Genomic DNA, 57,671 nt, shown 5'->3' with positions numbered 1-57,671 from the left:
GTAGAAAAAAAAGAATTGAACTAAATTAAAAAGTGTTTATTGTGTACTTAAAAAGTAAAGCCATAAAAACAATCAATAAAAATAGAACATATTAATATTATTAATCTAAACCGCTGTTATGAGCTGGCTTAATCTAGTTCACTCTTAAAAATAACTTTGATTTTTTCGTTAGCAAAGTATTTGATAAAAGTTTCTATGTCTATTCCAATTCCTGTATATTCAACTAAAAATAAGACATTAGACTTTGACGCTTTCATTTGTCTTAATATTGTAGGATAATCATCACTGACAGTGGGTTTTATTTCTATGTTTAAAGGGAATGTTTCATAAGTATCTTTCCCTAAATACTTATATGTTCCGTCATTTAATAAGTCCATTGTTTCTTTGAAAGTGAACATAAAGCTTAAGGAAACATCAATGCCAGCATTTTCAAATTGTCTTCTTTCGATCTTTACATCAATTAAGTCCTTACCGAATGAAAAATTCCATCTTTCAGGTATTTTCACAATATTGGCATATAAATATGGAAATACAATTTTTGAAAGTTTTAAGCAATATTCCTTATCTAAAAATTGTGCTTGTAATTTATTATGTTCAGGAGTGTTTGTTGGTTCTTTGAAGTTATTTATGATAATTACTTTTAATTCAGGGAATTTTTGAATGAACCAACTTTGTGATAACAACCAATTTCTATATTCAGGATCATTAATTAAAATTTCAACTGGTTGATCTTTATATTTTCCGAAAGGGATGATTTTGTTTTGGGTCATAATTATCAATTTGTTTCGTTTTGCAAAGCTTGTTTATAACATCCTGCCAACTTTAAGAAGTTGGAGATTTTTTCCCGAACCTTTCCATTAGGACTGAAACCAAATATACGAAAAGACCGTTTCATTAAACCTTAAACCCCAATTTTCTTAATACTTCTTTTAGCTGCCGTAAAATTATAATTCAAAGGGAAACTGTCCATTGTCTCGAATGTTTATAGCGATGTTAAATAACGGTAAGTTTGTAGAAATGTAATATTCCTTTTCTACTTCTGATATTTGTTCACGAATTGCTAATAAAATTGGAATCATAACCTTCTTCAATTTATCGATAATCACATCGTTATGATACTCATATAGATAATAATCTTTTCCAAATATCTTCTGACTTTCTCTAAAATAATGACTTAATGGTTCGAGTTTCCATTTTATTTCATAATACTGGCAAAGAAACTCTAAATTATTATATATATGTTTTAAAAATAAAATTCGACTTATTTCGATTCCCATGAATTCATCGCGCCCATAATTTTCATCAAAAAAGCTATTGTATTCTCCATACATTGAAATGAATGTTGTTGTGTTGATTTCTGCAATCATTATATTTTTTTCTTGAAAATAAGCAGCTAAAAATGGATATAAGTTATCCAATTTCAATTCATTACTTTTTTGTATCTTATACGAAAATGTTTTCTGCTCGGCATATTTAATAAATGATTTTCTTATGGCACTCTTAACAGGTTCAAAATAAACCAACTCATTTGTCACGTCCACAATACAAAGCATTACTGGAGTTGGAAAATTCCTCCAATAATTTGTCGTTGAGATTTTAACATCTGAAAAATTGTAAGTTTCCTTTTTTGTCCATGTTAAATCATTGATTCCTTTGAGTTGAATTGAAATCAGTTCTCCAGTTACCTGATTTTTTTTATTTACAATTTCAATATAACAGTCAATTCCATAATCTCTTTCAGTAACATCTCTAATAATCCATGAGTTTGGAATATTTCTACTGAAAATTTTATAGGACGCAGTTTCAGTAACATGATTATCTATTCTTTGTGGTAATTCCATAGAATTTGTTATTTATTGTAGTTAACGTTTCAGGGTTTGGCATCAGTAGAGGAAATTGTAGCGAAAAATTTCAATTTAGCGACACGGAAAGCAAAAGCCAAAATTTTAAATTTTAGCTTAACCCGACATTTCGCCAAACCCATATTATATGCAGACCTGTTAGATTTTTTCAAAGTATTCTTCGTTAGTCTTAATTTTCATATGTTTTTCCAAATACTTCGCCTGATTATAAACATACCCCTCATATCCGATGCTTTTTAGAATTAGCTTGCTTATCAATGTAAAGAGTTTTGCTGAAACATAGGATAAATAGAGCTCTGTATTTTCTTCTTCTTTAATTTCTTCCGTGTCGAGCAGTATGTTTCCATGAAGCAAATCATTTCTATGCTTAATTATAGCAATGTCATGCAAGGTTAAGCATATACCAAGTTGTTCAAACGGACGAGTTAATTTTTCATTATTCGTTAAATGCTCTTTGTTAATAGGTTTATTAACTTCATTTAATCGTCTCTTTAATTTCAAGAGATTGGTCTCGCTCAACGTTTCAGCATTATCATCAATGACTTTATGTAATTCATTGACTATTTTGACGGTTAATGTTGCATCGTTAATTGGCTTTTCAAGTCCAGTTTCTTCAATGCTTAAATGTTTAGATAGCTGTTCAATAATAACGGCAAACGAACTTGGAATTATCAATAAAGATCTAATTGATGTTGCTTCTAATATGACTAAAATTGCGACTGAAAACTCTGGTTCAGTATGTATTTTGTAAACAAGGTTTGAAAAATTGGTTAATGTTATCCTTGTAAGTTTTTTTAAATAAAATTCAGCAATGTCATTTTCAATGTCTGGGTAAGAATAAGGATTTGTTATAATTGGACTATACATTCCTTTCAAAGTCGGTCTAATATAGTTTGAATAATAACAGTTTCCAACATCATCAAAAGTGAATTTTTCTCCACCTACCATTAATTTATTAATGAATCCTATTGCTTGTTGAATGGAAAAGCAAACGTCAGAAAATTCATCATAGTTCTGTTCTTGCAAACATTCAAAAACATAAAATCCTTTGTTGTTATATTTTAGTTGAGTTACATCATAGTCTTTTCCATTAAGATTTATGCGGATGCAATCATAAAAATACTCTCTGCCTTGTCTTTGATGCGTTACTGTTTCAAACTCTTTATGAAAGGTATTTATATTTTTTAATTCAATTTTAAAAAATGTTTTATATAATCCATATTGCTTAAAGCTTTCAGATTGAAATCTGTTTAATTCAATTGTAGTTTCAGAACTTACGGAATTGTCAATTTTTAAATCTGTTTGTTTGGAAGTACTTCCAAGCTTTTTTGTTTCGTATATAACATCATTATAAACAAATGATAGTTTAGTAGTGTCATCTTCATCCTCTAAAAATCTTGCATTGATTTTAAGTTGAAATTTTTCTTTTTCCTTTATTAAGAAGGCCTCAATTTCCTTATCTTCAATAAGTTCAACTTTAATTTTTTCTTTAGAGCTTATATTGTCAATAAACTTTAGTTCTATTTCAAAGTTTTTGTCGTTTTTTATTTGTTTTGTCGAGATACTCATTTTAGTGCAAAATATTGAGGAAGGGTAGTAGCTGTTGGGGGTATTATTTTTAATTAAATAAGTCGTTTATTTTATCTTCATCTGATAAGTTAGTTGAATCGTAATTTTCTTTCTTATAATTATTGTCTTCCCATTCATCATACTCACGCATGTTTTCTTTTATTTGATTCTCTTCTATAATATTTTCCCATTCGCTTTTATCGAGTTTAACTTCAAAAAATAAATTGTGATTTGAAGTTGGAAATAATTCTTTAATTAATTTTTCTTGCGTAGAAAAAATTTCTTCGTAAATTTCCTCAACCTTGCTAATTTCAGTAACTTCATCTTTAATTTGGTCGGTTAATTCATTTTCACTAGTTTGAATAATATTTATAATCATATTTTCAATTAATTCAACGCCTTCTTCTGTTTTTGAAAATTCATTATAATCCTGATTATATTTGTCAAATAAGTCTTTTATTTCATCTGCTTCAAATTCACTATCAGCTATAGCTATTATTTTTCTTATAATTTTTAAAAAATTTTTATTTACATATTCTTCAGTTTGTGGACAATCTTTAATTTTTAGTAATGAATTTAAGATTGTGGAAAAAATTGTATAATTCCATTCAATCTTAAAATCTATTTTCTTTAAATAATGTAAATAAATATTATCTATATTGACCTCTGAACAATAATCTGAAAGAATTGTTATTATTTTACAATTAAAAAAAATAATTTGATTTTTATCTTCGTATTCTTTTTTATCAATTAAAAAGTGATCATTCTTGATTAAATCACGAATGATTAGTTGAAGTTCTTGATCTAAATGAATAATTGAGGTTTTTGGATTGAATCTATCTAATTGTTCAAGGAAAATAGCATTATTAATGATTCCTTTTTTTTCTGAAAGAGATTCTGATGTTTGTCCAATTAAAAAATCAGCTAAAGAAGGATTTATGAAATTATATGAACGTTTATTTTTATCTATAGAATTATAAAGAGTTGAAGAGATAAAACCATTTAGTAATAATTTGATTGATTTATTGAATTGATTACCGTCAACAACCTGATTATGCTGTTTGATTTCGTATTGTAATCTTTTTTCAAATGCTCTTATTAATTTATTTTCTGACACAAAGTTTCCAAAAGAAAACAATGTCATCAATAAACATCTTTCAAGGTATGTTATTTGATTATTATAAGAAAATCGCCATATTTCTTTTGGATTGTTTAAGTTATTAATAATGAATTGTTTGTACTCACTATCTGAAAATAATTTAATTTTCGAATCATCAGTAATAAACTCAATTATACGTGGTGTATAATTATCGTGATTAATAATTTTTAAATAAAATTTTTCATCTATAATTACATTGTAAAATTTTTTAGTGACACTTTTATGAAAGAAATGATTATACAGAATTAATGCTTTTTCATATTTGTCATAATCAGAAAGCTTTAATTCAAATTTTCGGTCGTTTAAGCTTGATTGATTGATTTTTTCATATCTATCATTAGCCAAATTTAAAACTATTGTCCTTGTAGTTAAAAGTAAATATTTGTTAGGAGAATGTCTTATTCTATCTACAAAACTAGTTAATTGAGTTTCTGTTTTATGAGAGTTAATTATTTCAGCGTAATTAGCCCCTAAAAAATCATCGAAATAGAATATTTGTTTTATTTTATCTTCGTTTGAAATAACATCTTCTGCTTCTTTGATATTTTCAACTTTATGAATTTTAAAATTATTTTTGGCTCGCTCAAATAAAATCATTTCTGCTAATGAAGTTTTTCCAATTCCAGGTTGCCCAGTAATTAATAAAATTTTTTCTTCTTTTAAAATATTGTTGGCTAAATCTAATTTTTCAGTCACAACATAATATTTAATTTTATCAGTTAATCTATTTAGAAAATATTTTGTTCTGGATTCAACTGCATTATTTAATATTTCAGATATTATGTTTGTACTTGATAACCATAATTTATAATATTTTTTTTCTATGTGACTGAATTCAGATAAATATTCATTTAGTTCTTCTTGTCCAATTATATCATTTGAGGTTTTGATATAAGGATCTAATATTATTTTTAATTCGTCTTTTTGAATAGCTGAAAGATTTAATGAAGTAACTAATATGTATCTATCAGGATTAAGGTTTTTTACGTTATTTAATTCTTTATTTTTAATTATAGATTTTAAATCTGAATATTTAGATTTAGAATAATGCTTGGCTTGTACAACTATTGAATTGTTATTTTGCTTTGTTGAAAATCGTAAATCTACCCCTTTGTCTTTACCACTTTTAAAACTCTGAAGCTGTAAGTCAAATTTAGCATTCAATAAATCTTTTGAAATTTGTTCAAATTCTTTATCATTAAGAGTGGAAAAGTCGTAATTATTCATAGTAGTTTCTATCGTGTTTTGAGTATTACCGCCAACTTGTTATAAGTATGATAAAATAACACATATACATTTGTTTATACTTAGATATGTATAATTAGCATATTGTAACGTATTCAAATATATAACAATTGCCAAAAATAGAGCACATAAAAGAGTGTATTCTGTGCTTTACTTTCAATAGAAAAATCAAAATCAAGGAGGAGGAAAAGCTTTATTTTAAAGGGATTCTGTGAGGTATTGCAATACTATTGCAATGGTTTATGCAGATAATTGCAATGCCATTGCAATGATTTATAATTATAAATGCGAAAAAGACTAAATAATTTTTCTGAAAATATCTTCCAAATCATTATTGTAAACTCCTTCGAGTTTTAATTGTTCATCTGTTTTACCTTCGGTCATATCCCATATTTTGACATTGATTCCTAATGAAATAAGAAATGGCATTTTATTTAAAATTATACCGACTGCATTTTCACTCATATCGGGGATGATTAGCACATTATGACCAATTAAAGGGCTTACTTTATTTTCTGTCAATCCGTTAATTCCACCATAAGCCACCCAAACATATTGAGAAAATAAAATGTAGCCTACAATAGCCGTTTTTTCGCTTTCAGTTAATACAATTGTTTTCTTTGCCTTAATTTTATCATCAATCAAATGTTCGCCAAATAAACAATTGAAATAGCCATCTTCATTTTTATAAGGAATTTTAAATTTACTGGTTCGTTTGCCGTTTGCATCATAGTAGGCTATTTTGGCTTTTTGAACTTTCAAATCAGTATTTATACTCCAAAATATTATACCTCTATCTTTACTTGTTCCTAAAGCATAAGTTTCTTTCGCATCTTCGGTCTTTAAATCCCCATATTTTTTGCGTAAATATTGCAAAAGATTGTTTTCGGGAGTTACTCTGAAGTACTTCCATATTACTGATTCGTCAATGTATTTTTGAATAATTTGTTTACTTGTAGGTGTTACTTTCGGTTCTGTTTTGGGTTTGTTGATTGGAATTAAAGAAATGGCATCAAATCTATGTTCTAAATCATTCCAATAATATTCGTTTTCATTTTCATCAATGTATATTGACGGTGGCAATGTTGCTTTTCCGCAAGAATGGCAATAACCAAATTCTTCTCCGAGATTTTTATAATTCACAAACTTTCCATCGTTGTTGCTTTTATTGCAACAAGGGGTTATTATCTTGCGATTTCGCTTGACCTCAAAAACAAACTCAATTTCTCTTTTTTGTAGCATTTCTTAGATTTTGTTTTGCAACCTGCAACTTGAAACTTTTGAAAAAAGTCTTGTTAAGCATTGATTTTACTAATAGTTAAGCAATTTTTTGGCTTAGTTTCAAGTTGCAGGTTGCATCAGTTCATTATTCCATTTCCTTGATATGGTTGATTTGTTCATTCCAGTAATGGCTACGACATCTTTCTGGGTGGCATTATTTTTTATTGCCAATCTGATAATTTCTTCAGTAGTTGGTAGTTTCTCTTTTTGGGTAATATTTTCATCTAAAACGATTTTGAAGTTCATAAAGTAAAACTCAAGAATCAAGATTGCTATTTCAACGGTGTCAACACTCATTTTACTTTGATAGTCCTGCCTTTCAGAATTTAAAATCAGGTGTATCAACAGACTTAATTTGTGAATGTTAATCATCATTTTAGAGATATACTCCTTACTTAAATCGGTTGCTTTATTTTGACGGTTGATTAATTCCTGTGAATAATCAAAAAGGCGTTTATTGGCTTTCAAATCAAGTGAAATCTGTAAATCATCCATCTCGAAAGTATTTTCTATTTCGGTGCGGTAATATAGAAGATTGAGCAAGGATTTAGAATAGTTTTCATATACTTCAGTAGAAATATCATTTCTTGACAATTGGTGATTAACCGTGAGTTTATTGGTAAAAAGGATTCTGTCGATTAATCCGCTTTCTAAATTTCCGTCTGCAAATAATTTCGGTACAAATTGATGTTGGATTGAGCCTAATAAAGTAGGGTATGATTTTTCAATTCTAAAACTCTCCGTTGTTTTGCGTGATATATCAATATGTTTATTGGTATTTCCCTGTAAAAAGAAAGTCCTCCAAGCTGTACCCTCCGTACTGTTTTTATTTGCCATTTTTTCAATGATGAAATAGAGTTCATCTACAAAAATACCAACGGAATATTTGTTTTTAAAATGCGTGAAAATTGCGGATTCAATGGTTGCATCCTGAAGAAACAATTGTTTTCTGTCAATCTTTTCAAGTTCTTCTAAATCCGCATTGTTTCTTTTAAACTCCTTATATTTTTCATTATCATATTTTACGAGTGGAAAAGTAGCCAAATCCATAGCAGGGGATTTACTATCCCCACGGCTTCCGATTATTGCAAAATACAGATTGGCATAATTTACATATCCCATTGCTTTAATTGAAAAAGCAAGACCACCCGCATTGCTGAAAGCAAATAATATGGAGCTTAACAAATATTCTTTGGGTATTCTCTTTAAAGTAAATGCTTCATTAATTAGTGACCTAATTTCAACAGGCATCTTGGAAATTATTTCTTCCAACTGATTAATTGCAATTTCTTTGTTGGTTTTAAAAGCATTCCCAATTTTATTATCAATATCGTTCAAACTATTTATTTCCATAATCATAATTTAGATGGTGACTCCACCATTGCAATTGTGTGGTTGTTTCTATTGCAATTAGTTTTTCTTACTCTTTTTTTATTTACTTACTGAATTATTGCGTGTTACAGAACCATTGCAATGCTATTGCAATGGTTGTCAGTTATGGATTTTTGATAATTTCTATTTGGAAACAAATTTGTTCATTTGCTGTAAAGCAGTTAAAACTTCTGCTTTTTTGTAGCGTACTTTGTTGCCTATTCGGTAGGCTGGAATAATATCTTTTTTTGTCCAATCCCATAAGGTCACAAGTGAAACGGAAAGCATTTTAGCTGTTTCTTCCCTTGTCAATAATATTTCATTATCGGGATTTTGCAAAGTAGTAGCATATCCTTTTAGTGCTTGGGTAACGTCCTTTACGATTTCATTTTTAAAATCAGTAGCGTTAATGTTTTCGATTTGCAAGATTTCTTTAGCCATAACTTAATTGTTTATTTTGATTAATTATGGTACAAACTTAATCTTGTCGAACGGGGTTAAAACTATTAGGGTAACCCTGTGGGCTACCCTAATAGTTTTTTAATAATTTCATCAGCTTTTTTTCGGTCATTTAAAAGCTTATCTGAATTTTGAGAACTTTTTTTGTCAAGTTCAAGGTAAATCTTTTTAATGTTATCCTTATTTTTTCCAAGTAGGTGGCTAAGAATTTCACCTTTTTTGTTAGCACTGATACTGCTCCAGTCTTTTAAGTTTATTATTTCCTCCAGTAGAAAAACCTGTAATGAAGTATCAACAAAGTTCGATTTCTGCTTAGTATTTTTAAGTATATCAATTTGTTCTTTGCAAAAATCTATTTGGGTTTTAATGGTATAATATTTTGTCCACATATCCAAAATATCTTTGGGAATATCTGATATTTCAAAATCTGAAGTTAAATACTTTTGAATAAAAGTACTTTCTCCATGAAGATTATCAAAAATCAATTCCTGCCAATTTTCAAACCCGTTAAACTCTTTTATTTCAGCATAAACAAGATATTCTGATTCATTTTTAACCTCTGAATATAAATCTTTATGTTTTTTCTCTAAGTACTTTATTTTTTCAACGTTTTCAATTCGTCCTTCCAAATTGGTTAAAATCCTGTTTAAATCAAATTCTGTGTCAGTTACAACGACTTCTACAAAAAAGCGGATAGATGTATATATTTCTTTTAAAATAGCTTCATTTAGACTATATTCTTTTGATTCCAAAGTTATCATTGTATCAAACTCTATTGAATTTGTTTTTTCGATGTTAATTAAAAATTCAGGTTCATATCGAATGAAAACATTTTGCAGAACAAGGTTTTCAATATTTGAAAGCTCCAACTCTTGTGGTGTGAATTTCTTTACAAATTCTCTGTTTTCTATTTCCTGATAATCGAAATTCATTTTACGGGATTTTTTAGTTAATTAATTTTTCAAACTTCACATAATGGATGTTATAAAAAATGTATTCCTACAAGAGTTTATAAAGGGTTTTAATTATTTATTATATGAAGCATTTCAAATATTTGTATAATAGATTTAAGGAATCTTTTTACTTAACTTTACTAGTTTGCTCATTCCAATAATTACTTATTTTTTGTAAATGTTCTTCTTGCGTTGATTTTATGTATTTCAAAAATTGATTTTCAGATTTATGACCAGTAGCTTTCATAATTGTAGCATTGTCAAATCCACCTAGAAATAAGTTAGTTGCAAATGATCGTCTGCAAATGTGTGAGGTGACCAATTCATGTTTAGGAAATATCCCAAACTCTTTTCTGTTGGTTTCAGAATTAATTTTTGCACCACTGGTTTTTTCCTTAAATCCGACCACTTCACAAATTTCTTTTATATAAAGGTTAAACTTTTGATCTGATATTTCTCTTGGGAATTCACCGTCTCTCTTGTCTAAAATTTCCTGAAATTGTGGGTGAATTGGAATGAACAAGTTTTGATTTGTTTTTTGCGTAGTAATATTAATAATATTTCCTAAAATATTATCCTTGCCAATTCTTAAAAAATCTGAAACACGAAGTCCAGTTCTTAGTCCAATTACAAATAAATCTCTAGCATTATCTAATCTTTCTGAATCACTGAAATCGTGTTTCGCAATTGTGTTTATTTCTTTATCAGTTAAATAAATATCTCTTGTTTCATTTGTTGGACTGTTGAAATCACGATGTTTGTATTTAGGATTAATAGCATACCCATCAAGTTCAATATTTGTGCAAAAAGTTTTTATTCTATTAATCAATGTTCCTATGGAGTTATTATTTAATTTTTCTGTGTTTGAACAGTAGTAAATAAAATCTCGATGAAAATTCAAATCGATTTCTTCAAATCGATATCTGTGATTTTGTAACTTTTCAAATGCTTTTAATTTATTAAGTGTTGTACTATAATTTTTAATTGTTCTTTCAGTTATAGGCTTTCCTTTATAAATTCTTTTGTGAGCATCTTCTATAAATAAGGTTATCCAATCAACAAAATATATTTTGTAATTTTCATCAGCTGTAACTCTGCCAAAGAAAGAATTAACAGTTTCTTTTAACCATAAATTTGAAATATACTTTCTGTTATTATAATCAAAATTATAGTTGTCAAAAATATGTCTTTCTAATTGTTCTAACTGATGATTAAAAAAATCTCTTTTTTGGGAAGTAGCCTTTGGTTTTAATCGTTGTTTTACTTCAGACCAATCATCTATTAGGACGCTTAATCCTGTTTTTGTTTTTTGGTCAATTCTCTTGCTGTCCCAAAAGCGAACATATATACTACAATTTTTATTTTTACCTTTTATAATGAAATATTTTAAATTCATTGCTATATTTTTTGCCGAATATTTGCCGAAATATAGTTATTTTATTTGAATTTAACTTAATTCTATTTAATATTAATTTTATTTAAAAAAGCTAAAATCCTTTAAGTATAGTGGTTTTATATGATATTTTGTAATGTTTCAAGAAATGAAAATTTAAATATTGCGATTCCCACTCCGGGTACAAAACCTCTCAGAAATGAGAGGTTTTTTTATTTTTAGGCATTTCCAAATTTTTTGATTCCGATTAAACAGTTTTTATAACATATGTCACAATACCCCAAATACTGATCTGGTTTTCTTCGGTGATTTTTATGGGTTGATATTCTTTGTTTTCAGGAAGTAGATACAGGCAGTCTTTTTCTAATTTGATGCGTTTTACAGTAAATTCTCCGTCGACTAAACATACAGCAATTTTATTATCTCTAGGTTCTATACTTCGGTCTACGACTAAAATATCTTTGTCATTAATGCCAGCATCAATCATCGAATTTCCATTAACTTTTACATAAAAAGTGGCCAAAGGATTTTTAGCTAATTCTTTGTTTAGGTCAATATTGCTCTCTGTAAAATCTGCAGCTGGGGATGGAAACCCTGCTGAGACTCCGCCTGTAGCATAAGGGATTGATTGATTGCTTTCGAGATCAGGGGTGAAAAAAGTCAGTTTTTTTGAATCTTCTAGTGACATTTGATTTCAAGAATTTCGTTGAAATTAGTTGTGTAACGCGGTGATAAATGATTTTGATTCATATCCCAGGTTTTTTTTAAATTTTGATTTCCCAGTTTGATTTTTCGGCCTCCTATTTTTGCATTCAATGAATCGATAGTCTGCATTAATTGAAGGTGTTTTGGATTTTCGTCTTCAAACATATGGAATTGCTTGCTGTTTTCAGGTGTCAATCCGCTTACAATAACACCAGCTTTTTTAAATTTTAAGCCTTCGTGACCTTCGAGCAATTTTTTGAGAATGCTAACAGCTGTATTGCTAATGGTCAACATCGAATTTGTGGCAAAAGGCAAGCTGATTGCACTATTGAAATAATACTTATTTGATTCGTATTTGTGATTATCAATAACCAACATTACGATAACAGTATGGCAACAGGATTTTTGTTTGCGTAATTTTTCGGCACAGACAGAAGCAAAAGTAGATACCCTTTCTTTCAGTAAATCAAAATCGGAAATTTGTTTTGGAAAGCTTCGAGTAATGGCAATGCTTTTCTTTTGTTCCGAAATTGGTTCTAAGGTTAAAACTGATTTTCCTTCTAGTTCCTGTTTTAAACGCAAACCAGTAACGCCCATTTCTTTTCTAATCCAACTTTCATGTTCAGGTAAAGTAAAATCGTATGCAGTTTTTATGTTGCGTAATTTTGCTTTCTTGGTTAGTCGGAAACCAATACCCCAAACGTCTTCAATTTTTGTCCATTTTAGAGCTTTGATACGGCTTTTTTCGGTATTAATAATATATACTCCTTTTGTTCTTTCGGGGAATTTACGTGCGATTTTATTAGCTACTTTAGAAAGGGCTTTGGTGTCTGCAAAACCAATAGAAATAGGGATGCTCAACCACTGTAATATCTGTGATTTCATTTGAAGGCCGTACTCATTGAAGTCGGTAACAGAAATTCCGTCAAAATTCATGAAAGCTTCATCGATGCTATAGATTTCAATATTAGGAGAAAATTGCTCTAAAATTTGCATCACACGATTGCTTAAATCTCCATACAAAGGATAATTGGAAGAAAAGATAGTAACATTTTTTTCTTTTAACTGCTCACGAACTTTAAATTCGGGTGCTCCCATGGGGATTCCCGCTGTTTTGGCTTCGTCGCTTCTGGAAATAATGCAACCGTCATTATTGGATAAAACCACAATGGGTTTTCCAATTAATTTGGGCTGAAACGCACGTTCGCAAGATGCGTAAAAGTTATTACAATCGACTAAGGCATACATGTTGTAAAGGTACTTAATATGCTTTTTATGATTTGAGGAAGAAAGTTAATTTTTAATTGATGTTAATAAAAAATCCGACTTTAAGTCGGATTTGAATATCATAGATTGTTTGCTATTGCATTTGCTAATTCCTGAAATTCTTCGGGAGTTAGTTTTACTTTGTTGTGAAATCGTGCATCATCCATCATGTTTAGAGGGATTAGGTGTACGTGAGCGTGTGGTACTTCAAGTCCAATAACCGTCATGCCTATTCTTTTGCAAGGCACGGTTTTTTCTAAAGCAATGGCAATTTTTTTAGAAAAAGCCATTAATCCTAGATATAATTCATCTTCCATGTCGAAGATTTTATCAATTTCCTTTTTAGGAATACATAGAGCGTGTCCTTTAACATTTGGATTTACATCTAAAAATGCCAAAAAATCATCTGTCTCGGCAATTTTGTAACAAGGAATTTCTCCGTTAACGATTTTGGTGAAAATAGAAGCCATTGTGTTAAATTTTAGTTCTTAGTCTCTTGTGATTTCTAGGACTTCAAATTTAAGGATTCCGTTAGGAACTTGAATTTCAGCAATTTCTCCAACAGTTTTTCCAAGTAATCCTTTTCCGATAGGAGAAGTAACCGATATTTTTCCTGATTTTAGATCAGCTTCGCTTTCAGCAACCAATTGATATGACAATTCCATGCCATTAGTTTGGTTCTTGATTTTTACATGTGATAATACTAATGCCTTTGATGTGTCTAATTGAGACTCGTCAATTAAACGAGCATTAGCATAAAGCTCTTCCATTTTAGCAATTTTCATTTCTAAAAGTCCTTGAGCTTCTTTGGCAGCATCATATTCTGCATTTTCAGATAAGTCTCCTTTGTCTCTTGCTTCTGCGATTGCTTGTGATGCTTTTGGGCGTTCTATGCTTTTTAATTGCTCTAATTCGTCTTTTAATTTTTTTAATCCTGCGGCTGTATAATAAGATACTGTACTCATAACGTCATTTTTATAAAATAGAAAAAATCCCATCGGGACGGGATTTCTTCGTACAAAGATATAATTTTTATTTCAATTTATAATTTAATCCTAAATAGGTGCGTTTACAAAGTTAATTAAATTAAATTTGTTCAACAAAGTAATTAATTTTTTTAAGAATGAAACGAATTTTCGTCATAATTGTTGTTTTATTTTTTCTTTCTTGTGATAAAGATAAAGCTGTAAATAACAATCAGTATTTACAAAATATAAGTTTTTCCAAAGAGATTAATACAAATTTACCACAGTATAATTCGCTTAAGTTTCCTGGGAACTCTATGGTAATAACAGATGCTGGTGCAGGTATTCAGGGGATCATTGTGGTTGCAGCGGGTACAAATGACTATAGAGCGTGGGAAGCAAGTTGTCCTAACCAATATCCTACTGCGTGTTCACGACTCACTTTAGATGGTGGGTATGCTAAATGTTCTTGTGAAAATTCAAAGTATAGTATTTATATTGGGAATGGAGAAAATGGGGAGCAATATTCGTTAAAACAATATAGAACTGAAATATTAGGTGATGTTATAAGAGTATATAATTAAAAAGAGGAGCAACTGCTCCTCTTTTTTGTATTAAAACATAAGTGTTAGACCTGCTAAAATATTAGCCCCTGCTTGAGGATAATATCCAGCACCTTCTATAGTTGTTACAGTTGATGGATTTGACCAAGAGTCATCATAGGTGTAGAAATATCCGTTAGAAATATATTTTCTGTTAAAGATATTGTTTGCGATTGCTGAGATAATGATTGATTTAAATACTGCTTTCGGTTTGATTTCATAGCTAGCACTGAAATCATTTACGAAGTAATCATTTAAAATAGATGATTTTGCATCAATGTTACCCATATATTGTTTCCCAACAAATTTGGAAAGTAACGAAATCTGTACTTGTTTTAAAGGACTAAAAGTTAAAATGTTTCCTGCAACAATTTCTGGGGAGTATGAAATATTTGTTTCTCCTAGATTTTGTAAAACACCATCTCTCTGAAAATAGAAATCAATATTTTTGTTTCTACTCAAAGTAATGTTTGGCTGTATTGACCATTTTTGTGATAAGGCAACTTTTGCATCTATTTCTATACCTAAACGATGGCTCTTACCTACATTTTTACGGATAGGTGATCCAACATCATCTAAACCACCAGTCAGGATTAATTGATTTTGATAGAGCATATAATATGCGTTGATGTTTAATTTAACTTTATCAGAATTAAATCGCCATCCCCATTCAAAATCGTCTAGTTTTTCAGGACGTGGACTTCCGTTTTCATAATCAGTTCTGTTAGGTTCACGATTTGCTCTGGCATATGAATAATAAATAGTATGTTTTTTATTTGGAGAAAAACTAACTCCCGCTTTTGGATTGAAGAAATTAAAATTGTCATGAACAATATCGGTTTGAACTCCATCGGCTTTATAGTTTACATTTCTTCCTTGTAAATCAATATAAAGATTTAATTTTTCGAAGAATGTGTAAGTAGCTTTTACAAAAACATTTGCATCAGTTTTAATACCAAAATTGTCATAATAATGATCACCCAATTCGCTGGTAGAGGCATATCTAGCCCAAATCACTTTTCCAAAATGAGATCCTTCATATTTGTTTGCACCTCCACCAAGAATTAGAGACAGTTTGTTGTTTGTATAGTTTAGTGAAAAAGTTGTTCCGTAAAAGTCATTATCTAGCCATTTTTGACGAACCAAATCTGTTGTGGTTTGTCCGGCTATTGGTGTCATTCCATAGTCTTCAAAAGTTTGATCTTCTTTGTAGTTTTCATAAAACCCTTTTCCTTTAGTATAATGAAATGCTAAGTTTGTGCTAAATGAATCCGAAAAAGTTTCGTTCCAATGTAATTGTGCATGATTTTGCTTGTAGTTGTCTACTTCGTTGTCATAGTAACGTGTATTCCCAAACTCATCTGTATAAATACCAGCCGAATTAAATGTTCTTTCATTTTCTAATTGAGTTGCGTCAATTCCGTTCCATGATTGATAAGTGATTTCGTGACCTCCAAAAAGTAAAGCTTTTATTTTGGTTGATTTTGAGAAATAGTTTCCTTGTAAGAAATAAGACTTTAAGTTTGATGAAGCTCTGTCAACATACCCATCAGAATTTATTTTAGAAAGTCTTCCTAAAACTTCAAAATGATCATTTAATAATCCAGTATTAAACTTGATTGTGTGTTTGTGTGTGTTGAAACTTCCATATGAATTAGAAATTTCTCCACCTGCCTTGCCGCTTGTGTTTTCTGTTAAAACGTTTAAGCTTGCACCAAAAGCTCCAGATCCATTTGTTGATGTTCCAACGCCTCTTTGTAACTGAATGCTTTCTGCTGATGAAGCAAAATCAGGCATATTTACCCAGTAAGTTCCGTGGCTTTCAGAATCATTGTAAGGAATTCCGTTTATGGTTACGTTCACACGAGTTGCATCACTACCACGAACTCTAATTCCTGTATAACCAACTCCATTTCCAGCATCTGTAGTTGTGACAACTGAAGGAAGATAATTCATTAGAACAGGAATGTCTTGACCTAAATTGCGTTTTGCTATTTCTTTTTTAGAAAAATTACTAAAAGAAATTGGCGTTTTGTCATTGGCACGAATGGCTTGTACCATGACCTCTTCTAATGAGTTTACTTTTGCAGAATCTTTTACGGTTTCTTGTGCAAAAGCACTTGTGAAATTTAGCAGTAAAAGAACTGCAAGCATTGTTTTGAATAAAGTTTTCATTCGTAAATGTTTACGAATAAAAGGGGTAATTATTCTTTGTTTTTAAAAATATTAATGAATTTCTCGCTGAAAATTAATCAAAAGGCCATACATCAGCTGGCTCTTTCGCTAAAAATGTCCAGTGGACATTTTCTTAACACTCAGCCCTCCCTAAACAGCATTACCTGTTCCAGGTTCATTGGGTATAATCTCAGCTCGTCATTTAGAGCACCCCTTTGAGACGGCGCAAATTTAATTAAAAGAAAACAGAAAATACAAAATATAATTTGCTAAATGTAATTAAGAAAGAAACTTCTTACGATTTAGTATTTCTTTAATTCAAAAGTAGATCCGTCAAAAACACCATAAGTGAAATAACCAATCCAATCGCCTAAATTGATGTATTTTGAGGATTCATTCAGTTTTATTTCCATAGGTAAATGACGATGTCCAAAAACAAAATAATCGTAATGCTTAGACTGCAATTTTAATTTAGCATATTGCACTAACCACTCGTTTTCTTCACCAAGAAATTTCACATCTTCATCACCCGAAATCAATTTGTTTTTTACTGAAAGATACTGCGCTAATTTTACACCAATATCTGGATGTAACCATCTGAATAACCATTTTGAAAAAGGATTTGTGAATACCTTCTTCATTCGTTTGTATCCTTTGTCACCTGGGCCTAAACCATCACCATGGCCAATTAAGAATGTTTTGTTGTTAAAAGTGAATTCTTTTGTGGTATGACATACAGGAATGCTTAATTCCATTTGGAAATAATCATCCATCCATAAATCGTGATTTCCAACAAAAAAATAAATTGGAATACCACTGTCGCGAATCTCAGCCAATTTACCTAAAACACGTACAAATCCTTTTGGTACTACTGTTTTGTATTCGAACCAAAAATCAAATAAATCACCTAACAAAAAAATTGCTTCTGCATCTTGCTTTACTTCATCAAGCCAAGCCACAAACTTTTGTTCACGAGGAAAACTTGCTTCGGGTGTAGGTGCTCCTAAGTGTTGATCACTGGCAAAGTAAATTTTTGTATTAGATGATAAAGTCATTATTAAATGTTTCGGCAAAGATACTACTAATTAAAAAATTAAGCATGATGCTTTTTTAATGATGCATAAGCAATAATGGTGCTCATTAACATTCCAACTCCACCTAGAATAAATGGTGCGCCTGCAAATTTAAATGGAGCTTCATTATGAGTAAAATAATAAAAAACAGTAGACATTAAAGGAGGGCCAATAATTGCAGCTGCACTCACTAAACTAGTCAGTGTACCCTGAATTTCTCCCTGTTCATTAGCAGGAACTTGTCCAGCAATAACCGCTTGTAAGGCAGGACCTGCAATTCCTCCCAAGCAATATGGAATCAAAAAAGCAAACATCATCCAGCTTTGTGTAGCAAAACCAAATAAGAACATTCCTAAAGTATATAATGCCATCCCAACATAAATGCTTTTTACATCACCTAATTTAGGGTTAATCCAACGAATTAGACCACCTTGAACCAAAGCAACCAATATTCCAACTACTCCCAAGGAGATGCCAACCATTGTTTCGTCCCATTTGAATTGATACATGGTAAAGTAACTCCAATTGCTCTGAACTGCATGTGAAGCAGTATGAAGTAAGAAAACTGCTGTAACTAAACCTATAAGGCTTGGATATTTTTTTAAATGTATAAATGAACCAATAGGATTAGCGCGCTTAATATCAAATTCTCTACGATGTTTTTTAGATAATGATTCCGGAAGTATAAAATATCCATATAAAAAATTGAGTAGGCACAATATTGCTGCTGCATAAAAAGGAACTCTTGCACCATATTGTCCAAGTAATCCACCAAGTACAGGGCCTATAATAAAGCCAAGTCCAAAAGCTGCGCCAATCATCCCAAAATTTTTCGCTCTATTTTCATTATTGCTAATATCACCTATATAGGCTGCTGCTGTCGTAATGCTTGCGCCTGTAATACCGGCAACGATTCGACCTATGAAAAGCCAAGTTATGGAACTGGCAAAAGCAAGTAATAAATAATCTAGGCTAAATCCAAATAAGGAAAGTAATAATACTGGTCTTCTTCCATATTTATCACTTAGGTTTCCAACTAATGGTGAGAAAAGAAATTGAGTAATTGCATAAGCAAAGGTCAGCCAACCTCCATATTTTGCAGCTTCACTTACATCACCATGAATAAGTTCTTGAATTAATTTAGGGACTACGGGAATGATAATTCCTAATCCAATAACGTCAATTAATAACGTGATAAATATAAAACCGATAGCAGCTTGTTTTTGTTCTTTTTTCATGAATACAAATAAACAAAAAATCTCTTCCTGTTTTAAGGTAGGGAGAGATTTTGCAATCTTTTTATATTATTCTAAACCTGTCTCTTTTGGCCATCAAGCATATAAATCCAGATCATTCTTGATAACCTGAAATTGAAGGTGCTCCACAACACAGCCATAGCTGCAATCAATCCTACAATAGTTAAGAAGCTATCTATGAATTGATAGGCAATTAAAAACAAAAATATCATTTCTGCAACTAAAAGCGCATAACTCACAAACATGGATCCAAAAAAATAGCCTGGTTCTTTTTCGAATTTATGGTTGCAATGTGAACAATTTGAATACATCTTGGGTAATTGAAAAAGAAAGATGTTTCCTTTTTTTGAGAATACCTGTCCTTGATTACATTTTGGACATTTTTCGGTTATAATATTGATTAAAGTTGACATGATTTATTTTTTATGTAAAATTAAGCGGTTAATGAAGTTTGGCTATTGCTAAATCACGCTAGTATTTGTACTTTTAGGACATAATACTAATTGAATTACATGAAAAATTTTGCTGTACTGAATATAGAACAATTTGGAAACCAAAATAAAATTGAAGGATTTTATGTAAATACAATTGAAAATCATCTTATTTCAGCACATCATAATATTCATAAACCACACAAGCATAATTTTTACCTGACTGTACTTTTTACTCATGGAAGTGGAATGCACGAAATTGATTTTGTGAAATATGAGGTGAAACCAGGTAGTCTTTTCTTTTTGAATCCAGGACAAATGCACCATTGGGAGCTTTCAAATGATACACGTGGATTTATTTTTTTCCATTCCCAGTCTTTTTATGATTTGCATTTTGTTACGGAAAAAATTAATAATTATCCTTTTTTTCATAGTATCCAAAATTTACCTGTGTTGTACTTGGAGAAAGAAAATGTTGGGTATTTTAATGGGTTGTTTCAAGAAATTTTAAACGAAAGTACTTCTATTCTGATGTTCAAAGCTCCAAAAATTATTGCGCTAACGGAATTGATTTATATTGAAAGTACTCGTTTGTATATGGGAGATGAGGTGCTTGAGCCAGTAAAACTGAATGCATATTCGGATAAATTTCAACAGTTTGAAAGTTTAGTGGAAATGAATTATAAAACCGAAAAAGCTGCGTCAAAGTATGCTGATTGGCTGCATATTTCACCAAAGCATCTCAATCGTATCACACAAAACATGGTCAATAAAACCACAACAGATATTATTCTGGAAAGAGTTTTTCTAGAAGCAAAAAGAGAATTGATTAGTCAGAAATTTAACTTCAGTGAAATTGCTTCTGATTTAGGCTATGTAGATTATGCTTATTTTTCCAGATTATTTAAAAAGAAATGTGGTGAAACGCCATCAGAGTTTCTACAACACTATCGATAAGAAATGAAAATCCCAAACCTCACTTCGAGAGCCTCAGTGATCGGTTTGGGATTTATGATCTTATTTTTATGTCAGGCTAAACCATTTTGAAATGGTAGCTGAGCCTGTCGAAGCTATAATTCCAATGCTTTTTTAGGATTACCACCCATTAAAAGTTCTACTGGATTTTCCAAAGCTTCTTTTACAGCTACTAAGAATCCAACTGACTCGCGTCCGTCAATGATCCTGTGGTCGTAAGATAATGCTACAAACATTACTGGAGCAATAACAATTTGTCCGTTTTTAACGATAGCTCTGTCCACTACATTGTGCATTCCTAAAATACCTGATTGAGGAGGGTTGATGATAGGAGTAGATAACATTGATCCAAATACACCACCGTTAGAGATAGTAAATGTTCCGCCTGTCATTTCATCAACAGTGATTTGTCCATCACGTGCACGTAAAGCCAAACGTTTAATTTCAGCTTCTACACCACGGAATGATAATAATTCAGCGTTACGCATAACCGGAACCATTAATCCTTTTGGTCCAGAAACTGCTACAGAGATATCACAGAAATCATATGAAATTTTCTCTTGACCATCGATCATTGAGTTTACATCTGGGTATAATTGTAAAGCGCGTGTAACTGCTTTTGTGAAGAATGACATAAAGCCTAATCCCATTTGGTGTTTTGCTTTGAATTCTTCTTTATATTGATCACGCAATGCATAGATAGCACTCATGTCTACTTCGTTGAAAGTAGTCAACATTGCAGTTTCGTTTTTAGCAGCTACTAAACGCTCTGCTACTTTACGACGCAACATTGATAATTTTGTTCTTTCAGAACCTCTTGAACCACCAGTTGGAGTTCCCATAGAAGGTACTGCATTTGCAGCATCTTCAGTAGTGATTCTTCCTGCTTTTCCTGTACCTGATACAGTTGCAGGATCTATATTTTTTTCAGCTAATATTTTTTTAGCAGCTGGTGAAGCAGAACCCGTTGCGTAAGTTGTTTCTTGTTCTGGAATTGCTTTTGCGGTTGCTGAGCTTGCCGAAGTATCAACTTTTTTCTCTTCTGCTTTTGGAGTCTCTGTAGCGGGTGCTGAGCTCGTCGAAGCATCTGGTTTTACAGCATCTGTGTCGATTAAACATACTACAGCGCCAACAGCTACTGTGTCACCTTCTTCTGCTTTAAGCGTAATGATTCCGCTCATTTCAGCAGGTAATTCTAACGTAGCTTTATCTGAATCAACCTCTGCAATTGCTTGGTCTTTTTCTACATAATCTCCGTCTTTTACTAACCAAGTTGCAATTTCTACTTCTTTGATTGATTCCCCTGGTGAAGGGACTTTCATTTCTAAAATCATCGCTTATAATTTTATAAAGTGTTGTTATATATCAGTTTATCAAAAATACAATTTTTATTGAAATAAGGTTTTGTCAAAAACCATGGCAATTGCTGCCGCATGACGTTTCTTAGCGCGAGTATAACTACCAGCTGCTGGAGCACTGTATGCTTTAGGTGAAGCAACTCTGAATTTTACTTCATTAAAGTTCATTAACATGAATCCGTAAGCCCCCATGTTTTTTGGTTCTTCTTGTGCCCATACATAATCATCCACATTAGGGTATTTAGCAATGATTGCTTTCATTTGCTCTACCGGTAGCGGAAATAATTGCTCTAAACGTACTAATGCAACATCTTTTCTTCCGTTTGCTTCTCTTTCTGCTTTCAAATCGTAGTAGAATTTACCTGTACAGAAAACTAATGTTTTAACATCAGCAGGATTTACGTTTGGATCGTCAATTACTTCTTGGAACTGACCATCTGTAAATTCGCTTATTGCAGAAACAGCTTCAGGATGACGTAATAAACTCTTAGGTGTCATTACGATTAACGGTTTACGGAATTTTGTTACCAATTGTCTTCTCAATAAGTGGAAGAAGTTAGCTGGCGTTGTACAATCGGCAACATACATGTTGTGATTTGCGCAAAGTTGTAAGTAACGTTCCATACGTGCCGAAGAGTGTTCAGCACCTTGGTTTTCATATCCGTGAGGCAACAACAATACGATACCATTTTGATTGTTCCATTTGTCTTCCGCTGCCGAAATATATTGATCAATCATAATTTGTGCACCATTAGAGAAATCACCAAACTGGGCTTCCCAGATGGTTAAAGCATTCGGATTGGCTAAAGCATAACCGTATTCGAATCCTAAAACTCCATATTCTGAAAGGTGTGAGTTGTATACTGAGAAATTACCTTTTTTGTTAGGAACATGATTTAGTAAGATTACTTCCTCTTCTGAATCTTCAACTTTAACTACAGCATGACGGTGTGAAAAAGTACCACGTTCAACATCTTGTCCAGAGATACGAACATCGTAACCTTCTGTCAATAATGAACCATAAGCTAACATTTCACCCATTGCCCAATCTAACTTATCAGTTTCAACCATAGTTTTACGGTCACTGATTAGCTTGGTTATTTTGCTGATGAATTTTTTGTCAGATGGCAATTCAGTTACTGTTTTAGCAACAGCATCTATTACTTCTCTGCTTACTTTGGTTTCATATTTTTGAAGCATTCCTTCAGCTTCTACTTGTTCGAAACCTTTCCACTCATCTTGCATAAACGGAGATATTACCGTTAAGTCTTTTTTACGAGAGTTTTCTAAGTTTTCTTCTAATGAAGCTTTATATTCGTCTTCTAAACCTTTTACATAATTACCATCAATAGAGCCTTCTGCTTTTAATTGTTCAGCATAGATGTCTCTTGGGTTTTTATGTTTAGAAATGGTTTTGTATAATTTAGGTTGCGTAAAACGAGGTTCATCACCTTCATTATGACCATATTTTCTGTATCCTAATAAATCAATAAACACGTCTTGCTTGAACTCCATACGGTATTCTAAAGCAAATAACATGGCGTGTACAACCGCTTCGGCATCATCAGCATTTACATGAAGTACTGGCGATAATGTTACTTTAGCTACGTCTGTACAATACGTAGAAGAACGTGCATCTAAATAGTTAGTGGTAAAACCAACTTGGTTATTAAATACTACGTGAATAGTACCATTAGTTTTATAACCATCTAGTTTTGCCATTTGAATGATTTCATAAACAATACCTTGACCTGCAACAGCAGCATCACCGTGAACGGCGATTGGTAAAACTTTAGAAAAATCATCTGAATAATATTTGTCTTGTTTAGCACGTGTAATACCTTCGATAACTGCACCAACTGTTTCAAGGTGTGAAGGATTAGGAGCTAAATTGATATTGATTTTTTTTCCGGTTTGTGTTTGTCTGTCGGCAGTAAGACCCAAGTGGTATTTTACATCACCGTCAAATAAAGCATCATCATCATAATCTTTCCCGTCAAATTCAGAGAAGATGTCTTGTGTTGGTTTTCCAAAAACGTTAGCCAAAACATTTAAACGACCACGGTGAGCCATACCCATTACGAATTGTTCTACACCTTTGTCGGCAGCAGCTTCAATTAAGAAATCTAAAGCAGGAATTGCTGATTCGATACCTTCTAACGAGAAACGTTTCTGACCTACATATTTAGTGTGCAAGAAGTTTTCAAAAGAAACCGCTTCATTTAATTTCTTAAGGATACGTTTCTTTTGATCCGTATTGAAATTAGGTAAATTATCATTAATGTCTAAGCGACGTTGAATCCAATCGATTACTTTAGGGTCACGAATGTACATGTATTCAACTCCAATGTGTTGGCAATACACATTATCTAAGTGCTTAATGATATCACGTAGAGATGAAGGGTTTAAGTTGACAACTTTAGCTGCATCAAAAACAATATCTAAATCTGAATTTGAAAGACCGAAGTTCTCGATTTTTAAATCTGGAGAATATGTTCTTCGTTCACGTACAGGATTTGTTTTTGTAAACAAGTGTCCACGAGTTCTATAAGCATCAATTAGCTTAAGAACATTGAATTCTTTTTGAAGTTTATCAGTTACAACTGAACAATCTTGACCATTTGCTGATAAAGCCAATCCTTCAACAGGACCCGCTCCAAATTCATTAGCAAAGTCGAAACCTTGAAAGAATGCTCTCCATGAAGGTTCTACGCTATCTGGATTTTCTAAATATTGGTCGTATAAGTCGGCAAAAAAAGCCGTGTGTGCTGCGTTTAAAAAGGAAAACCTATCCATAATATTAAGTGAGGACGATTTGTGGTTAAAAATTTTGGCAAAAGTACAATACTTTAGAATAATGTTCTAATGTTTTCATACTTTTATATCATAAAATATTCATAAAAATGAATTCAGATAGACGCCCCTTCGTTTTTTTAACAAGAATTACTATTTATGTTCAGTTTTTGTTGTGTTTCAGTTTTTTACATGCTCAGGATTCATTAATTAATCCTAAAAAAAATATTTTTTGGGAAAGAGTTCAAATAGGAGGAGGTTTGGGATTGGGAATAGGAAGTAATTACACAAATATATCTGTTGCTCCCAGCGCAATTTATCCAGTTAATGAGTATTTTTCTACAGGTTTAGGAGTACAATATAGTTATATTAAGCAGAAAGACTTTTATAATTCCCATATTTATGGTGCAAGCTTGATTACTTTGTTTAATCCTATTCATGAAGTTCAACTTTCTGCTGAGTTAGAACAATTAAGAGTTAATAATACTTATACTGCTTTTTTACCTTTAATAAAAGATAATTTTTGGAATACAGCTTTGTTTCTAGGAGCTGGTTATAGAAGTCAAAATGTTACGGTTGGTATCAGATACAATATTTTGTACAGGGAGAGTAACAATGTTTACAGTCAAGCTTGGATGCCTTTCGTGAGAGTTTATTTTTGACTTCCCTGATTTTTAACAATTTATACGGTTAAACCGTAATTCAAATCCTCTTTTCATAAGTACCTTTAAACTATAAAAGTTTGTAAACCACTTACTTTTATGCCCCCCTAAATTAACCAAAAACAAATTGCTTATGAGAAAAATTACGTTGTGTATAATGTGTTGTTTTGTTTCATTGGCAAATAGTCAAACAAGAGGGATTATTGGTGGGACAAATTGGTTGAAAAATTGGACAAATTTTAAGCCGAAAACAACAGAATATAATGAGGCTTCAAATGTTTTGGCTGGCGTTATTAGTCAAAATATGATGCTTTACAAAAAAAATACCTACTTGCTAATGGGTAATGTGTATGTTGCAAATGGAGCAACATTGTTCATTGAGCCAGGAACAGTAATAAGAGGCGATTTTGAAACGGGAGGAACTCTTGTGATAACAAAAAATGCTAAGGTAATTGCTTTAGGAAATGAAACAGACCCTATTGTTTTTACATCTAATAGACCAAGCTCAGAAAGAAAACCTGGAGACTGGGGAGGTATTGTTGTTATGGGAGAAGCAACTACGAATAATTTTACTGGTAGATTAGATTTGAATATTGAATCACAGTATAATAATTATGGTGGAAGTAAAGATGAAGGTGACTCTGGAATTTTAAAATATGTAAGAATAGAATTTGCGGGTAAAAAAGGAAAAAATGGGTTAAACAATAAAGGACTATCACTAGCGGGACTTGGGAGTAAGTCTATTGTAAGTAATGTTCAAGTGAGTTTTTGTAATGATGATGCCTTTGTTTTTTATGGAGGAATCTTAACGGTGGATAATTTGGTTTCTTTTAAAAATATGAATACAGATTATGAGTTCACAGAAGGAGCACAAAGTATTATAACAAACAGCTTAACGATTAAAAATCCATATTCTTCCAGACCAGGAGAATCAAGATGTTTAGAAGTAAAATCATATGAAGTAGCTTCTAAAGCAGACTTAAGTAAACGATTTACAAACATTATTGCAAATAATATAACACTGGTTAATGAGTCTGTTGAAGGTAATGGCTTGATAAAAGAAGCAATTTTAATTAAAGAGAATTGTTCTTTCAATATAAGTAATAGTGTAGTTTCAGGATTCAGTCAAAGTGTTCTTTTCGATAAAGGATTCAAAGTTAAACTTGAAAACTTGGAGAAAATAAAATTAAGAGGATTGCTTTTTAATAACTGTAGTGGTTATGTAGTAAGTGAAAACTCAGAGTATAATCAACAAATTAAAAATTGGTATAGCGCCAATAATAATGTAATAGAATATTCTACAATCAGTGATGTGGCTTTATTTTCAGAAATTGATTTGAAAAAGTTACCAGATTATAGAATTAAAGATCCAATCAATACCACTAGATTGGCAACAAACTAAAGTTTCCAAAACGAAAATCAACCCTTAAGTTTTACTTAAGGGTTGATTGCTTATAGTCTATTCCGAAACCAAACTTTTTGCCATTCTCTTTTTAAAATTAAAAAACATACTTGTTCTGAAAGTTCATGAATATCTGAACCGTCTAAGCTTTTTATTTGATTTTCTGGAACATCAATTATGTAGAGAAGATTTAGATATTCGGCGAACTTGAACTGTATAAGTTTATATATTTTCTCTTGAAGTTGAATTTTTAAATTAATAGGTGAAATAGTTGTCTCAAAATCCAAACCTTCATTAGCCAGATTGAAATCTTTATTAATCTGCTCAATAAGTTTTAAATACAACTCCTCTTTCTGAGCTTCAGAAAGCAATAAATCTGTATTTTTTGGTGCTATAAACATGTTTCTAAACTTTTCTTCCCATTAAATTTTCTCCAAAAGCTTTCAAAATATCCTTTTTATTTTGTTCAATGGTCATATGTTCTAAAGTAAGGAAAGCTTTTTGTGTGTATTGTTTTATTGCCTCTAGAGTTGCGTTGCTTGCCCCAGTTGTGCTAAAAATTTCTTTTACTGTAGCTATTTTATCATTGTTGTCTTTTGGTTGAATCGAAAATAAATGAAGTAACTGTTCCTTTACTTCTGGTTTGCCAAATTCAATCGCTTTAAGATAAAGGTATGTTTTTTTGTTTTCTATGATGTCTCCGCCAACTTGTTTTCCAAAAGTTTCTGGATTTCCAAAAGCATCAAGATAATCATCTTGAAGTTGGAATGCAATACCAAGATTTAGACCAAAATTATAAATTAAATTAGCGTTTTCTTCAGATGTTTCTGCCACTATAGCGCCCATTTTCATAGCTGCTGCCACTAAAACTGCAGTTTTGTATTCAATCATTTTAATGTATTCAAGGATTGTTACATTATCCCTAGTTTCAAAATCGACATCCCATTGCTGGCCTTCACATACTTCTAGTGCTGTTTTGCTAAATAATTTGGCTAATTCTCTAAAAATTTTTGGGTCATATTGTTCAAAGTATTGATAAGCTAAAATAAGCATGGCGTCTCCTGAAAGAATTCCAGTGTTAATATCCCATTTTTCATGAACCGTTTCGTTCCCTCTACGCAAAGGAGCATCGTCCATAATGTCATCATGAATGAGTGAAAAATTGTGAAAAACCTCTACTGCTGTAGCTGCTGCAAGCGCTTTTTCATAACTAGCATTGAAAATTTCAGTGGTCATTAATGTTAGGACAGGTCGTATTCTTTTTCCACCAAGTGATAAAATATATTTAATGGGATCGTATAGATTTTTTGGCTCATTTTTAATTTCTAAAGTCGAAAAGTGTTTTGAAATTATTTCTTGGTAAAAAGTAATAGGATGCATGATTAAAATTTTGGCTAAAATACGTTAAAATAGATTATAAAGTCAATAATTATCATAGTGTTAAAAAAATGTAAAAACTTAGGAAACTATTTTCGTGTTAAAAGTTTCCACTATATATTTGCATCGGAAATTGGAAATTAAACTAGTAGTTTCCAAAAAATGAGAATTATGAAGTGCAAAATAATTGAAAAGGCTACCGATATGTTCTTAAAGCATGGTTTTAAGAGTATTACCATGGATGATATTGCTAGCAATATGGGAATCTCGAAGAAAACTATTTACAAATATTATGCAAATAAAGAAGAGTTAATTGAGGAGGCTACCAACTTGACGCATGATAAAATACATGAAGTCATTGAAAAGATTATTGAAAAGAATTTGAATGCGGTTGAAGAGAACTTTGCTATTAGAAGAATGTTTGATGATCTTTTTAGTTCTGCCGATTCTACTCCTCTATTTCAGTTAAAAAAACATTATCCTGAGATATACGAAAAAGTAATTTGTAAAGAAAATGAATCTTGTGATCAGTTGTTCCGACAAAATATTATAAAAGGTATAGAGGAAGGTTATTATAGAAAAGACCTAGATGTAGAATCTTCTGTGCGATTTTATTATACGCTCATATTGGATATTAATGAAACAACAGCATTGGAGAAAGACAGTCAGGCTTTAGAATTATTAGCTTTAGAATACCATACACGCGCCATTGCTACTCCAAAAGGAGTAGAGGAATTAGAAAAACAATTACAAACAAACCATAAATAATTCATGAGAAAAATAGTCATATTAATTAATCTAATTTATTTCGCACAGCTCAGTGCGCAAGAAGTGAACAAAAATGATGCGAAACAAAGCTATTCGTTCACTCTAAAACAGTCGATTGAGCATGCATTACAATATAATTATTCTGAAATAAACGCAGGAAGGGATATTGAAGCAGCCAAAAAGAAAAAATGGGAAACTACCACAATGGGTTTGCCGCAATTAAATGGTAATGTTGGATACCAAAATAATTTTAAATTGCAAAAATCAGTTGTGCCAGGTGAATTCTTTGGAGGACCTCCAGGAAGTTTTGCAGAAGTTGAATTTGGTACAAAACATAACATGGGAGCTAGTTTAACCTTAAGTCAATTAATTTTTGATGGTTCATACCTAGTAGGTTTAGAATCTGCAAAAGTATATCTTCAGTTATTTGAAAATTCTAAAAAGAAAACAGATTCCGAAATAAAACAAATGGTTATAAACTCTTATGGGAATGTTCTGTTGGCTCAAGAGAGTATTAAAGTTCTTGAAAGTAATAAAGTTATTTTGGAAAAGAACTATAATGATGTAAATCAAATTTATAAAAATGGTTTAGCTGAAGAAGAAAGTGTTGAGCAAATAGCAATCACATTAGCATCTGTAAATAGTTCATTAAACAATGTTAAACGTTCAAGAGAGTTAGCTTTAAAAATGCTTAAAATTAATTTAGGTATTGAGTTAGAAGATGAATTAACATTAACTGACAATCTTGAAACTCTTTCTAAAGAAAATTTAGATTTAGCTATTACAACTTCAGAATTTAGTGTCGATAAAAACATCGATTACCAAATGGCTACCAATATGACCGAGCAAAAAAGATTGCTTTTAAAATTAGAAAAAAGTAAAGCTTTACCATCTTTAGGAGCGCAGGTTAATTTCGGGTATAATTCTTTCAGTAACACATTTAGTTTCTTTAATGAAAATCAAAAATGGTTTAATTATTCAAGCTTAGGAGTTGCATTAAATGTGCCAATCTTTAGTAGTTTAGGAAGAAGTGCTAGAACCCAACAAGCTAGAATTGCTTTTGATCAAGCTCAAACAAAACAAAAAGAAGCAGAGCAAATGCTAAAACTTCAATATCAGGCTGCTAAGAGTGATTATGAATATAGTGTTGAAGAGTATGAAACAGCAAAAAATAACTTGAAACTTGCTGAAAGAATCGAGAAAAAGCAACAAATAAAATTTAAAGAAGGTCTGTCTACAAGTTTCGAGTTTACAGAAGCCCAAAGACAGTTATATGCGGCTCAACAAAGCTATTTACAATCAATGGTTAATGTAGTTAATAAAAGAGCATCACTAGAAAAAATAATAAACTAATCAAACTTAATATATCATTCAAAACATGAAAAAAATACTTATACTAACAGTTGTTTCGTCCTTGTTTATGGCTTGTGGAGGTAACGATAGCGGAACTTCTATAGATGCTTTAATTCAGTCGAAGAACTTAACTGAGTTAAAAACAAAAAGAGCTGCAATTCAAGCTGATTTATCAAAAATTGATGCTGCTTTAGCAACTTTAGAGAAAAAATCTGACGAAGCATTAGTAGAAACTATTGCTGTTAAAGATACCGTTTTCAACCACTATGTAGAAATACAAGGTAATGTAGATACAAAACAAAACGTGCTTGTTCAACCAGAAATGCCAGGAGCATTAGTGGCGTTAAATGTTAAAGCAGGGCAAACTGTATCAACTGGGCAAGTTCTTGGTCGAGTAGATGACGGAGGAATGAGTCAACAGTTGGCTCAAATTCAAACACAATACGAATTAGCAAAAACAACGTTTGAGCGTCAAAAAAGATTATGGGAACAAAAAATTGGTTCAGAAATACAATACTTACAAGCACAAACTCAAATGGTTAGTTTGTCAAAATCAGTTAATCAAATGAAAGCTCAAATTGCAAAAACAGTTATTCGTGCCCCATTTAGCGGTGTAATTGATGAGGTTTTTGTTGAAAGAGGACAAGTAGTTTCTGCAAGTCCACAGGGATTAATGCGTATTGTTAATTTAAGTCAAATGTATGTAAGTACCGCTATTCCTGAAATGTATGTAGGTAAGGTAAAAGTTGGAACTTTGGTAGAAACAGATATTACTTCTATAGGCAAAACGTATATGGGTAAAGTTCGTCAAGTTGCTAAAACAATTAATCCTGCAAATAGAAGTTTTGGTATCGAAGTTTCGGTTCCAAATCCAGAAAATTTATTACGTCCTAATCAAGTAGCAAAACTTAAAATTGTAGATTATTCTAATAAATCAGCAACAGTAGTTCCTACAAGTGTTATTCAACAAGATGCTAACGGTACAAAATATGTTTATGTAGTAACTAATGCTTCAAAAAACGCAGGCGTTGCTAAGAAGACAATTGTTAAAGTTGGTCAAAATGCTAATAACAACACAGAGATTTTATCAGGTTTAAAAACTGGTGATGTAGTTGTATCAGAAGGAGCAAATACAGTTTCTGAAGGAATGAAATTAACTTTCTAAATCAAAAATTGAAGCTGGCTTATTGGACGACTAAGCTTTGTTGGTTAATTTCTTACTCTTCAAGAAAACCAGCTTCAATTTTTAAACTATAAAATAGTATAACAATGTCGCATCAGCAAAAAGAATTTGGCATATCGAGTTGGGCAGTAGACAACCGAGTGACCGTATATATACTTACATTTATTGTAGTGATTACAGGGATTTATGCCTATGTAACCATGCCACGTGAGGATTTCCCTGAAATCATCGAAAACAAAATTTACATTTCTTCAATCTTCCCAGGAAACTCGGCAGAAGATGTAGAGAAATTAGTTACTGATCCATTAGAAGATAATATTAAAAACATTAGTGGAGTTAACAAAGTAACGTCAAGTTCATTCCAAGATTACGGAATGATTGTTGCCGAGTTTGACGACGACATTACTGTTGAACAAGCTAAGATATTAATTAAGGATAAAGTAGATGTTTCTAAAGCAGATACAGATTGGCCTACACTTGATAATGGAAGTAAAGTGGAACCCAATGTTTTCAGTATCAATATTGCAGAAGAAGTTCCTATTTTGAATATCAATTTAAAAGGAGATTATACTGCACAACAATTAAAAAAATACGGAGAATATCTTGAAGATGAAATTGAAGATATCTCTGAAGTAAAAGCAGTAGATATTCTTGGTGTTGATGATAAAGAAGTCGAAATCGCTGTTGACGTTTACAAGATGAACGCTGCACAAGTAAGCTTTGATGATATCGCAAGTGCTGTCAAGTACGAAAACATGACCTTGTCTGGAGGAAATTTAATTTCTCAAGGAGCAAGAAATAACATTAGAATCATTGGTGAAATTGCAGATCCAGCGGAGTTAGAAAATGTTATTGTAAAATCATATGGAGGTTCTGTTTACTTAAAAGATATAGCAAAAATCAGTTTTAAAGAAAAAGAACGTACTACTTACGCTCGTGAGAAAAACGAAGAGGTAGTGATGTTAAACGTTAAAAAACGTTCAGGTCAAAACATGATTACTGCTATTGATCAAGTAAAAGAAGTTGTTAAAAAAGCTCAAGAAACAGTTTTACCTAAAAACTTACAGGTAACTTTAACAAATGATCAATCTTCGCGTGTAGAACACCAAGTAGATGAATTGTCAAACCACATTATTTTTGGGGTTGTTTTGGTAATGATTGTGTTAATGTTTACTATGGGATTACGTAACTCGTTATTCGTAGGTGCAGCTATTCCATTATCAATATTTATTGCCTTTACATTATTACAAGCTATTGGAGTAACCATGAACACAATGGTGTTGTTTGGATTGGTTATGGGACTGGGAATGCTCGTGGATGATGGTATTGTGGTAGTCGACAACGTTTTTGCCAATATGAAGAAAGGAATGTCCCGAATTCAGGCATCTAAAATAGGTATTGGAGAAATTGCTTGGCCCGTAATTTCATCAACAGCAACAACTTTAATGGCGTTCTTACCGTTTGCATTATGGCCTGGTACAATGGGTAAATTCATGATGTATTTCCCATTAACGTTATCAGTTACTTTAGGAGCTTCATTATTTGTGGCAATGGTTGTAAATGCTGCTATGACTGGAGGTTCTATGGATATTGAAGACAGAAATATTTCGCCAAAAGTGTTAAAAAGAAATACTATAATTTTCTTAGCAGTTGGAATCATATTTGTAATAGTAGGAAATGTATTCGACTCAAAATTTGGTAGAGCAATTGGACATTTATCATTGATTTCTGTTGTATTAATGTGGTTGTACTACAAAAAATTATTCCAATGGACTCAAGATTTTCAACACAGTTTTTTCCCTCGTATGGAAGAAAAATACAAAGCGTTATTAGCTCGTATTTTAGTTGGAAAATCAGCTTGGAGAGCTTTTGGATTAATTGTAGCTATGTTGTTCTTCTCTTTTGTTTTACTTGGAATGTTCCCAAGAAAAGTGTTGTTCTTCCCAGATAATATTCCTAATCAGGTAATTGCATATATCGAATACCCACAGGGAACAGATATTTCAAAAACGAATAAAGCAACTAATTTCGTTGAAAAAAAAGTTATTAGTGTATTAAGTAAATATGTTGACCCTAAAACTAGTGAAAACTATTTAGCAGAATCTATTGTAGCTCAGGTAGGTGTTGGTGCAACAAATCCGCAAGTTGATTTAGGTTCGCAGTCAGAAACTCCTCATAAAGGGAAAGTAACGGTAAATTTCTCCGAATTTAAATTCCGTCGTGGTGTAAATACTGCTGATGTAATGGAGGAGGTTCGTGCAAAAATTAAATCTATTCCAGGAGCATCAGTAACTGTAGAGAAAGATGCTGCAGGACCGCCAGCTGGTTATCCAATCAGTATTGAATTGACAGGTACCAATTATGATCAAATGCTTAAAGAAGCGGACAAGATGATTGCTTACTTGAATTCAAAAAATATTCCTGGTATCGAAAAATTAAAAGTTGATATCAATAAAGAGAGCCCTGAATTATCAGTGAAAATTGATCGTGCTAATGCAGGTAGTTTAGGAGCTTCGACAGGAATGGCAGGTTTTACTTTACGTAGAGCGGTTTATGGACAGGAAATTTCTACGTATAAAGAAGGGGATGATGATTACAATATTGTAATGCGTTTACAAGAAGATCAACGTAAAAACGAGAGTGTATTGTTTAATCAGCCGTTGACATATCGTAACCCAAATAATGGGCAAATCATGCAAGTGCCAATTTCGGCGATATCAAATACTGAAAAAACAACAACATATAATCAGATTAAACGTAAAAATTATAAGCGTATCATGACTGTGTATTCAAATATTTTAACTGGATACAACGGTGATGAGATCACAAAAAGTATTGCGGCAGAGTTGGAAAACTATAAACTTGCTGGTGATATTACTTATGGTTTTTCTGGAGTTCAAGAAGAACAAGGTAAAAACCAAAGTTTCTTATTCTTTGCTTTATTCTTAGCATTGGCCGGAATTACAACGATCATTGTACTTCAGTTCAATTCTGTTTCTAAAACTTTAGTAATTATGTTTACAGTATTGTTGAGTTTTAGTGGGGTGTTCTATGGTTATGTTATCGCAAATATGAATTTCGTTATCTTAATGACCATGATGGGTATTATATCGCTTGCTGGTGTTGTTGTGAAAAACGGAATTGTATTAATGGACTTCTTTGTATTGTTAATGGATAAAATGGTTGCCGATAATGGTCTCGAAAGTCATGATGATTTAACACTTGATCAAATTAAAGAAGTAATCATAGAATCTGGTAAATCACGTTTACGTCCGGTATTATTAACGGCTCTTACTGCGGTATTAGGTTTAATTCCTTTAGCAATTGGATTAAACTTTGACTTCTTCGGATTAGTTACAGATTTCAACCCTCACTTGTATATGGGTGGTGATAACGTAATATTCTGGGGACCATTAGCATGGACAATTATCTTCGGATTAACTTATGCTACTGTATTAACGCTAGTAATGGTACCAGTAATGTTCTACTTAGTAAAAAGAACTAAATACTGGTTACGTGATAGAAGAGACAGAAGAAGAAATCTTTCAGAAGCTTAATTATATAATTTTAATTAGTAAAAATGCCAGCTCATTGAGCTGGCATTTTTTATTAGAAAGTATAGGTTAATCCTACACCTAAAATTTGTTTCAACTGAATTCTTGGGCCTAAAGTAACTTGAACTCCATCAACTTCATCTTTTGCCTTAATGTCATCATCATAAATGAGATGAGTTCCAATATTTGCACTGACATATCTATTTACGACTAAATCTAGTTGTAATTGCCAGTTAACATCTATATTTCCAAATTTATTAAGATAGTCTGAATAAAGAGCCAATCGGTTTTCTAAAAACATGTTCGTAAAAATTTCATCCTTGTGATATGCAGTGAAAAGAGCACCAAATTCCATTCTAATCCTATCTCCTTTCGAAATAACTTCTCCTGTTATAGGGTCATATGTTGCTTTTGTAACTCCAAACGCTCCTTCATTAGCCAGTCTTTGATCAAGAACAAAAGTGGTTTTTAAGGTTATTGGGGAAAAATATATATTGAATTTTCTTTCCTTGTCAATATACTCGGAACCAGCTCCTAAAAACACATAAGCTGGGGCAAATGATTTTGAAATGGCTCTTTCAGTATTTGGATATAAATAACCATTAGTAAATTGAGTGTTAAAGTTGAATTTTGCAGAATAGAACCAATTCGAAACTGTATCTCTTCTAAAACCAAAAGTTGAGTTTAGTGCCAATGCATCATCGGTCTTTCTGATTTTAACTCCGTCTTGTTTGTTTATTCCGTATTTGAAAAGTAATTCATTAAACCATTTTGTGTTTTCTCTCTCATAGCTTCTGGTGAATTTTCCTTTCAATAACCCTGAAACTGTGTTGACACCACCTGCATTCCAATTTAGAAAAGCAACTTGGCTTATATCGAATCCAATTTTATTTTCTTTCTTCCAGTACGAAGTAGAATCAGGGAGTTGAGTAATAATGGTAACTTGAGAAAAAGTGAATTGACTTACAAAAAAAGCAATAAAAAGTAAAAAATGTAATTTTTTATTCATGGTAAATTCGATTTGGTGTGCAAAAATCGATTTTTTTGTAAAAAACAGAAAGGCTTAAATGAAATTTAACAAAAAAAGGAACTCTTGTAGAATTGCTTTAGTGGAGAATACCGGATTCGAACCGGTCGCCTCTACGCTGCCAGCGTAGCGCTCTAGCCAAATGAGCTAATCCCCCTTGTATAAAAACAAATATATATATTTTGGCAGAATATAATTATTTTTGTAAAAAAAAAATTAAGATATGTCTCCAGATATAACCCTAAAAATTACCGATAGAGAAGGAGTAACTCACGAAGTTCAAGCTCCAACTGATATGAACATGAATATTATGGAAGTTGTTCGTATGTATGAATTAGTTCCTGAAGGAACTATTGGTATTTGTGGTGGTATGGCGATGTGCGCATCATGTCAATGTTATGTTTTAAATGATGTTGAATTACCTGAAAAAAATGCAGATGAAGATGCAATGCTTTGGGAAGCTTTTAATGTAAAAGACAATAGTCGTTTAGGTTGCCAAATCAATATCACTCCAGAAATTGATGGACTAGAAATAGAATTAGCCCCAGAAAGTTAAATATAATCTTTCAGTGCTTTAGGTCTTTCCAGATATTCTTTGACAATTTGTAAAGTACCATCGTCACGAGTGTCAATAAACCATTTTATTAACGCAATTTCTCCGTTTTCAATTTCAATTCCAGTTATTGAGCGTGGATGAACACAACTTCCATCGTTAAAATAATTGGCCTGACTGTCGTTTGGTTTTGAAAATCTTGGGCGATGAGTGTGGCCAGTGATAGTTATTTTGTTATTATTTTCTAGAATCCATTTTTTAATTCTGCGTTCTACTTTAATGAGTTCTACGTAGTTTTTTGCTGGACTTGTTGGATCTTTGATTCCCCATATTTGTAAAGGTTTCCATAAAATGCGAACTAAAAACTGATTGATTTTCCAGCCCACATAATTCATAAAATCGGCTTGATGACCGTGTATTAAGAACAGTTCTTGTTTGGTGTCTTTATGTTCTAGAATAATACTTTCGTGGTATTTTAATCCAGGCATTAAAGGAACGTCTTGCCCCAAATTCATATCAAAATATTCAGAGAAATTTCTTTTAACCACATCCGGGTTTCTAAAAATCATGTCGTGATTTCCCCAAATCATATTTAGTCTATTTTCTAGATAAAATTTTTGAAGTAATAGGTAAACGTTTTTATTGGATTCGAAGACCTCTTTAAAGAATAAATTTTCCCAAAGCTCGTCTCCGTCTCCTAATTCAATATAATGAAATCCATTTTTGTAATATTGAGAAAGTGCATGAAAGAAAATGTTTCGGTTATTGGCAAAATCATCCGCATAACTTCCATCGCTTCTGTGGCAATCACTAAATAAGATAAATTTATAATTATCATCAAAAGGGATTCTGATGGCATTTTTATAAGCTTGGTCTAATCGGTCTTTTGATGAAAGCATTTATCATTTAAGATTTATGCTAAAGATAATTCTTTTTCTTTAATTCTTTTTTCAATTGCATTCCACAATCCAATTCTTTTTTCCAATGCTTCAATGGCTATTTCTTCCATTTCTGCCCATTTAATTGGGTCGTTTTCGGCTAATTCTTCAATCATTTTCATTGCCATTGGGCCATGTTCATCTGCATCCAATTCTATATGTCTTTCAAAGTAATAAATTAGTTTAGAAAGATTAGTTTCAGGAAAGTTAGCTTTAAAATTGCGAAGAATTTCGGTAAACATATTCGGAATCAGATCCTCGCGACCAAAAGTAAATGCAGAAGCTATCTCGTGAACTTCTCCCTTTTCAATAACTTTAAAAGTGAAATTCAAAAAATCTTTGACAGCCTCATCAAGTGAGCTGCTCTTTATTGCAATGAATACATTTTTAGTATCTTCTACATTTAATAAAAATTGTTCTATTTCTGAAGTTGAAGCTTTACAGTCTTGCATTGCTTCAATGTACATTTCATAATGGCTTAGTCGTCTTCCATCTAATCCTAAATCAGATTCTTCTGCTAAAACTATTTCGTTAATTAAGTATCTTGTTTCAGGGTTTTTAGAAGCAATCCATGGAGTAGTGGTACAAGTTAATTTTTGTTGCAATGCTTTTAAAAGCGACATAAAATCCCAAACAGCATATACATGAATTTCAAGAAAGCTTTGTAAATCTTCGATTGTTTTAATTTGAGTATATAATGGGTGGTTAAGTAAAATATCCTTTTGGGCTTGGATATTGTTATTTATAGATTGAGTATTCATTGGGATAATTTTTATGTATATACGAAAAAAATATAATAGAGTTTTTTCGTAGTGCAAAAATAAAAAAGCTTCCCTTAATAGAGAAGCTTTTATCAATTGATTTTGTATTGGTTTAATTACATGGCATCATCTGCGGTTGGTCCATACATTCCAGGGAATTTACAGTTTAATGCTCTTAAATAGGCTGTAAGTTGGCCGCGATGATGAATAGTGTGATTCATTATAAATGTTCTGTAAACAGATAATTTAGGCATAGTAAAATAGACTGTTTCTCCATTTCTCATAGTCCAGTTTTCGTGTAAAGTCTCATTACTAACCTCATGCATTAATTTTGTCGCTTCTTCAATGTTTTTATCATAAAAAGCCAAAAGTTCACTAACTGTATTGTGGTTAGGAGCTTCATATTTAATTTTTCCAAAATCAAGTTCAGGATATAGAAAAGTAGCAGGAACCCATGTTGGGATTTCGGCAATATGATTTGCTAATTGTGACAAACTCATTGCTTTTTCATTCGATTTGTAATCGAAATGTTCTTCAGGGATTGCAGCTAATAATTTTCTTGTATTTGCTGTTTCATATAGAAATTCCGGAAGTAAAAATTCATTTAGTTTCATAAGATTTATTTTATATCAAATGTAATGAAAATAAAAGAGAGCCTTTATAAAGGCTCTCTTAAAATGATTTAGTTGTTTCTTTTTGTTTTTATAATTTGATCTAAGTCTGAGAGTCATTTTTAACGGAAAAATTTTATAAATTATTTTATATTAAATAATTTTTTTATTTCCAATTCCGTTTCATATTCGTAAGATTTTTTTTAAATATTTTTTTAATTGATTTACTTCCTGTTTATAATATGAGCTTTAAATTTAAAAATGCTAAAATGAAAATTTATCTTATTTTTTTTCTACTTTTTATTGACTATACATATTCTCAAGAATTTGCTTTTGAAGGATATGTTTTTTCAAAAGAAACAAAAATGCCAATTGAAGGAGCTTCAATCACATTTAATTTTGGTGGAATTACATTAACTAAAATATCTGACATAAAGGGTAGATTTAAAATCAACGACACAAATTCTTTGAAAAGTGTTAAAATAAGTCATCTATCTTATCAAATTAGAGAGTATTCAAAAATATCAGATACTATATTCTATTTGGAAGAAATAGTAAGAAATTTGGATCAAGTAAATTTAGTAAATTACAAAAATAACCAAATTTATACTTTACCTTTTACTAATAAACTAAAGAAATCTACATGCAATTTTAGTTGGAATAATACTATAGCAGTCTTTATTCCAAGTGAAGAATCAAATAAAAGTAGAATTATTAAAAATTTGATTTATGAAATTTCAGATTTTCAAGGAGTTAAAGGTTTGGAGTATTTACCATTTAAAGCTAATTTATATAGTGTTGATAATTTGTCAGGGTTGCCAGAAAAGCCAATTCTAGAAAATAGTATTGAAACAAAAAAAAACGATAAAAATAGGTATGTTAAAATTGATGTTTCGCAATATAATTTAACAATTCCTGCTGAAGGAATTTTTATAGTTTTGGAAATATTAAATAAAGACAAATACCCTACTTCATTTATTCAATCAAAAATTGGCACCATATCTGCTGTCCCTGCCATCAAAGCATACGCATATAATAGAAATTATATTAGGAAATCATATATAAAAGGAAGATACGAATTGCTTGATGATAGAAGTAATGTTTGGGTTGAAGTAAAATGCCATTATTTAATGGATGTTGAATTTTAAAAGTAAAAAATGTTACAAAAAATAATTATATCAACAGTATCTATAATTTCATTTTTTTTAATACTGAGCAAAAAGAATGATTTTATTGGTATTAATAACTCAAAGAAAGAAATAGCTCAAGAGAAAATTAACTCGCTTGATCAAATCGTTGAAGAAAATAAAGGTAAGGTTATTTATGTTGATTTTTGGGCTAGTTGGTGCGCTCCTTGTAGAAAGGAATTGCCAAAATCTTTAAAACTTCATAAAAAATATGGAGAGAAGGTTACCTTTGTTTACTTGTCAATGGATTTAGATGAAAAAGAATGGAAAAATGCTTGTGATAAAGAGTCTTTGTCTGAATTTAAGTATAATTTTATGACAATGGGATTTAAAAAATCAGCAGCTTTAAATGGGCTTAAAATACAAGGAATCCCTCATTATTTAATTTTTGACAAATCAGGAAAATTAGTGAATAGCAATGCGCCAAGCCCAGGTGATAAGGGGATTAAGGAAGAACTAGAAAAGTATTTATAATAAAAAAACTTCCTAAATCAAGGAAGCTTTTTTTATCAAATTATTTATTATTCAATTATTTAAATGCAGAGAAACCGGTTACATCCATACCTGTAATTAACAAGTGGATATCGTGAGTTCCTTCATATGTAATAACAGATTCTAAGTTCATCATATGACGCATGATTGAATATTCACCTGTAATACCCATTCCTCCTAACATTTGACGAGCTTCACGAGCAATCTCGATTGCCATGTTTACGTTGTTACGTTTTGCCATTGAAATTTGAGCAGAAGTTGCTCTACCTTCATTTCTTAATACTCCAAGTCTCCAAGTTAATAATTGCGCTTTCGTGATTTCAGTAATCATTTCAGCTAATTTCTTTTGTTGTAATTGCGTAGCACCAATTGGTTTGTCGAACTGAATTCTTTCTTTAGAGTATCTTAAAGCTGTATCATAACAATCCATTGCTGCTCCGATTGCTCCCCAAGCAATACCATAACGTGCTGAATCTAAACATCCAAGTGGTGCTCCAAGTCCAGATTTGTTAGGTAATAAGTTTTCTTTAGGAACTTTTACGTTGTCAAAAATAAGTTCTCCAGTAGCAGATGCACGTAAAGACCATTTGTTATGCGTTTCAGGAGTAGTGAAGCCTTCCATTCCTCTTTCAACAATCAATCCATGAATTCTTCCTTCTTCATTTTTAGCCCAAACTACAGCAATTTGTGCAAAAGGAGCATTAGAAATCCACATTTTGGCACCATTTAAAAGATAATGGTCACCCATGTCTTTAAAATTAGTTACCATTCCACCTGGATTAGATCCATGATCTGGTTCAGTTAAACCAAAGCAACCAATCCAATCTCCGGTAGCTAATTTTGGCAAATATTTCATACGTTGTTCTTCGTTTCCATATTTCCAGATAGGATACATTACTAATGAAGACTGAACTGAAGATGTTGAGCGTACACCAGAATCACCACGTTCAATTTCTTGCATGATTAATCCGTATGAAATTTGATCAAGACCAGCACCACCATATTCAACAGGAATGTAAGGACCAAAACCTCCAATTTCAGCAAGACCTTTTACAATTTGATGAGGAAACTCAGCTTTTTGAGCATATTCTTCAATGATTGGAGAAACTTCTCGTTTTACCCATGCACGCGCTGAATCGCGTACTAATTTATGTTCTTCTGTTAGTAAATCATCTAACAAATAATAATCAGGAGATTGAAATAAATCTGGTTTCATAATTAATGCATTATGTGCGACGCAGTTATGCGGAGCAATCTGTTAATAATAGGTCACAAAAGTAAGTAAAGATTTGTAACAAATCAATTAAGGAATGTTATAATTTTTAGCTAACTATTTTTTATATAAGTTGATATTTTTAAGATCTGAAATGATTTTGGTTAAATAGTTGATGTTCTTGCCATATATAAATATGTTACCAATTTTTGAATTAATTCCCGAAATAATGATTTAAATAAATTTTACCAAATTATTTAACAGTAAACAATTTTTTTATTTGCAAATTCGTTACATATTTGTAAGAAATTTCTATAAAAAATAATAAAGAACTATGCATTTAGTAAAAAAATTGTTAATTGAGAACAAATATTCAAATGTAGTAGAGGAATTTGAAGACTTATTTTCTTCTCATCCCAACTATCCTAGTTTATATGCTATTACTGACTCGCTAAGTTTATTGGGGATTGAAAATCTTGCTATAAAAATACCAAAAGAGCAATTTATTGAATTGCCTGAAACTTTTTTGACACTTTACAAAGGAGAATTGGTTTTGCTTTCCAAAAAAAATGATTTAATAACTATTCTAGATGAAAAAGGGAAGAAATCGAAGTTGACGCCCGATTTGTTTATTCGTGATTGGGATCAGATTATTATTGCTATAGAACCAAATTCAGAGAAGGAAATAACTCAAGCGAAAGGATCAAAATATGTTTTACTGGGACTTTCAATGATGTTGTTGATTTTATTTTCTGCATTTTTTAATGAGTATACTGTTAGTTTGATTTTTCTTTTAGGATTGTCAATTTTAGGTCTCGCTTTAAGTGTTTTAATTCTCCAAGAAAAATTTGGAATAAAAACAGAAATAGTTTCCAAATTTTGTAATATGAATCAGGAATCATCTTGTGATTCAGTTATTAAATCTGATCAAAGCCAGATTACAAGTTGGTTGAGTTTTACAGATTTACCGTTATTGTTTTTTGGGTCTAACTTGTTATCGTTGTTATTAAGTCCAATTTTTTCAGTTAGTATTATATCTGGATTGAGTTTGCTAGCTATTCCTTTTCTAGTGTATTCGGTTTGGATCCAGAAGGTTAAAATTAAAAAATGGTGTTTACTTTGTTTAGCTGTTTCAGGAGTTGTTTTATTGCAAGGAGTATTTTTTGTTTTTAGTTTATTTAATGTTAATACAGTTATTTCATCTGGACTTGTCACTTATTTATTTTCAATAACATTAATTTTTTCGGGATGGTTTTTAATCAAACCAGTTTTAGATAGAGAAATTAAAGCTACAAAAGAAGTAAAAGAGTTAAAAAGATTTAAGAGAAACTTTAAAGTTTTTAAATCTCTGACTAAAGAAATTGCATCTAAAAATAATTTGGAAAAATTAAAAGGTATTGGATTTGGAAATTTTGATGCTGCAACAAATATTACACTTTTCTTGAGTCCTAGTTGCGGACATTGTCACAAAGCTTTTGGAGATGCCTATAAACTTTATAAAAAAAATCCTGAGAACATTTATTTAAAAATCTTATTCAATGTTAATCCTGAAAACAAACAAAATAAGTATCAAATAATTGTTCAAAATTTATTGTATCTCAATTCTGTTGATCCCAATAAATCTAGAACGGCTTTAGTAGATTGGCACATTAATGAAATTGGATTAGATGCTTGGAAGGAAAAATGGGGTGTTGACGTTCATGATATGATAATAAATAATGAAATGTATGATCAGTATAATTGGTGTGCTGAGAATGAATTTAACTATTCACCTGTTAAGATTATTAATGCTAAGCTCTTTCCAAATGAATATGAAATATCAGATCTATATTATTTCATGAATGATTTTGAGGAAGAAAACAGACTTCAATATGAGTATATAGCACAATAAAATATCCTGGCCAGGAGCAGACTGAGTCTCAACAGTCTTTAAAGGATTGAGAAATAAACCAAATAAATAAACCATTAAGTTATGTTAAAAAACATTTTAAAATTAGAAGGTATACAAGAATTGTCTAGCAATGAACAAAAATCAATTAATGGAGGTATTACAAAACAATGTGCTGATGCTATAGCGGCTGGTTGTGTAGTAAATGTTACTGCAGCAGATTGTTTTGCAGCAGAAGGAGTTTATAATACAACCTGTAAATGTTGTAATTATTAATTATTTTAAAAAATAGAAATTATGTTAAAAAACATTTTAAACTTAGAAGGTGCTTAGGCATTATCTAAAAATGAGCAAAAAATAATCACCGGAGGTAGAGTTCCTTTATGCTGTTTACAATGGAAACCAACTACACAATATTGCTCAAAATGGGATTATTCTTGTTTAGGTAATTAAAAAACTTTAAAAATTAATAATCATGTTAAAAAACATTTTAAACTTAGATGGTGCAAAGACATTATCTAAAAATGAGCAAAAATCGATTAAAGGAGGTTTAAAGGACTGTATTGATCCATCAACAAATGCTTGTAAATATTACAGCTTACTTTGCGCACCTCCGTGCCGTTATACGGTAGAACCTTAAAAAATCACTAATCAAATGACAATCTTTTAATTGATTTTAAAATTGTTATAATTAAAACTGACTCATGTTAAAAAGCATTTTAAATTTAGAAGGAACTCAAAAGCTATCTAGTGATGAGCAAAAAGAAATTAACGGAGGAATTCCCAAAGGGTGTAATTATCAATTTTGGGAAGGTTCAAGTTTAGAAAATTGTATGGCAACAAGACCTGAAGGACACGATTACTCTTTTTCTTTAGGAATCTGTAAGGCTTATTTCTGCGGTCCGTATATTCCACCATCACAGTATTAGGATTTTTTTAAAAAAAGGGATTTTTCACCTTTTTTGTTTAGGAATTTTTCTTAAATTAAAAAATAGAAAGAGTTTCTTGTTGATATTCAGACTTGAAAATTAAATGTTTTTTAATAAAGTACTTTGATGCAAATGTTGTGTATATGCATATTCATCATAGTAGATTTGTTTTATTTACTATTTTTTAATGTAAATTTTTAATTCTTAAAATAATATTTAGATTTGTAAAAGCAAAACTATTCTTACAATTCTTAAAAAAGCTAAGTGCACGTAGTAAACTTAAAGTTGTTGAATGTTTTGAAAATTATTAACTAAAATTAAAAATTTATGAAACTAGAACTTAAAAAAGAAAAAATAGTTGAATTGACTAATGTTGAAATGTCAAATATTCATGGAGGGTTAGTTGAAGCAGATGGTGGTAAATCAAGTCCAAGTACTGATCATGGTTTTACATGTTGTTGGTGTATTAAGATAGGAGGATCAGGTTCGACAAGGGTTCCTGGAACTGAGCCTACGGTAATTAATCCGTAAATATTTTAAAATAAATGCTGTTTAAACATTGTTTAAACAGCATTTTGTTTGAAGATATTGTTTTTAATTCGATAACTCTATAGCATTAAAGTTTAATTCTTAAAAAATAATTCTCAAAAATTACCTAATACAATGAAAAATGATTTTTTGACATCCTTTTTCGACGAAATAAATAAAAATATATTTGAAAATTTAGAAAGCAATTCTTTGTCACTTTATACAGGATTGAGTGGGCAAATTTTATTTTATTCAATATATCTAAAAAAAAACAGATTAGAGGCTAATTTGCTAAATTTTAGAAAAATGATAGAAAAATTATTTTTCGCATTGAATAATCAACAATATAATCTTTTTTTTTGTGATGGTTTGGTTGGAGTAACTTTTTTAATTAGACATTTAGAAGAGGAAGGATTGTTGGAGGATTATGATTATTCAGATTTTTTAAAAGAGGTTGATTCTCTTTTTCTTTCAAATTTAAAAAAAGAGGCTGTTGATTTGAATAAAATTGATTTTTTGCATGGGAACTTAGGAATTGCAAATTATTTTTTAGAATTTAATTTAACTCAAAACATTTCTGAAGATTACAATGTTTATTTTGAAACAACAACACTAATAATTGAAAATCATTTATCAAGAATACAATTAAATGAAAATAATGTTGAATTAATAAATTTTGGATTGTCTCATGGGTTATCATCCTATTTAGTATATTTTACAAAACTATTTAAATTGACAAATGAAAATAGATACAAACAAAACATACTAAATATAATTGAAGTTTATAAATACTTTTTCAACACAAACAAACAAAGCTGTTTCCCTTCTCAAGGTTTCTCAAGAGGGAATTCTAATTATGAGGTTAGTTTAGGTTGGTGCTACGGAGATCAAACAATAAGTTATTGCATATACAAAGCAGGAGAGGTTTTAGGCTTAAAAAAAATTGTTGATTTTTCAATAGAAATAGTTCAACATTGGTCAAAAAAGAATTCCATAGAATTAGCTATAACAAACCCATTTTATGATAATATGTTTTGTCATGGTCTGTCCGGTGTTGCATATCTTAACAAAAAGTGGTACCAAATTTTAAAGAAAGAAAGTTTGATAAATAATTATACATTATTTATGGAAGAAATAGTTAAATCGGAAAAATTATTTCATAAATATGACAATATGAGTTCAGGTTATAAAGAGAATTTTTGTTTGTTAGATGGTTCTTGTGGATTGGGAATGGTTATTATTGATTCTCTTGAAGATGCTAATTTAGAGAACAATTGGGATAGATTTTTTTTACTTAATTAATGATGATTGAAAATATAAGTAGTTTAAATAATACAATAGTCAGAAGCTCATTGAATCCTTTTTATAAGGTTTTTAATATTTCTGAACATTTTTTAATTGAAGAATTTAAAAATACAAACTTTAAAGAAGTAATTTTTCTTGCCTCACCTATATTGTTTGAAGAAGTATCAAAATATATTGAAAATAATACCAATAAAGATGTAAAAAAAAAAATATTTATTTCTTTAGCTAAATATTATCAAAGATATAGTACTAGATGTACGCCTTTTGGTATGTTTTCTGCAGTATCTGTTATTCCTTTAAAAGAAAAAACGAGTGTTAATTATTCACGATTGAAAAGAACAACTCGAATTGATAATTTCTTTATTTCACAATTTATTCAAGTCGTTGAAAAAAAACAAGAATTTAGGGAGGGTTTGAAGTATAAATTAAATTCATCTTTTTATAATTTAAACGACAGTTATAGATATATAGAATCAAAAATTTTAACTTTTCAAAAAAAATATGAAATTTCATCTATAGAAAAAGACATCTATATAGAAAAAATAGTAAATAATGCAAGAGGTTATCAAAAATTCAATTATTATGTAGAATGTTTAGTTGATGATGAGATAGCTTATGATGATTCAAAAGATTTTATTAATCTTCTTATAGATAGTCAAATTTTAATAAGCAATTTAGAACCGTCTATTGTAACAGATAATCCTATTAGTGAAATTTTAAAAGTATTAAATGAACTAAATACAAATAATGTAAGTTTTTACATTGCTATTGTTGAAAATGTCCAAAATATTTTAAATCAAATTGATAGTGAAATATTCTCTTTAGATATATATGAAAAATTATATAAAGAAATTGATAAACTAGGAATAGATTATAACAAGAGTAAGCTAGTTCAAGTTGATTGTTATTTGGATGCAGAGAGCAGTAGTTTAAATAAGGAAGTCTTTACACAAATTTTAGATGTGTTTCCAATACTAAATAGAAATTATATAAAGCCTAAATCTAATTTAGATGCTTTTATGGAGACTTTTTCTAAACGATATGATACAACCATTCAACCATTAACTATTGTGTTGGATCCTGATTTAGGTATTAAATACCCGCAACATTTTGATAAAAATGAGATTGTAACAAAAGAGATTGATATCTTTAAGATTTTTTATGAGAATATTGGTAAGGATGTCTTATACTTGGATGATAAAGACATAACTAGGCTAAATATTAATAAAGATAATATGCAAGCTTCGTTTAACGCAGTTTTTAGCTTAGTTAAATCAGAAGAGAGTGAAATGATTCTTTTTGATTTTGTTGGAGGAAATTCTGCAAATGATTTATTTGGGAGATTTACACATTTGAATGATAATATATATGATTTAGTTAATAAAATAGCTAAACATGAAATAGATTTTTATGAAGATTTTATAATAGCTGAAATTTTACACTTGCCTGAATCAAGAACTGGTAATATTTTATTTAGAAAGAAAATTTATGATTATAATATTTCATATTTAGCAAATAGTACCTTAGATGAAGAGTTTGAAATTAACATACAAGATATCAATATTGAAATTATTGAAAATATAGTTTTTTTAGTTTCAAAAAAGCATAATAAATATATAATCCCAAGACTAAATAACGCGCATAATTATGATGCGTCTACTCTCCCGATATATAGATTCCTCTGTGATGTTCAAAATCAGTCTAAGATAAGAGGTTTAAGTTTTAATTTTGGAAAAATACTTAATAATATTTCAGTCTTTCCTAGGGTCGTTTATAAAAATATTATTCTTTTCCCAAAAACATGGGTTTTAGAGAATTCAGATATAAATTATATAAAAGAAATCTTTTCAAAAAAAATTTTTGAAACTAAATTTAAACTTCCCAAAATATTTTTACTAATCAATGGAGATAATAATTTATTTGTCAATCTTGATAATGAGTTATCAGTACAGTGTTTTTTAGATGAGATAAAAAAAAGTAATAGAATTATTTTAAGAGAATATTTTTTTCCAAGTGATAATATCAAAAATATTAATGGTGAAGTTTGTTCCAATGAATTTCATTTGCCATTTATTAATAAAAATAAAGGTTTAAAAGCTCCTAAAAAAGAAAATGTTGTAAAAACAAAAGACTTTTTAACAGACGACAATGATTGGGTTTATTTCAAAATATATGGAGGTAACAAAATATTAGAAAAAATTCTAACTTCTGATATTGATGCATTTGCTAATAAATTTAGTTCAGATATAGAGAAATGGTTTTTCATAAGATATTATGATGATGAGTATGGTCATCATTTGAGAATAAGATTTTTATCGCCGACAGATTCTTCTAGAAAAAACATACTTTATAATTTTATTAATGAAATTAACTACTATGTTAAAAATGAATATGTTTATAAGTTCTCAATCGATACGTATAGAAGGGAAAATTCAAGATACGTTATAAAAAATTTTGATATTGAATGTTCTGAGTCTTTCTTTCATTATGACTCTATTTATATTTTGTCAATATTAAAATTACCTAATATAAATAATGATTTGAAGCATATAATTGGGATGCTAAATATAGAATATTTACTGAATGCTGTTGATTATAATATCGAACAAAAATTGGAGTTTACTAGTAATTTAAGGAAAAGTTTTTATAAAGAATTCGGAGAACAGAAAAATCATGCGGAGTTCTTAAAAGATAAATATAGAAATAATAAAAATTTGATAGATAGTTTATTTCCATTCTATTCTAATTCAAATGATTATCCTGAATTGCATGAAATTCATGCTAAAAGAAATATTCAAACCAAAAATATTTTTGATATTTTGAAAAATAATGAATTCAGTGATATAAATTTTATTCTTTCTAGTTATATTCATATGTCATTAAATAGACTGTTTATGAAAGACAATAGATGGAATGAATTTATAGTATATGATTTTTTGTCAAAATATTATAAATCAATTAAATCTAGAAAGCTTTATGATAAAATAAATAATTTTGAAAAAACATTTTTTTAAATAAATGACCATAAAAAAAATATTTTCAGTTTTCCTTTGCTTTTTTTCATTAACTCTTTTTTCGCAAAATATCTTTAAATATGAAAAAGAGGTTGACAGTTTAAAAAACTATAAACATGAAGAAATAGAATTTTTCAATACTGAGGAAAAAATAAAGTTATCAGGAACACTAATTAGTCCTAAAAAAGATTTCGAAAAAATTGTTATTATCATACCTGGGAGCGGAAAAGATACAAGAAATTCACATTATATTTTAGCTGAAAACTTACTTGAGAATGGAATTGGAGTTTTCAGATTTGATGAAAGAGGTATTGGGAAATCGGAAGGTAAGTATTCAGAATTATCAAATGATTTATCAAATGATTTAGTTTTTGCATTTAATAGTTTGAAAAAAAAAGCAACTAAAAAAATTGGATTGTTAGGTCATAGCATAGGCGGTGTTGCTATTCTTGAAACAATAAAAAGCGATATAAATCCTGATTTCATAGTTTTAATTGAAGCTCCAATTGTTAAAAATGGAGATTTTATTTTAAATCAAATTGAAATGGATTTTGAAAATAATATCCCACAAATCATGCGAGATCACAAGTCGAAAAATGAAATAATAAATTTTTTAAAAGACTATTTTAGTTTAATAAGTAAAGACAATCCTAAATTGACAAAGTCCGAGCTAGCAAAGTTTATAAAAAGTAGAAACTTTAATAAAAAATTTATTCTCTTACTTAATGATTCTTTTTTGATTGAAATGCTTAACAAAAATATTGAAGAAGTTTTAAAAACGATTAATATTCCGACTCTTTATCAAACTGGAACTAAGGATAAAATTATAAATCATAAAAGAGAGATTGATTTAATCAGATCATTTAATAACAAGTATATTCAAATAGACATATTTCAAGATTTAAATCATTATCTGACCGAAAAAAACGCTCCCATAGGAACTTCATTATATAAAATGGACAAATCAGCAATGAACAATATTATAAAATGGATTTTAAATGTTTGATTTTTTTAAATGAAAATTTTAATATCAAATAAATAATTTTAGAATATTATATTACACTTAAGAAAGTTGACTAATATTGATTATTTTGAAATTGATTGAATGTTTTAGATTAATTATTATACTTACACCAATTTAAATTGAATAAATTTCCTTCATATATACAGGCAGATGCCAAAGATTGTGGACCTACATGTTTAAAAATAATATCAAAACATTATGGACGGACAATCAATATACAGCAGCTAAGAGATTATTCTGAAACTACTCGTGAGGGAAGTAATTTACTTTTCTTAAGTGATGCGGCAGAGCGTATTGGTTTTAGAACTTTAGGTGTAAAGCTAGATTTAGAGAGTCTTCAAGAAGCACCATTGCCTTGTGTGTTGCATTGGAACAAAGAACACTACGTGGTCCTGTATGATGTTAAAAAAGGAAAGTATCGTGTTTCTGATCCTGGATTTGGGCTAATAGAGTACAATGAGACTGAGTTTTTAAAGTTTTGGATTGGTAATAATGCCGATGATAAAACACAGGAAGGTGTAGCTTTATTATTAGAAACAACACCCAAGTTTTTTGAAACTGATTTTGATAAGGAAGAGAAAAAAGCGTTAGGCTTTGGTATATTGTATCAATATTTGTGGAAGTATAAATCGTTTTTAATACAGTTGAGTATAGGATTGCTAGCTGGTACTTTATTACAGTTGGTTTTTCCTTTTTTGACTCAAAGTATTGTCGATGTAGGAATTCAAAATCAAAATATAAGTTTTATCTATCTTATTCTCTTTGCACAATTGTTTTTATTTGCAGGGAGAACGGGAATAGAGCTTATTAGAAGTTGGATTTTACTACATTTATCTACAAGGATTAATATTTCACTGATTTCAGATTTCTTTATCAAATTAATGAATTTACCTATTTCGTTTTTTGATGTGCGAATGACGGGAGATATCATGCAACGTATTAATGACCATCGTAGGATTGAAAGAATACTAACCACATCATCTCTGAATGTAATATTCTCTGTAATTAATATGATTGTAATGGGAGGTGTTTTGGCCTATTATAATCTTCAAATATTCTTTGTCTTTTTTGCTGGTAGTTTACTGTATTTTGGATGGATTACTTTGTTTTTAAAGCGAAGAGAAGCACTAGATTACAAGCGTTTTTCTGAAGTAAGCCAGGAACAAAGTAAAGTAATGGAACTCATCAACGGGATGCAGGAAATAAAACTCCATAATGCTGAAAAGCAAAAGCGTTGGGGATGGGAACATGTACAAGCTAGATTGTTCAAAGTTTCTATGAAAGGTTTGGTTTTAGAACAAACTCAAACTATTGGTTCATCAGTCATCAATGAGTTGAAAAACATATTTATTGTTTTCATTTCGGCAAAACTAGTTATCGATGGAGATATTACTTTAGGTATGATGATGGCAATTAGTTCTATCGTAGGTAACTTAAATGGTCCTATTACACAATTGATAGGTTTTGTGAGAGAATTGCAGGATGCTAAAATCTCTTTAGCACGTTTATCGGAAATTCATGAGAAAGAAGATGAGGTGCAACAAGAAGAATTTCAAACACATGATGTTCCAAGTAATCAGGATATTCATATAAAAAATTTAACCTATAGATATTTAGGTTCTGATGTGCCCGTTCTGGAAGATCTTAATTTAATCATTCCTGCCAATAAAGTAACAGCAATTGTTGGGGTAAGTGGTAGTGGAAAAACTACTTTGATGAAATTGCTTTTAAAATTCTATGAACCTGAAAAAGGAGAAGTGATTGTTGGAAATGCACAACTCAAAAATGTTTCTCAAAAAGCATGGAGAAATAGTATTGGTGCAGTAATGCAAGAAGGCTTTATTTTTAATGATACTATTGCCAATAATATTGCTGTTGGTGTAGACAAGGTAGATAAACAACGTTTAGTTTATGCTGCTGATGTTGCTAATATCACAGAATATATAAATGGACTTCCATTAGGATACAATACAAAAATTGGAACGGAAGGAGTAGGAATGAGTACTGGTCAAAAACAACGATTGCTTATTGCTAGAGCAGTTTATAAAAACCCTGAAATGTTGTTTTTTGATGAGGCTACTTCAGCATTAGATGCTAATAATGAAAAAGAAATTATGCGAAAACTGGATATGTTCTTTAAAGATAAAACCGTTGTAGTAATTGCTCACCGATTGAGTACTGTTATGAATGCTGATCAAATTGTAGTACTTGACAAGGGTAAAATTATTGAAATGGGAAGTCATTCGGCGTTAGTAGAACAAAAAGGAAATTATTTTGAATTGGTTAGAAATCAATTACAATTAGGGAATTAATCATGGCGCAAGAAACATACGATACTTCTTTTGAACTGCGTAGCGAAGAAGTACAAGATATATTATCAAAAGTTCCAAACTGGATGATACGTTGGGGAACAGTGTTGATTTTTACAATCATAGTATTGATGTTTGTAGTGTCATGGTTTTTAAAGTATCCAGATATTGTAAGAACTGAAGTAATTATAACTACCAATATACCACCAGAAAAAATGATTGCGAAAGCATCAGGGAGGATTCAGGATATTTTGATTAGTGATAAAACAATGGTGAAGGCAAATACACCATTGGCAGTAATAGAAAATTCGTCTAATTATAATGATATCTTTAGATTGAAAAAAGAGCTGGAAGCTTTTCAAAAAAGAGACTTTGTTAATTTTCCATTTACTCAATTTAAGAATGCTCAATTTGGAGATATAGAGGCTTCTTTTGCATCTTTTCAAAAAGATTATTTAGCTAATAGTTTAAATAAAAGTTTAACACCATATCAAGTTGAATCTTCGGCGCAAAAATCAGAAAATGTTCAAATCAAGGAAAGATTGGCTTTATTAATACAACAAAAATCAATCAATGAACAAGAACTACAATTGCAAAGAAGTGATTTAGCACGATACACTAAACTTCATGATAAAGGAGTGATTTCTGATCAGGAATTTGAGAATAAGAAAATGAATTTTTTGCAAGCAGAAAAAAATTATAAGAATTTGCTTGCCTCAATTTCTCAGTTGCAATCGTCTTTGATTGATAATGCAAAAGCTATAAAAGGAAACCAAATAAACGATGTGAAAGAAACTGTTAATTTGGACAGAAGTTTGTCACAATCTTTTTACCAATTGAAAAAAGCAATCAAAGATTGGGAATTAAACTATGTTTTGCAATCTGGTATTGATGGTCAGGTCACTTTTACAAAGGTTTGGATTAAGAATCAAACCGTTACTTCTGGGGAAGAAGTTTTTTCGGTAGTGCCGTCAACGGGTAAAGGATATATAGGAAAATTGAAAGCGCCTTCTCAAAATTCAGGAAAAATCAAAATTGGGCAAAAAGTAAATGTTAGACTTTTAAATTACCCTGATAGAGAATTTGGAATACTTAAGGGGAAAGTACAAAACATTGCTTTGGTTCCTGACAAAGATGGAAATATTGCTATTGATGTTGTGCTTCCAGATGGAATGAAAACAAGTTATAAAAAAACGGTTCCTTTCCAACAGGAAATGAGGGGTTCCGCAGAGATTATTACAGAAGATTTAAGATTGTTGGAGAGGGTTTTGTATCAGTTTAGAGATATGTTAAAAGTGGAATAATTACATTCTCAGATAAAAATCTTTTGTCAATTTAATATACTCCTGAGTATATTGATGACGAGCTGTTTCAATAACCAGTTCGTCAATAATTGGGTTTTGTTTAATTCGGCTAAAAGCGAGTAAACTTCTTTTTATTTCTGTTGTCGGAGTACCTTTTACACGAGTAATTTTTAAAGGAAATAATTCGCGTTCTTGGCAAAGATTGATTATTTTTTCTTCTTCTTTAAAAGGAACAATTAATGAAAATATTCCGTTTTCAGATAAAAAGAAATCGGCAGCTTCCACTAATTCATCAAAAGGTAGTGAATCTTCAAAACGTGCATTGTCTCTTTGTTCGTCACCCGATTTGTATTCGTCGGTATAAAAAGGAGGATTTGAAACAATTAAATCAAATTCTTCCTCTACTTCATCAACAAATTCATCCAAGCCTGCATGATAACAATATAAGCGTTCGTTCCAAGGCGAATTTTCAAAGTTTTCAGTGGCTTGCTCGTAAGCATTGTCGTCAATTTCGATAGCATCAATTTGCTCTGCTTTTGAGCGTTGTGCTAGCATCAAAGCGATTAAACCTGTTCCTGTTCCTATGTCAAGAATGTTATAAGGATTGTTTGTTAATGGAGTCCAAGCACCCAATAAAACACCATCAGTGCCTACTTTCATGGCGCAACGGTCTTGTTCTATTTTGAATTGTTTAAATTGAAACATGGCTAGAATTTAGAATTTTATCCTAAATATAAGTCCACTAATCCTTCAGGAGTGTTTAAAGTAATGGCTTTTTTATCGCGGTTCACTTCTACAATGAAATCATCAATCATTGGAATCAAAATTTCGATTCCGTCTTTGTCAATTTCAAATAAGGGCTGAGCAGCACTGTCATTAATGGAAACTATTGTGCCAATATTTCCTAGGCGATTATCAATAACATCAAAACCAATTACTTCGTGGTAGTAAAATTTGTTGCCTTCAAGTTTTGGCAACATAGATAAAGGAAGATAGACTTCACGACCAATTAATTCATCGGCTTTTTCTTCATTATCTACATCCTCAAAACGAACTTTTAGAAAATCGTTTTTATGGAGTTGAGAATTTTCAATAAAAAATGGAACCAGATTTTTGTTGAATTCAACAAAAACTGATTCCAAATCTTCATACATTTCAGGTTCGTCTGTATCTAAATAGATTAGAACTTCCCCTTTGAAACTAAATTTTTTAGCGACTTTACCTAAATAGAAACAATCGTCTTTACGCATTATCGCTAGTTATAATTAAGCTTCTGTTTCTTCATTATTAGCTTCTTCAACAGCAGGAGCTTCTTCAGAAGTCGCTTCAACATCAGCAACTACTTCTTCAGCAGCAGCTTCAGTTACCTCAGCAGCTTTAAGAGCTTCAGCTTGCGCAGCAGCACGTTTTTCGTTAGCAGCTTTTTCAGCTTTTAACGCTTCTGCTTTTGCATCAGCTTTAGTTTTAGCTAAACCATCTTTTTTAGCAGTTACTTTTCCAGCTTTCTCATCTAACCAAGCAGTGAATTTAGCTTCAGCTTGTTCAGCAGTTAAAGCACCTTTACGTACTCCACCTTCTAAGTGATGTTTTAATAAAGCACCTTTGTAAGAAAGAATTGCTCTTGCAGTGTCAGTAGGCTGAGCACCGTTAAATAACCACGTTACAGCTTGATCAACGTTTAAGTCGATAGTTGCAGGGTTAGTGTTTGGATTGTAAGTTCCGATTTTTTCTAAGAATTTACCATCTCTTTTTGATCTAGCATCAGCTGCTACGATCCAGTAAAAAGGTTTCCCTTTTTTACCGTGTCTTTGTAATCTAATTTTTACTGACATAATCTTAATTGATTAATTTGAGGTACACGACCTCGTTATTTAAGGGTGCAAAGATATAAAAGTTTATCATACAAAATAATTTAATTTTAAAAAGATAACACAATGATAATAAATATTTTAAAAAAGAAAATGCTTAATAATGAATTGATTACCATTTTAATAGTCTACCTTTGTCCAAATTATAAAATTTATATATGAATATTTTTGTAGGAAGTCTTCCATTTTCAATTGATGAGGCAGACTTAAGAGATTCTTTTGGAGTGTATGGTGCTGTAGAATCAGTAAAAATTATTACTGATAAATTTACAGGTCGTAGTAAAGGTTTCGGATTCGTTGAAATGACAAACGATGAAGAGGCTTTAAAAGCAATCCAGGAATTAAATGGTGCTACTGTTGAAGGTCGTACGATTGTGGTAAACAAATCGGAGCCAAAACCAGAAGGCGAAAGAAGAAGTTTCAATAACAACCGTTCAGGTGGAGGTTATGGAAACAACCGTGGTGGTAGTTCAAACTACGGCGGAGGTAACAATAGAGGAGGAAGATACTAAGAGCTATTTTTTATATTATTGTTGAAAACCATCTCAATCGAGGTGGTTTTTTTGTTATCAACAATTCTTGATTTCTAAACTCTTAAAATGTACTTTTGTTTTTACTTTAAATTCGCTTAAAGCACATTGCTTAAAGCTTAAAAATCAATGAAATGTATTTAATCTTTGATACCGAAACTACTGGTTTACCTCGCAGTTGGTCAGCGCCAATAACGGATACTGATAACTGGCCTCGTTGTATTCAAATTGCTTGGCAGTTACATGACGAATTAGGAAATCTTATAGAGCATCAAGATTATTTAGTAAAGCCTGAAGGATTTAATATCCCTTATGACGCGGAGCGTATTCATGGTATTTCAACTGAATTGGCCATGGAGCAAGGAATTTCTTTGCAAGAAGTTTTGGAAAAATTCAACATTGCACTTTCAAAAACAAAATATATTGTTGGTCAAAATGTTGGATTTGATGTAAATATCATGGGCTGTGAGTTCCATCGTGGTGGAATCAGTTCAGATTTATCCAAATTACCCGTTTTGGATACATGTACAGAAACTACAGCCGAATTATTAAAACTTCCTGGAGGTAGAGGAGGAAGATATAAGTTGCCTACACTTACTGAGTTACATCAATATTTATTTGGGGAACCATTTGCAGAAGCTCACAACGCTACTGCCGACGTTGAAGCTACTACTCGCTGTTTTTTAGAATTAATCAAGCGTGAAATTTTCACAAAAGAAGAGCTTGATGTTCCTACAGATTATTATGACCGTTTTCGTGAAAACAATCCCAATGAAATAAAATTAATTGGGTTAAAACATATCAATCTTAAAGCAGCTTCAGATGAAATACGTGCTCGATTAAAACAAATTCAGCAAGAAGAAGTACTTGTTCCAGTTTCTGATGAAGATGTAAAAGGCTTAGAACACGCAACGTTTGTTCATTTACACAATCACACACAGTTTTCGGTACTGCAATCAACAATTGGAGTGCCAGATTTAGTTAATGCAGCTGCAAAAAA

General features: G+C 30.8%; 51 protein-coding genes and 1 tRNA gene (1 of these 52 cut by a window edge). 22 read left to right on the top strand and 30 right to left on the bottom strand.

Going from position 1 to position 57,671, the window contains the following annotated elements; genetic code table 11:
• Positions 1-128: 128 nt before the first annotated feature.
• The 13 genes from LJY17_RS10660 to greA all read right to left on the bottom strand — a co-directional run bounded on the left by LJY17_RS10660 (position 129) and on the right by greA (position 14,228).
• Positions 129-770 (bottom strand): hypothetical protein, encoded by a 642-nt coding sequence (locus tag LJY17_RS10660; RefSeq protein ID WP_264543808.1) that lies wholly within the window; start codon positions 768-770, stop codon positions 129-131.
• A 174-nt stretch (positions 771-944) separates the two neighbouring features.
• The gene (locus tag LJY17_RS10655; RefSeq protein ID WP_264543807.1) at positions 945-1,841 is read right to left on the bottom strand and encodes a DUF4365 domain-containing protein; all 897 of its coding nucleotides are present in this window, start codon (positions 1,839-1,841) and stop codon (positions 945-947) included.
• Positions 1,842-2,000: 159 nt separating this feature from the next.
• Positions 2,001-3,431 carry a hypothetical protein gene (locus LJY17_RS10650; RefSeq protein WP_264543806.1) on the bottom strand — a complete coding sequence of 477 codons (1,431 nt, stop codon included), beginning with the start codon at positions 3,429-3,431 and terminating at the stop codon, positions 2,001-2,003.
• A 49-nt stretch (positions 3,432-3,480) separates the two neighbouring features.
• The gene (locus tag LJY17_RS10645; RefSeq protein ID WP_264543805.1) at positions 3,481-5,817 is read right to left on the bottom strand and encodes a restriction endonuclease; all 2,337 of its coding nucleotides are present in this window, start codon (positions 5,815-5,817) and stop codon (positions 3,481-3,483) included.
• Between the two features lie 315 nt (positions 5,818-6,132).
• A complete protein-coding gene (locus LJY17_RS10640; protein WP_264543804.1) occupies positions 6,133-7,077 on the bottom strand; it encodes a DUF6371 domain-containing protein in 945 nt (314 codons plus the stop codon).
• Between the two features lie 99 nt (positions 7,078-7,176).
• Positions 7,177-8,469 carry a YfjI family protein gene (locus LJY17_RS10635; protein ID WP_264543803.1) on the bottom strand — a complete coding sequence of 431 codons (1,293 nt, stop codon included), beginning with the start codon at positions 8,467-8,469 and terminating at the stop codon, positions 7,177-7,179.
• 162 nt (positions 8,470-8,631) lie between these two features.
• The gene (locus tag LJY17_RS10630) at positions 8,632-8,928 is read right to left on the bottom strand and encodes a helix-turn-helix domain-containing protein (RefSeq protein ID WP_264543802.1); all 297 of its coding nucleotides are present in this window, start codon (positions 8,926-8,928) and stop codon (positions 8,632-8,634) included.
• An 83-nt stretch (positions 8,929-9,011) separates the two neighbouring features.
• Positions 9,012-9,878: a hypothetical protein gene (locus tag LJY17_RS10625; protein ID WP_264543801.1), complete on the bottom strand. Its 867-nt coding sequence runs from the start codon at positions 9,876-9,878 to the stop codon at positions 9,012-9,014.
• 148 nt (positions 9,879-10,026) lie between these two features.
• Positions 10,027-11,295: a site-specific integrase gene (locus tag LJY17_RS10620; RefSeq protein ID WP_264543800.1), complete on the bottom strand. Its 1,269-nt coding sequence runs from the start codon at positions 11,293-11,295 to the stop codon at positions 10,027-10,029.
• A gap of 244 nt (positions 11,296-11,539) precedes the next feature.
• The gene (locus tag LJY17_RS10615; protein ID WP_264543799.1) at positions 11,540-11,980 is read right to left on the bottom strand and encodes a LexA family protein; all 441 of its coding nucleotides are present in this window, start codon (positions 11,978-11,980) and stop codon (positions 11,540-11,542) included.
• Positions 11,971-13,245 carry a Y-family DNA polymerase gene (locus tag LJY17_RS10610; protein WP_264543798.1) on the bottom strand — a complete coding sequence of 425 codons (1,275 nt, stop codon included), beginning with the start codon at positions 13,243-13,245 and terminating at the stop codon, positions 11,971-11,973. Before LJY17_RS10610 ends, LJY17_RS10615 begins: the two co-directional genes overlap by 10 nt.
• A gap of 98 nt (positions 13,246-13,343) precedes the next feature.
• A complete protein-coding gene (locus tag LJY17_RS10605; RefSeq protein ID WP_264543797.1) occupies positions 13,344-13,733 on the bottom strand; it encodes an HIT family protein in 390 nt (129 codons plus the stop codon).
• Positions 13,734-13,751: 18 nt separating this feature from the next.
• Positions 13,752-14,228 (bottom strand): transcription elongation factor GreA, encoded by a 477-nt coding sequence (gene greA / locus LJY17_RS10600; protein WP_264543796.1) that lies wholly within the window; start codon positions 14,226-14,228, stop codon positions 13,752-13,754.
• 158 nt (positions 14,229-14,386) lie between these two features.
• Here greA and LJY17_RS10595 point away from each other — a divergent pair, with 158 nt between their 5' ends.
• Positions 14,387-14,812 (top strand): hypothetical protein, encoded by a 426-nt coding sequence (locus tag LJY17_RS10595; RefSeq protein ID WP_264543795.1) that lies wholly within the window; start codon positions 14,387-14,389, stop codon positions 14,810-14,812.
• 30 nt (positions 14,813-14,842) lie between these two features.
• On the opposite strand, the gene LJY17_RS10590 is transcribed toward LJY17_RS10595, so the two are convergent.
• From LJY17_RS10590 to LJY17_RS10575, 4 genes are all read right to left on the bottom strand, one after another.
• A complete protein-coding gene (locus LJY17_RS10590; protein WP_264543794.1) occupies positions 14,843-17,005 on the bottom strand; it encodes a TonB-dependent receptor in 2,163 nt (720 codons plus the stop codon).
• Positions 17,006-17,307: 302 nt separating this feature from the next.
• Positions 17,308-18,060 carry a UDP-2,3-diacylglucosamine diphosphatase gene (locus tag LJY17_RS10585; RefSeq protein WP_264543793.1) on the bottom strand — a complete coding sequence of 251 codons (753 nt, stop codon included), beginning with the start codon at positions 18,058-18,060 and terminating at the stop codon, positions 17,308-17,310.
• 38 nt (positions 18,061-18,098) lie between these two features.
• Positions 18,099-19,316, bottom strand: coding sequence for a TCR/Tet family MFS transporter (locus LJY17_RS10580; RefSeq protein ID WP_264543792.1), 1,218 nt, complete (start codon positions 19,314-19,316; stop codon positions 18,099-18,101).
• A gap of 71 nt (positions 19,317-19,387) precedes the next feature.
• The gene (locus tag LJY17_RS10575) at positions 19,388-19,747 is read right to left on the bottom strand and encodes a DUF983 domain-containing protein (RefSeq protein ID WP_264543791.1); all 360 of its coding nucleotides are present in this window, start codon (positions 19,745-19,747) and stop codon (positions 19,388-19,390) included.
• Between the two features lie 99 nt (positions 19,748-19,846).
• Between LJY17_RS10575 and LJY17_RS10570 the strand changes: the two genes are divergently transcribed.
• A complete protein-coding gene (locus tag LJY17_RS10570; RefSeq protein WP_264543790.1) occupies positions 19,847-20,722 on the top strand; it encodes a helix-turn-helix domain-containing protein in 876 nt (291 codons plus the stop codon).
• Positions 20,723-20,835: 113 nt separating this feature from the next.
• On the opposite strand, the gene odhB is transcribed toward LJY17_RS10570, so the two are convergent.
• Positions 20,836-22,074, bottom strand: a complete 1,239-nt coding sequence (gene odhB / locus LJY17_RS10565; RefSeq protein ID WP_264543789.1) for a 2-oxoglutarate dehydrogenase complex dihydrolipoyllysine-residue succinyltransferase — start codon at positions 22,072-22,074, stop codon at positions 20,836-20,838.
• Positions 22,075-22,128: 54 nt separating this feature from the next.
• Entirely contained in the window at positions 22,129-24,894 is a 2,766-nt protein-coding gene (locus LJY17_RS10560) for a 2-oxoglutarate dehydrogenase E1 component (RefSeq protein WP_264543788.1), read from the bottom strand.
• A 107-nt stretch (positions 24,895-25,001) separates the two neighbouring features.
• On the opposite strand from LJY17_RS10560, the gene LJY17_RS10555 reads away from it, so the two are divergent.
• Together LJY17_RS10555 and LJY17_RS10550 are read left to right on the top strand one after the other, a co-directional pair.
• Positions 25,002-25,553, top strand: coding sequence for a hypothetical protein (locus LJY17_RS10555; protein WP_264543787.1), 552 nt, complete (start codon positions 25,002-25,004; stop codon positions 25,551-25,553).
• A 133-nt stretch (positions 25,554-25,686) separates the two neighbouring features.
• Positions 25,687-26,955, top strand: coding sequence for a hypothetical protein (locus LJY17_RS10550; RefSeq protein ID WP_264543786.1), 1,269 nt, complete (start codon positions 25,687-25,689; stop codon positions 26,953-26,955).
• 50 nt (positions 26,956-27,005) lie between these two features.
• On the opposite strand, the gene LJY17_RS10545 is transcribed toward LJY17_RS10550, so the two are convergent.
• Together LJY17_RS10545 and LJY17_RS10540 are read right to left on the bottom strand one after the other, a co-directional pair.
• Complete coding sequence (locus tag LJY17_RS10545) at positions 27,006-27,356, bottom strand: hypothetical protein (RefSeq protein WP_264543785.1); 351 nt, start codon at positions 27,354-27,356, stop codon at positions 27,006-27,008.
• 4 nt (positions 27,357-27,360) lie between these two features.
• Positions 27,361-28,335: a polyprenyl synthetase family protein gene (locus LJY17_RS10540; RefSeq protein WP_264543784.1), complete on the bottom strand. Its 975-nt coding sequence runs from the start codon at positions 28,333-28,335 to the stop codon at positions 27,361-27,363.
• Positions 28,336-28,503: 168 nt separating this feature from the next.
• On the opposite strand from LJY17_RS10540, the gene LJY17_RS10535 reads away from it, so the two are divergent.
• From LJY17_RS10535 to LJY17_RS10520, 4 genes are all read left to right on the top strand, one after another.
• Positions 28,504-29,100 carry a TetR/AcrR family transcriptional regulator gene (locus tag LJY17_RS10535; protein ID WP_264543783.1) on the top strand — a complete coding sequence of 199 codons (597 nt, stop codon included), beginning with the start codon at positions 28,504-28,506 and terminating at the stop codon, positions 29,098-29,100.
• Positions 29,101-29,103: 3 nt separating this feature from the next.
• Complete coding sequence (locus LJY17_RS10530; RefSeq protein ID WP_264543782.1) at positions 29,104-30,453, top strand: TolC family protein; 1,350 nt, start codon at positions 29,104-29,106, stop codon at positions 30,451-30,453.
• Positions 30,454-30,478: 25 nt separating this feature from the next.
• Entirely contained in the window at positions 30,479-31,618 is a 1,140-nt protein-coding gene (locus tag LJY17_RS10525; protein ID WP_264543781.1) for an efflux RND transporter periplasmic adaptor subunit, read from the top strand.
• Between the two features lie 104 nt (positions 31,619-31,722).
• The gene (locus tag LJY17_RS10520) at positions 31,723-35,193 is read left to right on the top strand and encodes an efflux RND transporter permease subunit (protein ID WP_264543780.1); all 3,471 of its coding nucleotides are present in this window, start codon (positions 31,723-31,725) and stop codon (positions 35,191-35,193) included.
• A 52-nt stretch (positions 35,194-35,245) separates the two neighbouring features.
• Here the strand turns inward: LJY17_RS10520 and LJY17_RS10515 are convergent, their stop codons facing one another.
• Both LJY17_RS10515 and LJY17_RS10510 read right to left on the bottom strand, forming a co-directional pair.
• Positions 35,246-36,199 (bottom strand): DUF3078 domain-containing protein, encoded by a 954-nt coding sequence (locus LJY17_RS10515; RefSeq protein ID WP_264543779.1) that lies wholly within the window; start codon positions 36,197-36,199, stop codon positions 35,246-35,248.
• Between the two features lie 101 nt (positions 36,200-36,300).
• Positions 36,301-36,374, bottom strand: a tRNA-Ala gene (locus LJY17_RS10510).
• A 66-nt stretch (positions 36,375-36,440) separates the two neighbouring features.
• Between LJY17_RS10510 and LJY17_RS10505 the strand changes: the two genes are divergently transcribed.
• A complete protein-coding gene (locus LJY17_RS10505; protein WP_264543778.1) occupies positions 36,441-36,773 on the top strand; it encodes a 2Fe-2S iron-sulfur cluster-binding protein in 333 nt (110 codons plus the stop codon).
• Here LJY17_RS10505 and LJY17_RS10500 read toward each other — a convergent pair.
• The 3 genes from LJY17_RS10500 to LJY17_RS10490 form a co-directional block, all read right to left on the bottom strand.
• Entirely contained in the window at positions 36,770-37,669 is a 900-nt protein-coding gene (locus tag LJY17_RS10500; protein WP_264543777.1) for a metallophosphoesterase, read from the bottom strand. The genes LJY17_RS10505 and LJY17_RS10500 overlap by 4 nt on opposite strands.
• 14 nt (positions 37,670-37,683) lie before the next feature.
• A complete protein-coding gene (locus tag LJY17_RS10495; RefSeq protein ID WP_264543776.1) occupies positions 37,684-38,469 on the bottom strand; it encodes a DUF3050 domain-containing protein in 786 nt (261 codons plus the stop codon).
• Positions 38,470-38,585: 116 nt separating this feature from the next.
• Entirely contained in the window at positions 38,586-39,083 is a 498-nt protein-coding gene (locus LJY17_RS10490; RefSeq protein ID WP_264543775.1) for a DinB family protein, read from the bottom strand.
• Between the two features lie 266 nt (positions 39,084-39,349).
• On the opposite strand from LJY17_RS10490, the gene LJY17_RS10485 reads away from it, so the two are divergent.
• Both LJY17_RS10485 and LJY17_RS10480 read left to right on the top strand, forming a co-directional pair.
• On the top strand, positions 39,350-40,228 hold the full coding sequence (locus LJY17_RS10485) for a carboxypeptidase-like regulatory domain-containing protein (protein ID WP_264543774.1): 879 nt from the start codon (positions 39,350-39,352) through the stop codon (positions 40,226-40,228).
• A gap of 9 nt (positions 40,229-40,237) precedes the next feature.
• The gene (locus LJY17_RS10480; protein WP_264543773.1) at positions 40,238-40,741 is read left to right on the top strand and encodes a TlpA family protein disulfide reductase; all 504 of its coding nucleotides are present in this window, start codon (positions 40,238-40,240) and stop codon (positions 40,739-40,741) included.
• Between the two features lie 55 nt (positions 40,742-40,796).
• Here LJY17_RS10480 and LJY17_RS10475 read toward each other — a convergent pair whose 3' ends face one another.
• Positions 40,797-41,975 (bottom strand): acyl-CoA dehydrogenase family protein, encoded by a 1,179-nt coding sequence (locus LJY17_RS10475; protein WP_264543772.1) that lies wholly within the window; start codon positions 41,973-41,975, stop codon positions 40,797-40,799.
• 331 nt (positions 41,976-42,306) lie between these two features.
• On the opposite strand from LJY17_RS10475, the gene LJY17_RS10470 reads away from it, so the two are divergent.
• The 9 genes from LJY17_RS10470 (at position 42,307) to LJY17_RS10430 (ending at position 54,273) form a co-directional block, all read left to right on the top strand.
• Positions 42,307-43,863 carry a vitamin K epoxide reductase family protein gene (locus tag LJY17_RS10470; protein WP_264543771.1) on the top strand — a complete coding sequence of 519 codons (1,557 nt, stop codon included), beginning with the start codon at positions 42,307-42,309 and terminating at the stop codon, positions 43,861-43,863.
• Between the two features lie 81 nt (positions 43,864-43,944).
• The gene (locus tag LJY17_RS10465; protein WP_264543770.1) at positions 43,945-44,136 is read left to right on the top strand and encodes a hypothetical protein; all 192 of its coding nucleotides are present in this window, start codon (positions 43,945-43,947) and stop codon (positions 44,134-44,136) included.
• A gap of 428 nt (positions 44,137-44,564) precedes the next feature.
• Positions 44,565-44,789, top strand: coding sequence for a hypothetical protein (locus tag LJY17_RS10460; RefSeq protein ID WP_264543768.1), 225 nt, complete (start codon positions 44,565-44,567; stop codon positions 44,787-44,789).
• Between the two features lie 327 nt (positions 44,790-45,116).
• Positions 45,117-45,320, top strand: coding sequence for a class I lanthipeptide (locus tag LJY17_RS10455; RefSeq protein WP_264543767.1), 204 nt, complete (start codon positions 45,117-45,119; stop codon positions 45,318-45,320).
• A gap of 132 nt (positions 45,321-45,452) precedes the next feature.
• On the top strand, positions 45,453-46,619 hold the full coding sequence (locus LJY17_RS10450; protein ID WP_264543766.1) for a lanthionine synthetase LanC family protein: 1,167 nt from the start codon (positions 45,453-45,455) through the stop codon (positions 46,617-46,619).
• Entirely contained in the window at positions 46,619-49,636 is a 3,018-nt protein-coding gene (locus LJY17_RS10445; RefSeq protein WP_264543765.1) for a lantibiotic dehydratase, read from the top strand. The genes LJY17_RS10450 and LJY17_RS10445 overlap by 1 nt, the downstream gene beginning before the upstream one ends.
• Positions 49,637-49,640: 4 nt before the next feature.
• Positions 49,641-50,642 carry a lysophospholipase gene (locus LJY17_RS10440; RefSeq protein ID WP_264543764.1) on the top strand — a complete coding sequence of 334 codons (1,002 nt, stop codon included), beginning with the start codon at positions 49,641-49,643 and terminating at the stop codon, positions 50,640-50,642.
• Positions 50,643-50,779: 137 nt separating this feature from the next.
• Positions 50,780-52,972: a peptidase domain-containing ABC transporter gene (locus LJY17_RS10435; protein ID WP_264543763.1), complete on the top strand. Its 2,193-nt coding sequence runs from the start codon at positions 50,780-50,782 to the stop codon at positions 52,970-52,972.
• A 2-nt stretch (positions 52,973-52,974) separates the two neighbouring features.
• Positions 52,975-54,273 carry an HlyD family secretion protein gene (locus LJY17_RS10430; RefSeq protein ID WP_264543762.1) on the top strand — a complete coding sequence of 433 codons (1,299 nt, stop codon included), beginning with the start codon at positions 52,975-52,977 and terminating at the stop codon, positions 54,271-54,273.
• Here the strand turns inward: LJY17_RS10430 and LJY17_RS10425 are convergent, their stop codons facing one another.
• Genes LJY17_RS10425 through LJY17_RS10415 form a run of 3 tightly spaced genes read right to left on the bottom strand, consistent with a single transcriptional unit; the run spans position 54,274 to position 56,105 of the window.
• Complete coding sequence (locus LJY17_RS10425; RefSeq protein WP_264543761.1) at positions 54,274-54,978, bottom strand: tRNA1(Val) (adenine(37)-N6)-methyltransferase; 705 nt, start codon at positions 54,976-54,978, stop codon at positions 54,274-54,276. It abuts the gene before it with no gap.
• A 17-nt stretch (positions 54,979-54,995) separates the two neighbouring features.
• Positions 54,996-55,523: a ribosome maturation factor RimM gene (gene rimM / locus LJY17_RS10420; RefSeq protein WP_264543760.1), complete on the bottom strand. Its 528-nt coding sequence runs from the start codon at positions 55,521-55,523 to the stop codon at positions 54,996-54,998.
• A gap of 15 nt (positions 55,524-55,538) precedes the next feature.
• The gene (locus tag LJY17_RS10415) at positions 55,539-56,105 is read right to left on the bottom strand and encodes a 30S ribosomal protein S16 (RefSeq protein ID WP_264543759.1); all 567 of its coding nucleotides are present in this window, start codon (positions 56,103-56,105) and stop codon (positions 55,539-55,541) included.
• 194 nt (positions 56,106-56,299) lie between these two features.
• On the opposite strand from LJY17_RS10415, the gene LJY17_RS10410 reads away from it, so the two are divergent.
• Positions 56,300-56,653, top strand: coding sequence for an RNA recognition motif domain-containing protein (locus LJY17_RS10410; protein ID WP_264543758.1), 354 nt, complete (start codon positions 56,300-56,302; stop codon positions 56,651-56,653).
• A gap of 152 nt (positions 56,654-56,805) precedes the next feature.
• Positions 56,806-57,671, top strand: the 5' end (the start) of a protein-coding gene (dnaE, locus tag LJY17_RS10405; RefSeq protein ID WP_264543757.1) for a DNA polymerase III subunit alpha. Its footprint extends 3,658 nt past the window's final position; only the first 866 of its 4,524 coding nucleotides appear in the window; its start codon is at positions 56,806-56,808; the stop codon falls past the right edge of the window.

This window comes from Flavobacterium hankyongi (assembly GCF_036840915.1).
In the GTDB taxonomy this organism is placed as follows: Bacteria; Bacteroidota; Bacteroidia; order Flavobacteriales; family Flavobacteriaceae; genus Flavobacterium; species Flavobacterium hankyongi.
This window is presented reverse-complemented; position numbering and strand designations above follow the sequence as displayed.

Excerpts from the sequence above, each read along its gene's own strand:
- LJY17_RS10660 (WP_264543808.1), bottom strand. The coding sequence starts at position 770 with ATGACCCAAAACAAAATCATCCCTTTCGGAAAATATAAAGATCAACCA.
- LJY17_RS10655 (WP_264543807.1), bottom strand. The coding sequence starts at position 1,841 with ATGGAATTACCACAAAGAATAGATAATCATGTTACTGAAACTGCGTCC.
- LJY17_RS10650 (WP_264543806.1), bottom strand. The coding sequence starts at position 3,431 with ATGAGTATCTCGACAAAACAAATAAAAAACGACAAAAACTTTGAAATA.
- LJY17_RS10645 (WP_264543805.1), bottom strand. The coding sequence starts at position 5,817 with ATGAATAATTACGACTTTTCCACTCTTAATGATAAAGAATTTGAACAA.
- LJY17_RS10640 (WP_264543804.1), bottom strand. The coding sequence starts at position 7,077 with ATGCTACAAAAAAGAGAAATTGAGTTTGTTTTTGAGGTCAAGCGAAAT.
- LJY17_RS10635 (WP_264543803.1), bottom strand. The coding sequence starts at position 8,469 with ATGGAAATAAATAGTTTGAACGATATTGATAATAAAATTGGGAATGCT.
- LJY17_RS10630 (WP_264543802.1), bottom strand. The coding sequence starts at position 8,928 with ATGGCTAAAGAAATCTTGCAAATCGAAAACATTAACGCTACTGATTTT.
- LJY17_RS10625 (WP_264543801.1), bottom strand. The coding sequence starts at position 9,878 with ATGAATTTCGATTATCAGGAAATAGAAAACAGAGAATTTGTAAAGAAA.
- LJY17_RS10620 (WP_264543800.1), bottom strand. The coding sequence starts at position 11,295 with ATGAATTTAAAATATTTCATTATAAAAGGTAAAAATAAAAATTGTAGT.
- LJY17_RS10615 (WP_264543799.1), bottom strand. The coding sequence starts at position 11,980 with ATGTCACTAGAAGATTCAAAAAAACTGACTTTTTTCACCCCTGATCTC.
- LJY17_RS10610 (WP_264543798.1), bottom strand. The coding sequence starts at position 13,245 with ATGTATGCCTTAGTCGATTGTAATAACTTTTACGCATCTTGCGAACGT.
- LJY17_RS10605 (WP_264543797.1), bottom strand. The coding sequence starts at position 13,733 with ATGGCTTCTATTTTCACCAAAATCGTTAACGGAGAAATTCCTTGTTAC.
- greA (WP_264543796.1), bottom strand. The coding sequence starts at position 14,228 with ATGAGTACAGTATCTTATTATACAGCCGCAGGATTAAAAAAATTAAAA.
- LJY17_RS10595 (WP_264543795.1), top strand. The coding sequence starts at position 14,387 with ATGAAACGAATTTTCGTCATAATTGTTGTTTTATTTTTTCTTTCTTGT.
- LJY17_RS10590 (WP_264543794.1), bottom strand. The coding sequence starts at position 17,005 with ATGAAAACTTTATTCAAAACAATGCTTGCAGTTCTTTTACTGCTAAAT.
- LJY17_RS10585 (WP_264543793.1), bottom strand. The coding sequence starts at position 18,060 with ATGACTTTATCATCTAATACAAAAATTTACTTTGCCAGTGATCAACAC.
- LJY17_RS10580 (WP_264543792.1), bottom strand. The coding sequence starts at position 19,316 with ATGAAAAAAGAACAAAAACAAGCTGCTATCGGTTTTATATTTATCACG.
- LJY17_RS10575 (WP_264543791.1), bottom strand. The coding sequence starts at position 19,747 with ATGTCAACTTTAATCAATATTATAACCGAAAAATGTCCAAAATGTAAT.
- LJY17_RS10570 (WP_264543790.1), top strand. The coding sequence starts at position 19,847 with ATGAAAAATTTTGCTGTACTGAATATAGAACAATTTGGAAACCAAAAT.
- odhB (WP_264543789.1), bottom strand. The coding sequence starts at position 22,074 with ATGATTTTAGAAATGAAAGTCCCTTCACCAGGGGAATCAATCAAAGAA.
- LJY17_RS10560 (WP_264543788.1), bottom strand. The coding sequence starts at position 24,894 with ATGGATAGGTTTTCCTTTTTAAACGCAGCACACACGGCTTTTTTTGCC.
- LJY17_RS10555 (WP_264543787.1), top strand. The coding sequence starts at position 25,002 with ATGAATTCAGATAGACGCCCCTTCGTTTTTTTAACAAGAATTACTATT.
- LJY17_RS10550 (WP_264543786.1), top strand. The coding sequence starts at position 25,687 with ATGAGAAAAATTACGTTGTGTATAATGTGTTGTTTTGTTTCATTGGCA.
- LJY17_RS10545 (WP_264543785.1), bottom strand. The coding sequence starts at position 27,356 with ATGTTTATAGCACCAAAAAATACAGATTTATTGCTTTCTGAAGCTCAG.
- LJY17_RS10540 (WP_264543784.1), bottom strand. The coding sequence starts at position 28,335 with ATGCATCCTATTACTTTTTACCAAGAAATAATTTCAAAACACTTTTCG.
- LJY17_RS10535 (WP_264543783.1), top strand. The coding sequence starts at position 28,504 with ATGAAGTGCAAAATAATTGAAAAGGCTACCGATATGTTCTTAAAGCAT.
- LJY17_RS10530 (WP_264543782.1), top strand. The coding sequence starts at position 29,104 with ATGAGAAAAATAGTCATATTAATTAATCTAATTTATTTCGCACAGCTC.
- LJY17_RS10525 (WP_264543781.1), top strand. The coding sequence starts at position 30,479 with ATGAAAAAAATACTTATACTAACAGTTGTTTCGTCCTTGTTTATGGCT.
- LJY17_RS10520 (WP_264543780.1), top strand. The coding sequence starts at position 31,723 with ATGTCGCATCAGCAAAAAGAATTTGGCATATCGAGTTGGGCAGTAGAC.
- LJY17_RS10515 (WP_264543779.1), bottom strand. The coding sequence starts at position 36,199 with ATGAATAAAAAATTACATTTTTTACTTTTTATTGCTTTTTTTGTAAGT.
- LJY17_RS10505 (WP_264543778.1), top strand. The coding sequence starts at position 36,441 with ATGTCTCCAGATATAACCCTAAAAATTACCGATAGAGAAGGAGTAACT.
- LJY17_RS10500 (WP_264543777.1), bottom strand. The coding sequence starts at position 37,669 with ATGCTTTCATCAAAAGACCGATTAGACCAAGCTTATAAAAATGCCATC.
- LJY17_RS10495 (WP_264543776.1), bottom strand. The coding sequence starts at position 38,469 with ATGAATACTCAATCTATAAATAACAATATCCAAGCCCAAAAGGATATT.
- LJY17_RS10490 (WP_264543775.1), bottom strand. The coding sequence starts at position 39,083 with ATGAAACTAAATGAATTTTTACTTCCGGAATTTCTATATGAAACAGCA.
- LJY17_RS10485 (WP_264543774.1), top strand. The coding sequence starts at position 39,350 with ATGAAAATTTATCTTATTTTTTTTCTACTTTTTATTGACTATACATAT.
- LJY17_RS10480 (WP_264543773.1), top strand. The coding sequence starts at position 40,238 with ATGTTACAAAAAATAATTATATCAACAGTATCTATAATTTCATTTTTT.
- LJY17_RS10475 (WP_264543772.1), bottom strand. The coding sequence starts at position 41,975 with ATGAAACCAGATTTATTTCAATCTCCTGATTATTATTTGTTAGATGAT.
- LJY17_RS10470 (WP_264543771.1), top strand. The coding sequence starts at position 42,307 with ATGCATTTAGTAAAAAAATTGTTAATTGAGAACAAATATTCAAATGTA.
- LJY17_RS10465 (WP_264543770.1), top strand. The coding sequence starts at position 43,945 with ATGTTAAAAAACATTTTAAAATTAGAAGGTATACAAGAATTGTCTAGC.
- LJY17_RS10460 (WP_264543768.1), top strand. The coding sequence starts at position 44,565 with ATGTTAAAAAGCATTTTAAATTTAGAAGGAACTCAAAAGCTATCTAGT.
- LJY17_RS10455 (WP_264543767.1), top strand. The coding sequence starts at position 45,117 with ATGAAACTAGAACTTAAAAAAGAAAAAATAGTTGAATTGACTAATGTT.
- LJY17_RS10450 (WP_264543766.1), top strand. The coding sequence starts at position 45,453 with ATGAAAAATGATTTTTTGACATCCTTTTTCGACGAAATAAATAAAAAT.
- LJY17_RS10445 (WP_264543765.1), top strand. The coding sequence starts at position 46,619 with ATGATGATTGAAAATATAAGTAGTTTAAATAATACAATAGTCAGAAGC.
- LJY17_RS10440 (WP_264543764.1), top strand. The coding sequence starts at position 49,641 with ATGACCATAAAAAAAATATTTTCAGTTTTCCTTTGCTTTTTTTCATTA.
- LJY17_RS10430 (WP_264543762.1), top strand. The coding sequence starts at position 52,975 with ATGGCGCAAGAAACATACGATACTTCTTTTGAACTGCGTAGCGAAGAA.
- LJY17_RS10425 (WP_264543761.1), bottom strand. The coding sequence starts at position 54,978 with ATGTTTCAATTTAAACAATTCAAAATAGAACAAGACCGTTGCGCCATG.
- rimM (WP_264543760.1), bottom strand. The coding sequence starts at position 55,523 with ATGCGTAAAGACGATTGTTTCTATTTAGGTAAAGTCGCTAAAAAATTT.
- LJY17_RS10415 (WP_264543759.1), bottom strand. The coding sequence starts at position 56,105 with ATGTCAGTAAAAATTAGATTACAAAGACACGGTAAAAAAGGGAAACCT.
- LJY17_RS10410 (WP_264543758.1), top strand. The coding sequence starts at position 56,300 with ATGAATATTTTTGTAGGAAGTCTTCCATTTTCAATTGATGAGGCAGAC.